The following is a 56,964-nucleotide window of genomic DNA, read 5'->3' as shown; positions in this document are numbered from 1 at the left end:
CTCCGACCTTGCCCCCTACGCTACCCATCCGGACATGCCGCAATTCCATTCCATGGTGCGCGACAGTGATGCGGAGCTGCGCGCCTTCGGCGCCAAGGCCCGGCAACTCGGCATCCGCCTCTCTTTCCACCCCTCTCAGTACGTGGTGCTGAACAGCCCTGACCCGGCGCTGGTGGAGAAGAGCATCTGGGACCTTGTGTCCCAGGCCGAGATGCTGGACCGGATGGAGATGGGGCCGGAAGCGGTGATGGTGATCCATGTTGGCGGCACCTATGGCGACCGGGAAGCCGCCAATGCGCGCTGGGTGGACACCTGGAACACCCGGATGCCGGAGGCCGTGAAGCGCCGGCTGGTGCTGGAGCATGACGATCTGCGCTTCTCCGTTTCCGATATCCTGTGGATCCACGAGCAGACAGGTGTGCGGCTGATCTTCGACCACCAGCATTTCTGGTGCCTGAACCCGGATGGGCTGGAGATGCGCGACGCGCTGGAGCGTGTGCTGCGCTCCTGGCCTGAAGGGCAGCGACCGAAGGTGCATTTCTCCTCCCCGCGCACCGAGATGCGGGAGTTGAAGCGCAAGGACAAGGCCACCGGCAAGCCGAAGACCGTGCGCGTGGCGCCAGTGAACACGGGCCACGCCGATTTCTGCAATCCGTTTGAGTTCATCACCTTCATGCGCATCGCCGAGGGGTTGGAATTCGACGTGATGCTGGAAGCCAAGGTGAAGGACCTGGCGCTAATCCGGCTACGACCGGACCTGCTGCGCTACGCGCCGGATGTGGCACTGCGTTTCGGGCTGGAACCCGCCGCAGCCGCCGCCCTGGAAGCCGAGGAGGACGCGTTCCTGGAGGCGGCGGAGTAGCCTGCTCGCCTCAGCCCTGGCGCGGCAGCAGGTAGGGAGCCGTCGGGATGGCGGTGTCCCGCCCCGCGATCATTGCCGCGAGCAGATGCGCCGTGCCGCAGCCAATGGTGAAGCCGAGTCCGCCATGGCCGAGATGCAGCCAGAGGCGGCCAATGCCACTCTCGCCCAGGATCGGCTTCCAGTCCGGGGTGGCGGGGCGCAGCCCGGCCCAGGCATCGGCGCGGGACCAGTCGCCGCCTGCCGGGAAGGCTTCCAAGGCCTGGCGCCGCAGCAGCGCCACACGGCCCTCGGCCAGATCGGTGCCGAAGCCCACCATGTCCACCATGCCGGCCACGCGCAGCCGGCCCTCCTGAGCCGGCGTGGCGCGCTCCAGCAACGCATAGACGGTTTTGTGGTGAGCATCGGTGATGCTGATCTCGGGCGGCCGGTCCGCTTCCCGCACCGGAAGGGTCAGGCTGTAGCCCTTCAGCGGGTAGAGCGGCAGGCGCAGCCCGAGCCCTTCCGCCAGATGCATGGCGCCGATGCCGGAGGACAGCACGAACAGATCCGCCTCCACCGCCCCCTGCGGCGTTTCGGCTGCGACGATCTCGCCAGCCGCCATGCGGAGACCGGTGACCTCGTGGTTGAACAGGAACTGGACGTTGTTGCGGCGCATCAGCGCGTCGCGCAGCGCCAGGCAGAACATATGGGAATCGCCCACCGATTCATCCGGCGTGTAGACGCCCCCTGCCAACTCGGCGCCAATGGCGGAGAGGGCCGGTTCCAGAGCCAGGCACTGCTTCGCGTCCAGCACCTGCTGCCTGGCACCTTCGCGCGCCTGCAATGCCACCACCTCGGCCGCCGAGGCCAAGCCCGCCTCGTCGCGGAACACCACCAACTTGCCATTCTGCCGATGACCGAATGCCAGCGGCGCCTCGTCCATCATGTCCGCCAGCACGTCCCGGCTGTGATAGGCAAGGCGCAGCATCGCCCGCGTGCCAGCCGCGAAATTGGCAGGGCGGGCGGCGCGGAGGAAGCCGAGCAGCCAGCGCCACAGGCGCGGATCCATCTGCGGCCGCAGTCGCAGCGGAGCCTCGGCGTCGAACAGATATTCCAGCCCCTTCCGCGGCACGCCAGGGGCGGCCAGCGGTGCCACATAGGAATAGGAGAGCTGGCCACCATTGGCGCGGCTGGTGCCCAGGCCCGGTCCGGCCTCACGGTCCAGCACGATCACCTCATGCCCGTCCGCCGCGAGGTGCCAGGCAGCGGCGAGCCCGGCAATTCCGGCGCCGATGACGCAGATCCTCATGCGTGGCGTTTCGTGCTGAAGGGGCGGAGATGAGTGGATGGCATGGCGGCTCCGGCGTGGATCGCGGCGCGGAGATGACCACGCCGCTCAAAGCTTAGGCCGGCAAGGGCGCCAGGGCCATATCGGCCAAACGTGGTTCGGAAGGGGCCGCCGCTCCCCATCCCCATCCCCTCCCCAAAGGCTAGGGCGGCGACCACCGGTAGCTGCGCTGAAAACTCATGGAAAGGACATCCTCCTCCCAATGGCGTTGAGGGAGGCGCGTCCCCTCCCGTCCATGCGACACCCCTCAGGTGCCGCAGAAGGTCTGGCGGATTTCCTCCCCAGGCGGGGCCGGCTCGGCATGGGAGTTGAAACCGGGCTTGTCAGTGAAAGGGGTTGCCAGCAGATCGACCATCTCGTGGAACGGTGCGAAATCCTCCCGCTCCACGGCGGCGGCGATGGCGGCCTCCACCTTGTGGTTGCGGGGGATGAAGGCCGGATTCACGGCGTTCAACGCGTCGCGCCGCTGGTCCGGCGTGACGCCCTCGCGAGCCAGCCGTGCCCGCCACGATTCGGCCCAGCCATCGAAGGCCGACGGGTCGCGGAACAGGGTACGCGGCCCGGCCTCAGTGCCGAGCCGGCGAAAGGTCAGGGTGAAATCCGCTCTCTCGGCAGCCATACGGCCGAGCAGGTCCTGGATCAGCGCCATGTCGCCCTCTTGGGCGGTGGCGAGGCCGATCTTGCGCCGCAGCCCGGTATGGTAGGCGGCTTCGAAAGCGGGGGCGAAGCCGGCCAGCCCCTGTTGCGCCTTGTCCACCGCCGCCTCCTCGTCGAGGGAGAGCAGCGGCAACAGGCATTCTGCCAGCCGGGCCAGGTTCCACTGCATGATACCGGGCTGGTTGCCGTAGGCGTAACGACCGCCATGGTCGATGGAGCTGAACACCGTGGCTGGGTCAAAGGCTTCCATGAAGGCGCAAGGGCCGAAATCAATGGTCTCGCCGGAAATGCTGGTGTTGTCGGTGTTCATTACGCCATGCACGAAGCCCACCAGCAGCCATTGCGCCACCAGCGCCGCCTGCCGCCGAACCACGCCGGAGTAGAAGGCCAGCGCCGGGTCCTCCGACTGGGCCGCGGCCGGATCGTGGCGCGCGATGGCGTAGTCGAGCAAGGTGCGCAGCCCTTCCTCATCCCGCCGCGCGGCGAAGAACTGGAAGGTGCCCACACGCAGGTGGCTGGCGGCCACGCGGGTGAACACGCCGCCGGGCAACGCGCGTTCGCGCAGCACCGTCTCGCCCGTGGTGACCGCGGCCAGGGCGCGCGTGCTGGGGATGCCGAGAGCCGTCATGGCCTCGCTGACGATGTATTCGCGCAGCACCGGCCCCAGCGCGGCGCGGCCGTCTCCGCGGCGGGAGAACGGGGTGGGGCCGGAGCCCTTCAGCTGGATGTCGCGACGCGCGCCGTCACGGCCCACCACCTCGCCCAGCAGGATTGCGCGGCCATCCCCCAGCAGCGGGGAGAAGCCGCCGAACTGGTGCCCGGAGTAGGCCTGGGCCAATGGCTCCGCGCCTTCCGGCACCGCATTGCCGGCCAGCACGGCCACGCCCGCGGGCGTTTCCAGCGCAGCGGAATCGAGGCCAAGCTCCTCCGCCAGCGCATGGTTCACCCGGATCAGCTTCGGCGCGGCCACCGGTGTCGGGTCGAGCCGCGCATAAAAGCGCCCGGGAAGGCGCACATAGCTGTTGTCGAAGCGGAAACGCGGCATTGTTTCGGTGATGGCGTCCATGCGACGCAGATTGGATTGCGGGGGCGGCGGGGCAAGAAGCGGGAAGCACTGCTTGCCCGCATCCCTTCAGTTTCCCGGTGATCCCGCGCCGCATGAGTTCCTACGCCGCCCTTGTCTTGCGCCCCCGCAGCAGCCGCATCGCCCAGCGGCCGAAATCATCCACCACCGTGTAGACCACGGGCACAACAACAAGGCTGAGCAGGGTCGAGGTGATCAGCCCGCCGATCACCACCAGGGCCATGGGGGAACGGAACTCGGCATCGGCACCGATGCCGGCGGCGATGTGGGCCATGCCCGCGGTCATGGCGATGGTGGTCATCACGATCGGCCGGGCACGCTTGCGGGCGGCCTCGAACAGCGCATCGGTGCGCGAATGGCCAGCCTGGCGCGCCTCGATGGCATATTCCACCAGCAGGATGGAGTTCTTGGCGACAATGCCCATCAGCATCAGCACGCCGATCACCGCCGAAACGCTGAGCGAGCCCTGCGCCAGCATCAGCGCCACCAAGGCCCCGCCCAGCGAGAGCGGCAGCGCCGACATGATGGTGAGCGGCTGCAGGAAGCCGCCGAACAGCAGCACCAGCACCAGGTAGATCAGCAGGATGCCGGAGCCGAGCGCGAGCACGAAGCCGCTGAACAGCTCGGCCATCACCTCCACATCCCCCACCTGCTGCTCGCGAACGCCATCAGGCAGGTTCCGCATCACCGGCAACTGCGCCACCATGGCGGTGGCCTGGCCCAGCGGCATACCTTCCAGCTCCGCCTGCACCGTGGCCTTGCGGGTGCGGTCGAGGCGGTCGATCTGGGCCGGGCCGGCACCGTGGCGGATGATCGCCACGCTGCTGAGCGGCACCGCCATGTCGGCCCGGCCGGCGACGCGCAGCATCTGCAGCGTGGACAGGTCGTCACGTGAAGCTTCGTCCAGCATCACGCGGATGGGGATCTGCCGGTCCGGCAAGTTGAATCGCGCCAGGTTCTGATCAATGTCGCCAATGGTGGCAATGCGCGCCGTCTGGCCGATCGCAGCAACCGAGACGCCAAGCTCCGCCGCCCGATCTTCCAGCGGATCGATCTGCAATTCCGGGCGCTGCAGGCTGGCGGTGGAGCGTGCGCCGGACAGGCCCGGCAAGCCGCGCATCTGCTGCTCCAGCTCACGCGCCGTACGCGCCAGCACCTCCGCATCCTCGCCGACGAGCGTGATCTCGGCCTTGGAGCCGCTCATGCCATCGGCGCCGAAGCGCACGCGCAGCCCTGGAATGCTTTCCAGCCGTGGCCGCATCTCGGCCTCGAATTGCTGCTGCGTCAGCGCACGCTCCCCACGGGGGCGCAGTGTGATGATGAGGTTGGCGTTGCGCGGGTCACCCTGCGCCGTGGAGCTGCCCATGCCGGGACCACCCACCAGGCTTGCCGTGCCCAGCGAGGCGAAGACCGACACCACCTCCGGCCGGGCCTTCAGAATGGCCGTGGCACGCTGCACGGCGACCTCCGCGTCGGCCAGGGTTGCACCAGGCTCCAGCTCCAGCGCGGCGGCGGAGCGGCCACGGTCGGCGGCGGGAACGAAGTCGGTTGGAATCAGCGGCACGAGGGCGATCGACAGGGCGAAGAATCCGGTGGCCGCTCCCAGGGTGATCCAGCGATGCGAGAGGCACCAGCCGAGCAATGACAGGTAGCGCCGACCCACGGCTCCCTGCCCGACCTCGTCCTGGTGCGCACGGGCCGAGGGCTTCAGCAGGTAGGCGCCCATCAACGGTGTCAGCAGCCGTGCCACCACCAGGGAGAAGAACACGGCCGCCGCGACCGTCAGGCCAAACTGCCGGAAGAACTGGCCCGGAATGCCGGGCATGAAGGCCACGGGGATGAACACCGCCAGGATTGCGCCGGTGGTGGCCATCACAGCCAGGCCGATCTCAGCCGAGGCATCCAGCGCCGCGCGGAAGGCACCGCCTTCCGGGTTGGCGCGCATGTGGCGAACGATGTTCTCGATCTCCACGATGGCATCATCGACCAGCACGCCCACCACGAGCGTCAGCCCGAGCAGCGTCACGTTGTTCAACGAGTAGCCGAGCCAGTGCAGCAGAAAGAAGGTCGGAACCAGAGAGAGAGGCATGGCGACCGAGGCGATGGCCGTGGCCCGCCAGTCGCGCAGGAACAGCCAGACCACAACCATGGCAAGCCCCATGCCGACCAGCAGCGCTTCCAGCGCGCCATGGTAGCCGGCTTCCACAAAGGCGACGGTGGACGTGACCAGGCGGATCTCGCTGCCCGGGTGCGCTGCCTGCAACGCGGCGACGCGCTTCGCCACCTGTTCCGCCACGCCCATCTCGGAGGAGCCACGCGTCCGCATCACCTCGAACGCCACCACCAGCTCACCATCCAGGCGCGCGGCGGTGCGGATCTCGGCCGTGCCGTCCGTGACCTCGGCGATCTCAGCGAGCCGCGCGGTGCGGCCGCCAGGCAGGATGATGGGCCGGGATCGCAGCGCCTCCACCGTGAGCGCCGACCCCAGGGTGCGGATGCTCTGCTCGCTGGCGCCCAGCGTGCCACGCCCGGCGGGCAGGTTGATGTTGGCGCTGCGCAGCTGCTCGTTCACCTGCGCCGCGGTGATGCCGAGCGCCAGCAACCTGTCGGGCCGGAGCGCCACGCGGATCTCCCGCTCCACGCCGCCGACGCGGTTGACCTCGGCAACGCCAGGGACGGCCAGCAACGACTTCGCCACCGTGTCGGTGACGAACCAGGAAAGCTGTTCCGTGCTCATGGCGGGATTGCTGACCGTGTAGGTCAGAATGGCGCCCCCGGTGATCTCGACCCGGCTAACAACAGGATCACGGATGGATGCCGGCAGATCGGCGCGGATCTGCGAGATCTTGTCGCGCACATCGTTGGTGGCGCGGTCCACATCCTTGCCGAGGTTGAACTCGATCACGGTGGTGGAGGCGCCGTCCTGCACGATGGAGGTCATGTGCTTGACATCGCCGAGGCCGGAAACCGCATCCTCCACCCGGCGCGTGACTTCGGTTTCGAGCTCAGAAGGGGCGGCGCCGGGCTGCGCCACCGTCACCACCACGGCGGGCAGGTCGATATCGGGCGTGTTGTTGATGCGAAGCAGTGGAAAGGCGACAATGCCGGCCAATGTCAGCAGCAGAAAAAGAACAAAGGTCGGGATCGGGTTGTGGATCGCCCAGGCGGAAATGTTGCCCTGCGAGATGGCGCTGTGCTGCATGGCGGTCTTGCCCTTCACCGCGGCGGCGCGACGCGAACGCGATCGCCATCGGCGAGAAACCCCGCCCCGGCCACCACCACACGCTCGCCTTCCGCCAATCCCCGCGTCACCGCCACCACGCCGTCGCGCCGGGTGCCGGTCGCCACGATGCGTTGCTCCACGGCATCGGCGCCGTCCGGCAACACGAATGCGGTCGCCTCGCCGTTGCGGTAGACCACCGCCTCCTGCGGAACCGACAGCACCGGTTCCCGCCCCGACTGAAATTCGGCGCGGGCGAACATGCCGGGACGAAGGCCGGACTGGTCCGGCAAAGCGACATGCGCGATACCGAGCCGCGTGTCGCCGGAAACAACCGGCGAAAGGGCGCGGATCTGGGCCATGATGGACTGCTCCCCATGCAGAACGCGCACCGCCTGACCAGGCGCCAGAAAGGCGAGATCCAATTCCGGCACGCGTGCATCCAGCTCTAGCCGGCCGTCGCGGATCAGCCGCACCAATTCCTGCCCCGGCTGCACCACGGCGCCGGGCAGCACGGAGCGCCGGGAAACGATGCCGTCATGAGGTGCCAGGATGCGGGTCTGCGCCAGCCGCGCCGCCGCTTCCCCTTGCCGCGCGCGGGCGGCGAGAAGCCTGGCCTCGCCCTGGCGCACCAGGGATTGGCGCTGCTCCAGCACCTCGCGCGCCACATTGCCGGAACGGGACAGCTCCACCGAGCGCCGCAGATCGAGCCGGGCGATGTCCAGCGCTGCCTCGGCCTCGGCCAGCGCGGCATCCGCCTGGGCAGACTGCGCGGCCGGAAGCTTGTCCTCCAGCGCCACCAGAAGCTGACCCTGGCGCACTCGATCGCCTTCCTCCACCGGGACGGCCGCCACGCGCAGTCCGGCGGCCTCGGCGCCGATCACCAGCTCCTGCCACGCCACCACCGATCCATCGCCGATGATGACGCGCGACAGATCGCGCGGGCGGACCGGGACAAGGGCGACGGTCAGCGCCGGCGGCGGGGCGGCGATGCCGTTCTCTGCCGAGGGAGAAGGGGCCAGGGGTGGCAGCGGCCGCAACAAAACAACGCCCGTCCCGGCCAGCACCAGCGCGGCCGCCAGGGCCCACGGCCAGCGGCGGCGGCGCGGCGGCAGGAGTTCGGGGGGCGCGGGGCGAATCTCCGCGTGCTGGTCCGGCATGACACTGAGTTCCCGGCGGCGGCGCGTCGGTGCCCGGCTTCTCGGGCAGGCGGCCGTGGCTTTCTTGTTGACCGTATGGTCAATAGAAGCCTTACTGAACCGCAACGGCCCCGAGGTCAAGCCTGCTGAAACGGATCCACTTCATGTCCTCGCGAGATGACACTTCATCCCTGCCTTCGCGCCCGCAACGCCGGCGGCTGCCGGTTGAAGAACGGACGCCGCAGATCCTTGATGCGGCGCTGGAGGAGTTTGCCGCACGGGGCTATGCGGGCGCACGCATGGCCGAGGTCGCCCGTCGGGCCGGAATCGCCAAGGGACTGATATATCACTATTTTCCATCAAAGACCGAGCTGTTCCAGGCCACCGTGCGCGCTTGCACCCGCCCGACCTTCGAAGCGGCGGAGCGGAGCTTCGCGGCCCATCCCGGTTCGGCGCGCGAGGTGCTGCGGACACTGGTTGACCTTGGCTACGACAAGGCCGGCAACGACCCGCGCGACCGCACCCTGTTCCGCCTGCTGATCACCGAGGCAGCCAATGTCCCTGAGTTGGCGGCTTTCTATCGCGAGGAGGTGTTGTCGCGCAGCCTGGGCATCGTGCGGCGCCTGCTGGCCGAGGGCGCGGCATCGGGCGAGTTCCGGCCGGACCTGCCCGACGCACCCGGCTATGCCGAGGTGGTGCTGGCACCGGTGTTGATGCTGCCGGTATGGCAGATGATGCTGGGCGAACAGGACGCCCCCGCGCCCGAGGCAATGCGAGCCGCCCATCATGCCATGCTGATGGCGGCCCTTTCGCGCTGAGCGCTGGCGACTCCCTGGCCCTTTTTGCAGGCTTGGGCGCATGATGGCGTCGGGCGCCCCGCGGCGCCCCCAGATCAAGCGGCCCCGGAAAAGGAGTCGCCACAAGGGAGTGTTCAAGATGATCAGACGCCGCAGCCTGATCGGCAGCGCCGCGCTAGCCACCGCCTGGCCTCTTGCCCGGCCGAGTGTCGCCCTGGCACAAGGCGGCTGGCCCGAGCGGACAATCCGGCTGGTCGTGCCCTATCCGCCTGGCGGCTCCACCGACGTTGTGACCCGGCTCTACGCGGAGCGCATGGGTGCACTGCTTGGCCAGCCGGTGGTGATCGAGAACAAGCCAGGCGCCAGCGGCAACATCGGCGCCGACGCTGTGGCCAAGGCGGCGCCGGATGGCTACACGATCGGCGTCGCCAATGTCAGTGGGCTGGCCATCAACCCCTTCCTGTTCGAGAGCATGCCTTTCGATCCGGTGCGCGATCTGGCGATGCTAGGCATGACCTATGAAATGCCGAACGTCGCCGTGGTGCCGGCCGCGCGGTCCAAAGCCACGACACTGCAGGATTTCATTGCCTGGGCACGGACCAAGCCGGGCGGGCCGACCTACGGCTCCACCGGCATCGGCCAGACCACCCATCTGTCCGGCGCGCTGCTGTTCGGCCGCACCGGCATCGAGGCAACGCATGTGCCCTATCGCGGCGCGGCGCAGACCATTCCTGCATTGCTGGCAGGCGATGTCGATTTCACCATCGATAACCTCGCTTCCTACGTGCCGCTGATCCGGGACGGGCAGATGCGCGCCCTGGCCGTCACCAGCGCGCAGCGCTGGCCGACCCTGCCGGAGGTGCCGACCATGGCCGAGGCCGGGCTGCCGGATTTCGTGGTCACCGTCTGGGGCACCTTTATCGCCCCGGCCGCCACGCCGCGCCCGGTGGTGGAGCGGCTGAATACGGCAATGCGGCAGGTTGCAGCGGACCCTGCCTTTGCCCGCAGGGTCCTGGAGAGTGGCGCCACCGTGCTGTCCAGCTCGCCGGAAGAGGCGGCCGCGCGCGCCGAACGGGAACGACCCATGTGGCGCGACCTGGTGCAGTCTTCCGGTGCGCGGGCCGGATGAGGCGGCGCGCAGCCGCCCCTGACCTTCAGCCGTGGCTGGCGGCAGCGGCTCCACGTGGGGCTCGCACGAAAAGGGTCACGGCCACCACCCCCAGCACGGCGATGCCGCCAGCCAGCATGAAGGCGCTGGTGAAGGAGCCGCTGGCCTGCACCATGAAGCCGGTGACCGCTGGGCCGATAATGCCCGCGGTGTTGGCCAGCCCGTGCACGAAGCCGCCAACGCCACCCACATGCCGCGCAGGCACCACGTCCTGCACGATGGCCCAGTAGATGGCGCCTGTCATGTAGAGGGCGAAGACGGTGATGGCGACAAGGGCAACGGCACTGGTGGCGGTGGTCATGAAGCCGGCCAGGATGATGGCTACCGCGGCAATGCCCAGGCAGGTGGTCAGCACGATCTTGCGCGAGAACAGGGCATCCCCGGTGCGGCGGTAGATCAGGTCGGTGGTGAAGCCGCTGCCGAGCAGGCCGATGCAGCCCAGGATCCACGGGATCACGGTGACCAGGCTCATGTCGTGCATCGACAAGCCGCGTGCCTGGATCAGGTAGGAGGGGAACCAGGTTAGAAAGAAGAACAGGATGTAGTTGTAGCCGAAGAAGGCGAAGGCAGTGGCCAGCACCACCGGGTTCTTCAGGTAGGTGCCCAGGCCCGCGCCGTGCCCGGCGCCGGCCACGGGGGCGGGACGGTCAGCGGCGATATCCGAGCGCTCCGCTGGCGTGACGCGCCCATCGGTCTGCGGGTCGCTGCTGGCCAGCCAGAGCCAAAAGAGCAGCCAAACGAAGCCGATGGCCGCGACCACGAAGAACGACACCCGCCAGCCGAAATTCACCACGCAGTAGCCCACCAGCGGCCCCGCAATGGCACCACCCAGCGGCGTGCCGGCATTGGCGACGCCGATGGCCGAGCCCGCCTCACGGCGCGGGAACCAGTTGCTGACCACCTTGTTCGCGGTGGCGGAGAACGGCCCTTCCCCAACGCCGAAGCCGATGCGCACCAGCAACATCGAGATGAACCCGGTTGCCATCCCCGTCAGTGCGCAAAAGGCCGACCACACCGCCATGGAAAGCGAGAAGATGCGGTGCGGCCCGGCGCGGTCCGACATGTACCCGCCGATGAAGTTGAAGATGGCATAGCCGAAGAAGAAGCTGCTGAAGATGAGCCCGAGCTCGGACGGTGTCAGCTGCAGGTCGGCGGCCACGGCCGGCGCGGCGATCGAGAGCGCGCTACGGTCCATGTAGTTGATGATGCCCGCCAGGAAGAGCAGGAAGATCACCAGGTGGCGTCGCTTTTTCCACATTTTCGTTACTCCCGTGGTCCGGGGAAGCACGGGAGGGTGGAAGCCAGGGGAGCGCCGAAGGGCGAACGTGTTCCTCGTCTGGCCGCCGGTCGCCCCGGGGTTCCTTCTTGGCGGCGGAACGTGCATTCTACCATGGTAGAATGTCAACCCAACGGGAGAGAATGCGTGATGCGCGCCTGTGTCCTCCATTCAGCCAAGGATCTGCGGATCGAGGAGCGCCCCGAGGCTCCGCTTGCCGCGCACGAAGTGCGGGTGCGGGTCCGCGCCGGCGGCATCTGCGGTTCGGACCTACACTACTTCTTCCATGGCCGGGTCGGCGATTTCGTGATCCGCGAGCCGCTGGTGCCGGGCCATGAATTCGCTGGCGAAGTCACGGAAATCGGCACCGGCGTCACCCGGCTTCGCCCGGGGCAGCGCGTCTGCGTCAACCCGGCGCGAAACTGCGGAACCTGTCCACGCTGCCGCGAAGGCCGGCCGAACCTGTGCGAGAACGTGTTCTTCATGGGCAGTGCCAGCAAGTTCCCGCACATGCATGGCGGCTTCGCCGAGTTCACCACAGTCGCGGAAAGCCAGTGCTTCGCCGTTTCGGGCGAGTTGCCCTTCGAGGAAATGGCCTTCGCCGAGCCGCTCTCGGTGGCGCTGCACGCGGCTCTGCGGGGCGGCAACCTGATGGGCCGCAAGGTGCTGGTGACTGGCGCCGGGCCGATCGGGCAGCTGGTGATGCTGGCAGCCCGGCGCGGCGGTGCGGCGCACCTGGCCATCACGGACATGATCAACCAGCCCTTGCAGGCCGCCCGCAACATGGGCGCCGATGAAAGCTTCAACGTGTCGGGTGGCACGGAGGCACTGCTGGAGGCTTCCAGGCGGATCGGTGGCTTTGACGTGGTGTTTGAGGCCTCGGGCGCTTCGCCGGCGCTGAATGCCGGGCTGCTGGCCGTGCGCGCGGGCGGCATCGTGGTGCAAGTGGGCTCTCTGCCCGGCGGCGAAACGCCGGTGATGGCCAACCGCATCATGGCGCGGGAGATCGACCTGCGCGGCGCCTTCCGCTTCGGCGAGGTGTTCGGCGATGCCGTGGCCTGTTTGGAGAAGCGGCTGATCGACGTCCGGCCGCTGCTGACCGGCACCTACACGATGGACACGGCCAGCCAGGCCTTCGCCGCCGCGCAGGACCGCACCAGGAACCTCAAGGTGGTGATCACCTTCTGAACACCGGCACCCGGATCAATCGCCCTTGTCGAAGTGGTCCGGGAACCGCCCCACCAGTTGCGGCAGGGAGGCATGCACCTCTGACAGGTGATCGATCATGGCGGCTTCCGCAGCATCGGCGTGACGAGCGACGAGGGCCGCCAGGATGGCACGGTGCTGGCGGATCAGCAGCGGGCCCGGCGTCGTCTCAGGCAGGCTGAGGTAGCGGACCCGGTCCATCTGCAGCTTCACGGCCGACAGTGCCGTCCAGGCATCGTGCAGTCCGATGGCGGCGGCAAAGGCCTCGTGCATCTCGTTGTCGAGCATGAAGAAGCGTCCATGGTCGGCGGCGGCCAGCGCCTCCTCCTGTGCATCCACCATGCGGCCTATTCGTGCGATCGCCGCGTCGCCGGCTTCGGTCGCGGCGCGGCGGATCACCGCGCACTCCACGGCCTGACGGACAAAGTGCCCGGAGCGAACGCCCGAGACGGAAATCCGCGTGACCAGGGTGCCGCGCTGCGGCAGGATGCGCAGGAGCCCTGCTTCGGACAAGCGGATCAATGCGTCGCGCACCGGCTGGCGGCTGACACCCATGACCTGCGAGACCTCGGCCTCCGGCAGGCTTTGCCCTGGGCAAAGCTGATTGCGGATGATCGCATCGCGCAGGAAATGCGCGATGTTAAGACCGACAGGGCCGGCGAGGTTGAGACGGGTGAAGCCCTCCAGGGCCTGCAGGGAGGCCACGGCATTACGCTCCTGTCATGCGGCACGGCTGCCCTTAAAGCATTGCATACTACCATACACAAGCACCTCGCCGCCTTGACCTCGGCGGAGCGCAAAGATTACTAGTATGGCAAGAAGCGCCACTCGGTTCGCCGCAGGCAGGAAGTCCGGGATGATCACAGCACCACGCCTCCACCCCGAAGCACTCCTCAGCCGCCACCCGGAAGGTGTCGCCATGCCGTGCTACAACCGTGCGGCGCTGCGCCCCTCCATTGTGCATCTCGGCCTCGGCGCCTTCGCCCGCGCGCATCTTGCCCTCTACACGGAGGATGTTCTGAACGCCGATGGAGGCGATTGGGGGATTCTCGGCGTGTCGCTGCAACGCCCTGACCAGCGCGACAGGCTGGCGCCACAGGACGGCCTCTACACCGCCATTGAGCGCGGTCCGGATGGCGAGCAGTGCCGCATCGTCGGCTGCCTGCTGGGCGTCATGGTGGCGCCGGAAGAGCGAGGAGCGCTGGTGGCACGACTGGCCAATCCGCGCACGCGCATCGTCAGCCTGACGGTTACGGAAAAAGGCTATTGCCATGACCCCGCCACGGGCCGGCTGCGCCTGGACCACCCGGATATCTCGCATGATCTGACGAACCTCGCGGCGCCGCGCACCGCCATCGGGTTCCTCGTGGCCGGGCTGGCGGCCCGCCGTGCGGCAGGGCACGCGCCCTTCACCGTGCTGTGCTGCGACAACCTGCCGCACAATGGCCGGCTGGTCGCCGGGCTGGTGGGCGAGTTCGCCGATGCGCTGGACCCGGCGCTGTCCGCCTGGATCGGCGCCGAGGGCGCCTTTCCCTGCACCATGGTGGACCGCATCGTGCCTGCCCTGACCGATGCCGATCTGGTCGCCGCCGAGCGGCTGTCCGGCTTCGCCGACGCCGCGCCGGTGGGGCACGAGTCCTTTCGCCAGTGGGTGATCGAGGATGATTTTGTCGGTGGCCTCCGCCCGGAGTGGGAAAAGGCCGGGGCACAGTTCGCCTCGGATGTCGCGCCCTTCGAGCACATGAAGCTGCGGCTGCTGAACGGCTCGCATTCGGCGCTGGCCTATCTCGGCTATCTTGCCGGGTACGAAACCATTGGCGATGCGGTGAACGACGATGCTTTCGCCGGCTACCTCCAGCGCTTCTGGGACGAAGTGCGGCCGATGGTGCCGCCGCCGCCCGGCCAGGATCTGCACGCCTACACCGATGCCCTGCTGGCGCGCTTCCGCAACCCGGCCATCCGCCACCGCACCTGGCAGATCGCCATGGACGGTTCGCAGAAGTTGCCGCAGCGCCTGCTGGGCACGCTGCGCGAGCGGCTGGCACAAGGGCTGGACAGCCCTGCCCTCTGCCTCGCGGTGGCGGCCTGGGCCCGCTATGTCGGTGGCACCGATGAGGCAGGCAGTCCCATCGATGTGCGCGATCCCATGGCCGCCGGGCTGCGCGCGCAGCTCGATGCCGCTGGCGCGGAGCCCGCCGCCCGCATCCGGGCCCTGCTCGGTGTCGAGGCGGTGTTCGGCACCGACCTGCCGGCCGAGCCACGCTTCGCCACCGCGCTGACCGAGGCCTATGCGCAGTTGATGGCCAAGGGCGCACGCGCGGCCGCCGCTCCCTGATCACGACCAAGGAAAGGACGAACACCATGGAGGAAACCTGGCGCTGGTTCGGGCCCGACGACGCCGTCCGGCTCGACCACATCCGGCAAGCGGGTGCACGCGGCATCGTCAACTCGCTGCACCAGCTCCCCTATGGCGTGGTCTGGAGCGTCGAGGAGATCGAGAAGCGCAAGGCCATCATCGGCGCCGACCCGTCCCTCGGCCTCTCCTGGCGCGTGGTCGAGAGCCTGCCAGTGCACGAGAAGATCCGCCGCGGCGACCGGGATTGCGCGCAGCTCTTCGAGAACTACCGCGCCTCGCTGCGCAACCTCGCCGCCTGCGGGGTGAGGACGATCTGCTACAACTTCATGCCGGTGCTGGACTGGACCCGCACCGAGCTTCGCCACCCCCTGCCCGGCGGCGGCAATGCGCTGCGCTTCAACGCGCATGAGTATGTGGGCTTCGACGTGTTCATCCTGGAGCGCCCCGGTGCGGCCGAGGGCGTGGAGCCGGAATTGCTGGCCCGCGCAAAGGCCTGGGCCGATGGCGCGACGCAGGAGCAGAAGGACACGCTGCTTGCCTCCATCATGGCCGGGTTGCCCGGCGCATATGATCGCTATGACGTGCCAGGGCTGCGCGCCATCCTGGCCGAGTACGGCGCCATAACCGCCGACGACCTGAAGGCCAACCTCCGGCGCTTCCTCCAGGAGATCATCCCGACCGCCGAGGAATGCGGGATGCAAATGGCCATGCACCCGGACGATCCGCCGCGCCCGCTCTTCGGCCTGCCGCGCATCGTTTCCACCGAGCAGGACGTGGCCGACCTGCTGGCGATGGCGGATAGCCCGGCCAACGGGCTGACGCTCTGCACAGGCTCGCTCGGCGCGCATCCAACCAATGACCTGCCGAAGATCGCCGCGCGCTTTGCAGGGCGCATCCACTTCGCGCACCTGCGCAACGTGGCGAAGGAGCCGGACGGATCCTTCATGGAAGCCGACCATCTGGGCGGCGACACCGACATGGTGGCGGTGGTGGAAGCGCTGATGGTCGAGCAGAAGCGCCGCAAGGAGGACGGCCGGCCCGATTGGCGCATTCCCTTCCGCCCCGATCATGGCCATGAGTTGGCGGATGATGTCGGCAAGCCGACGTTTCCGGGTTATCCTCTGATCGGCCGTCTGCGGGGGTTGGCCGAACTGCGTGGTGTCATGACGGCGCTGTCCAGGATCAAGGGCCTGCCGCTTTAGCGAAGAAAGGAACCGTTATGGCATCTATGACGATCGAGGCCGCGCTGGCCCGCTGCGCCGAGGCGCGCGCCATTCCGGTCATCCGCACCAGCACCGCCGCCGCGGCCGAGACGGTGGTGGGATGGCTGAAGGAGGCCGGGCTATCGATCTTCGAGATCACCATGACGGTGCCCGATGCGCCGGCGCTGATCCGCTCCCTGGCTTCCGATCCGGATCTGCTGGTGGGCGCCGGTACCGTGCCGGACCGCGCGGCCGGTGAAGCCTGTCTCGCCGCCGGAGCCAAATTCCTGGTCACCCCCTGGGTGGCGCCCGAGCTGGCGGAGCCTTGCCGTCAGGCCGGGGCCGCGCTGATGCTGGGCGCCGTGACGCCGACCGAGGTGCGCGCCGCCCGCGCCGCCGGGGCCGATGTCGTGAAGGTGTTTCCGGCTTCCTCCGTTGGCGGTCCCGGCCACCTCAAAGCGCTGCGCAGTGTCTTTCCAGGCGTGAAGTTCTGCCCCACCGGGGGCGTCGATCCCAGCAACATGCAAGACTACCTGGAGGCCGGCGCCGCCTTTGTCGGCATGGGCGGTGCCCTGGTGGACGAGAAGCGGATCAAGGCCGGCGACAAAGCGGCGATCCAGGCCGTGGCGCACCGGCTGCTCGGGCATGCCGTGGCATGAGCCTCGACCTGATCTGCATGGGCGAGCCCATGCTCGAGCTCAATCGCAACAGCGAGGATGAGAAGGGCAACCCGCTCTATCTGGAGGGCTTCGGCGGTGACACGTCCAATGCCGCCATCGCCGCCGCGCGACAGGGCGCCAAGGTGGCTTACATCACCGCCTTAGGGCAGGATGGGCCGGGCGAGCGCTTTCTGGAGCTGTGGCGCGCTGAAGGCGTCGAAACCTCGCTGGTGCATCGCGATGGGGGGGCGAAGACCGGCCTCTATCTCGTGACGCATGGCAGGGACGGGCACGAATTCCATTATTACCGCAGCGGTTCCGCCGCCAGCCGCTACACGCCCGAGTTGCTGCCGCGCGAGGCCATTGCCAAGGCACGGATGTTCTACGCTTCCGGCATCAGCCAGGCGATCTCGCCCAATGCGGCGGATGCGGTGTTCGAGGCCATGCGCATCGCCCGCGAGGCCGGGCTGCAGGTCGCCTATGACACCAACTATCGCGCCAGCCAGTGGCCGGCACCCCGCGCCACCGCCATCATCATGCAGGCCATCGCACGCTGCGACATCGCCTTGCCGGGGCTGGACGATACGCGCACCCTGCTTGGGCTCGACGACAAGGATGCCATTGTCGATCATTACCTGCGCCTCGGCCCGAAGATCGTCGCGCTGAAGATGGGCGGTGAGGGCACCTACCTTGCCACGGCCGAGGCGCGCGAGATGATCCCTCCCTTTCCGTGCAAGCCGGTGGACGCGACGGGAGCGGGCGACACCTTCTGTGGCAGCTTCATGGCGCGGATGCTGGCAGGCGACACGCCAGGAAATGCGGCGCGCTATGCCGCCTGCGCGGCGGCTCTGTCGACCGAGGGCTATGGCGCGGTGGCGCCGATCCCTCGCGCAGAACGCGTGCACGCGGCGTTGAAGGGCTGAGAACCCGGGAGCCTGCTTTTCCCGAATTTCCCGCCGGAAAGCCGATCCATTCTCCGGCCGCCCGCCTTCTTGCCAGAAGGAGGGCGGCTCCGGAACCCGGTGAAGCGGTCGCCCCCATGAACCCTGCGGCCGCGTTGCGCTTCCAGGCCACCCGGAACCACAGAACAGGCTCTCAGGGCGTCAGGCCTCCGGCAGGTTGGACCCGGAGGGCGCGGCGTCCGTTCCGGCGCCGCGGATCGCATCCGCCAGCGCCTCGGCGGCCGGTGACAGGCTGGCGCCACGCCGCCACAGAAGGGCAATGGTGCGGCGCATGGCTGGCGCTGCGATCGGCCGGGTTTCCAGCACCGGCGGCAGGCGCAGATCGGGCGCCAAAGCCGGCAGGATGCCGATGCCCAGACCGGCACGGACCAGCGCCACGGCCGTGCTCATGTAAGTTGCTTCATAGGCAGGATTGAGCAGCAGCCCGGACTCGGCAAAGGCGCGTTCGGCCAGGGCTCGCAGACTGCTGCCGGGATCCGTCAGCACCAGCGGCTCGGCGGCCAGGATGGCAGGGCTCAGCCGCGACCTTGCCGCCAGCCTGTGCCCCGGCGGCAGCACCGCGATCAGTTCGTCCTCGAACAGCGTCTCGGCTTCCAGCGCCGGATCAGGGCCTGCCAGCATGCCGATGCCGAGTTCCGCCTCGCCGTCGCGAAGCTGCGCCGCCACCCGCCCGGCCACGGCATCGCGCACAAGCACGCGGATCGCCGGATGCATCGCGCGCGGCCGTGCCAGCGCCAATGGCAGCAGCGTGGCCGCGACGGAGGGTAGCACCGCCACCCGCACCACGCCCGAGCGCCGCGCGGCCTGCGCCCGTGCCCCCTCCACCACCTGATCCAGCTCGGCCAGCACACGGCCAAAGGATTGCGCGAGGTGGCGCCCTGCCTCGGTAGGGCGGACGCCGCGGGCCGAGCGGTCGAACAGGGTCAGCCCGAGCGACGTCTCCAGCGCCCTGATCTGCACAGTCAGTGCGGGCTGCGAAAGGTGCAGCCTCGCCGCCGCACGGCCGAAGCTGCCGGTTTCCACGGCGGCGGCAAAGGCTCGCAGCTGGCGAAGTGATGGCGTCATAATCTCAGGCTATGACTGACCCAGAAACATATCAATTGCATGATGAGTCCGGCGCCGCTTCCATGCATCGTGGAAGGGCCGCGTACAGGCCCAACGGAAATGAACCCGGAGACGCCCGCATGCACCGCCTTGCCCCTACCCGCCGCGCCGTGCTCGGCGGAGCGCTGGCCGCGCCCTTCATGTTGGGCGGTGCCACCAGCGCTGCCCGGGCCCAGTCATGGCCGACGCGCCCGATCCGCCTGATCGTGCCCTTTGGAGCCGGCACCTCCACCGACATCGTCGCCCGGCTGCTGGTGCCGCGCATGTCGCAGACGCTGGGCCAGCCCCTGGTGGTGGAAAACCGTGCCGGTGCGGGCGGGGTGGTCGGCAGCGACGCCGTCGCGAAGTCGCCGCCGGATGGCTACAATCTTTGCCTCGGCTCCATCGCATCGCATTCCGTCAATGTCTCGCTGATGCCGCAGATGCCCTATGACGTGCTGCGGGACTTCACGCCGATATCGCTGGTGACGGAGGCGCCGAACCTGCTGGTGGTGTCCGCGTCGGTTCCGGTGACGACGCTGCCGGAATTCTTTGAATGGGCCAAGCAGCAGCGCAACGGTGTCAGCTACGCCTCGGCGGGCAATGGCACATCCTCGCACCTCGCGGGCGAGTTGCTGAAGATGAAGACCGGGGCGCCGCTGGTGCATGTGCCCTACAAGAGCGGCGCCCAGGCAGTGACCGACGTGATCAGCGGCACCGTACCCATGACGGTGTACCAGGTGACGGCCGTGCTGCCCTTCGTGCGGGACGGAAAGCTGAAGGCGCTCGCCACCACCTCAGCCAAGCGGCTGGAAATCGCACCGGAAGTGCCGACCGCCGTGGAGCAGGGGGTGGCCGATTTCGACGTGGCCGCCTGGCACGGGCTGTTCGCTCCGGCCGGCCTGCCTGAGCCGGTGCGCGACCGCATCTACAACGCGCTGCGCGAAGCGCTGTTCGCGCCTGAGCTGAAGGAGCAGCTCCGCAACCAGGGCCTGATCCCGGTGGCCAGTGCCCCGGACGCCTTCCGCCCCTGGCTGGCCGAGGACATCGCAAAATGGCGCGAGGTGGTGCGTGTTTCCGGCGCCACTGCAGATTGAGGCGGTGATGCTGGGCTCCGACCCCAATGCCCTGCTGCGCATCGGCTGCGGCTCTGGCTTCTCCGGCGACCGGCTGGACGCGCCGGGGCCGGTGGTCGACGCGCTGATCGCCTCCGGCGGCCCCGCGGCGCTGATGCTGGAGGTGCTGGGGGAGCGTACCCTGGCCCTGGCCCAGCGCGAGCGGCTGCACAGCCCGCAAAAGGGTTACGAGCCGGCGTTGCTCGACCTCCTTCGGCCTATCCTCGCGCGGTGCGCGGCGGCGGGCATTCCCATCGTCACCAATGGCGGCGCTGCCAACCCGCGCGGTGCGGCGGAGGCCGTGCTGGGCCTGGCGCGGGAGATGGGGCTCCCCGGCCTGCGCATCGGCGTGGTGGAGGGCGACGATATCCGCGGCACCGATGCCCTGGCCGATCTCGACCCGTGGGAGGGCGATGCCGGCGCAGTGCTGGAGCCCGACAAGGTCATCGCCGCCAATGTTTACCTGGGCGCTGCACCCATCGCCGAGGCGCTGCGGCGTGGTGCCCAGCTTGTCATCACCGGGCGCTGCTCGGACCCCGCCTTGGCGCTGGGACCCATGCTCGCGCATTTCGGGTGGAACGAGACGGATTGGGACCGGTTGGCGGCCGGCACCATGGCAGGGCATCTGCTGGAGTGCGGCGCGCAGGTGACAGGAGGGTATTTCGCCGATCCCGGCGTCAAGGACATTCCGGGTGATGCGCTCGGCATGGCGACGATCGGCTTTCCCATCGCCGAGATCGGCCCCGATGGCTCGGTGCTGATCACGAAGCCGGATGGCACGGGCGGGCGCGTGGACCGGCGCAGTGTGACGGAGCAGCTGCTTTATGAGCTGCATGATCCCTCTGCCTATCTGACGCCCGATGTGGTGCTGGACATTACCGGCGTCACCATCGCCGAGGAAGCGCCCGATCGGGTACGTATCGCCGGGGCGCGTGGCACGCCGCGGCCGGAGCGGCTGAAAGCTACGGTCAGCCTTCCTGGCGGCTGGCTCTCGGAGGCCGAGATTTCTTATGCCGGGCCCAATGCCCGCGCCCGTGCAGAACTGGCCGGCCGCACCGTGGGCGAGCGGCTGCGCCTGCTGGGATTGGAAGGACAATCACGGATCGACCTGATCGGTGTGGTCAGCGTCTTCGGCGGCGATGCCTCGCCAGGACCTTTCGCCGCGAACGCGGCCGAAGACATCCGCCTGCGCCTGGCCTTCGCCACCGAAAGCAAGGCCACGGCGGAAAGGGCGGCGCGCGAGGTGCTGTCGCTTTACTGCTGCGGCCCCGCCGGTGGTGGGGGCGTGCGCATGCGCGTGACCGACCGGATCCGCACCCTGTCCTTCCTGATACCGCGCGAACGCCTCGCGCCGCACGTCACGCTGCTCGACCTGGGGGATGCGGCATGAGCCTGGTTCCGCTGCACAGCCTTGCCCATGCCCGCGCCGGCGATAAGGGCAACCGGCTGAACCTGTCGCTGATCGCGCATCGGGCGGAAGACTGGCCGCTGCTGGCCGCGCAGGTGACAGAGGCGAAGGTGCTCGACCTGCTCCGCCATCGCGGCGCCACGGCCGCTCGCCGCTACGACCTGCCGCAGCTCGGGGCCTTCAACTTCGTCATCGAGGATGTTCTCCAGGGCGGCGTCAACGGCGCACTGAACCTCGATGGGCATGGCAAGAGCCTGTCCTTTCTGTTGCTCGGCATGATGGTGGAGGGACGCTGAGACAGCGATGCATGGCCGTCTCCCGGCCAGAGCGCCGGCGGATCGGCGGGTAGAGATGATGAAGGGCGCGGTTTTCCGCTTTCCATCGTCGCCGCGATGCCCTCGCGCCGGTTTTGTTTCTTCTTGGCGATCGCCAATCCCGGGCGCTTCATAGTCGGGGAAACGGACCGGGAAGAAGGAAAAGCCCATGCAGGCCGAGCGCTTCGACGCCATCGTCATCGGGGCCGGGCAGGCCGGGCCACCCCTGGCCGGGCGGCTGACATCGGCCGGCATGAAGGTGGCGCTGGTGGAGCGCAGCCTGCTGGGCGGCACCTGCGTGAATCGCGGCTGCACGCCCACCAAGGCTCTCGTGGCCAGCGCGCGTGCCGCACATGTGGCACGGCATGGCGCGGATTGGGGCTTGCGGCCCGTGGCCGGCGTCGCGGTGGACATGCCCCGGGTGCGGGAGCGGGCCGCCGCCATTGCGCGGCAATCCCGGGAGAGCGTCGCCGAGTGGCTGAAGGGCATGAAGGGGCTGACCCTGTTGCATGGTCATGCCCAGTTTGAGGGACCGCGCCGCATCCGCGTCGGAGAGCGCCTGCTGGAGGCACCGCGCATCATCCTCAACACCGGGGCGCGGCCAGTCATCCCGGACCTGCCGGGGCTGGAAAACGTGCCCTACCTCACCAGCACGGGGATGCTGGCGCTGAACGCCGTGCCTGAGCACCTGCTGATCCTTGGCGGTAGCTACATCGCGCTGGAATTTGCCCAGATGTTCCGCCGCTTCGGCGCCGAGGTCACGGTGATCGAGCGTGGCGCGCGGCTGCTGGCGCGGGAGGATGAAGATATTTCCCAGGCAATCCGCGAGATCCTGGAGGCCGAGGGCATCGTCATCCGCACCGGCGTTGCCGCCCTCTCGGTCGAGCCGCGGGAGGACGGCGTGGCGTTGCGCACCGATGGAGGCGAGTTGAGCGGCTCGCACCTGCTGGTCGCGGTGGGACGGCGGCCCAACACCGATGACCTGGGGCTGGAAGTGGCAGGCCTCGCGCCCGACAAGCACGGCTACATCCCCGTCGATGACCGGCTGGCAACGCAAGCGGAGGGCGTGTGGGCCCTGGGCGACTGCAACGGGCGTGGCGCCTTCACCCACACGGCCTACAATGATTTCGAGATCCTGGCCGCCAACCTGCTGGATGGGGAGGACCGACGGCTCGGACAGCGCGTGCCCTGCTACGCGCTCTACATCGACCCGCCGCTGGGCCGCGCCGGCATGACCGAAACGGAGGCGCGCGCCACAGGCCGCAAGGTGCTGGTGGCAACGCGGCCCATGGCGCGCGTTGCCCGGGCGCGGGAAAAGGGCGAGACGCGCGGGCTGATGCGCTGCGTGGCCGATGCGGAAAGCGGGCAGATCCTCGGGGCGGCGATCCTGGGAGTGGAAGGCGACGAGGCGGTGCACAGCCTGCTCAACGCCATCGGTGCGGGCACGCCCTTCGAAACGCTGATCCGGACCATGCCGATCCATCCCACCGTCTCGGAGCTGATCCCGACCCTGCTGCAATCCCTGGCACCGGCACAGTAGGCCGCGCCCCTGGACAGCGTCGCTGCTCGGGGCAAGATGCACTCCCATGCCCCGAGCGTCCAAGTCCCGCCACGGCTTTCCCGGCTGGATGCGGCTTCTCTCTCCTCTTCTCCTGCTGCTGCTCTGGCAGGCGGCCAGTGCCGCAGGATGGCTGCCGGAGTCTGTTCTCGCCTCCCCTGCACGGATCGCCGAGGCCGCCTGGGCGCTGACCCGGAGCGGGGAGCTGCCGGCGGGAGTGGCCGTCTCCTGGCTCCGGGTCCTGGCCGGCTTCGGCCTGGCACTGATGCTGGGGGTAGGGCTGGCCCTGCTGGCGGGACTGTCGCGGCTGGGTGAACTGGCGCTGGACCCGCCCATGCAGATGCTGAAGGCCATGCCTTTTCTGGGGCTGCTGCCGCTTTTCATCCTGTGGTTCGGCATCGGGGAGGCACCCAAGGTCGGTCTGGTTACTATTGGCGCGGTGTTTCCCATCTATCTGACGCTGCTGGGCGGCATCCGCGGCGTGGATCCCAGGCTGATCGAGGCCGGGCGCAGTCTCGGCCTCAGCAGGCTGGAGCAGGTGCGCCACGTGGTGCTGCCCGCCGCCCTGCCCTCGCTGCTCGTGGGCATCCGCTACGGGCTCAGCCTGGCCTGGCTGAGCCTGGTCGTGGCGGAGCAGATCAACGCCGATCGTGGCCTGGGTGCGCTGATCACCCGGGCGCGGGACTTCCTGCAGACCGACATCATCGTGGTCTGCCTGCTGGTCTACGCGGCCATGGGCCTGGCCACGGATGCCGGGGTGCGCGGGATCGAAGCGCGGGCGCTGCGCTGGCGCTCCGCTGATTGAATATATCGTCCCAGGTGCCTCGGGGCTTGATCGCGGCGGGCAGGCGCATCATGCATCGGGCCATGACCGAGACGCCCCTTCCGCGCCCCGGCGGCAACGCCGGCGCCCGCCCCTTCGGACTGGCCCAGGCCGGTAGGCTGACCCGCCGCCAAGGCTTCGGCCTGCTGGCCGCCGCCACCCTGCTCCCCGCCCGCAGGGCCTGGGCGGCCGAGCCCGTGCGCATCGGCTGGCTGCGCGCACCCAACGACCTCACCACCGGGCGCGCCCGCGGCACGCTGGAGAACGCGCTGAGGGCGCAGGGCATCCCGGTGCAATGGGCGGGTCCGTTCCCGGCCGCCGCGCCGGCGCTGGAGGCACTGAACGCCGGCAGCATCGACATCACCGCCGGTTCCTCCACCGCCTGCATCACTGCCCTGGCCGCCAACATCCCGCTGCAGATCTTTGCCGTGCAGAAGATCGCCCCGGCCGGCGAGGGTATCCTGGTGAAGTACGACTCGCCCCTGCAAAGCCTGGCGGACCTGGTGAGCCGCACTGTGGCGGTCAACCGCGGCGGCACGGGCGAGTACCTGCTGATGCGCGGCCTGGCGCGCAACGGCATCGATCCGGCGAATGTCAGACGGGTTTACCTTTCGCCGGGCGACAGTGGCGCGGCGTTCCAGAAGGGGTCGGTGGATGCCTGGGCCAGCTGGGACCCCTTCATCACCATCGCCAAGTACCAGTACGGCGCGCGGGTCCTCGCCGATGGCGCGCAGATCGGCTCGGACAACGCGGTCACGCTGATGGCCAGCCGCCGCTTCGCCGACAGCCGCCGCGCCGCGCTGGAAACGGTGTTCGCCGCCGTCACCGCCGACAATGCCTGGGCCATGACCGAGCCGGCCGAGGCCGGCCGCATCTGGGCCGAGGCGATGTCCCTGCCGGTGGAGATGGCAGGTGATCTGGGGGCGAACAACGCGGTACCAACCCGCGCCGTCTCGGACGCGGAGGTGGCACGGATCGGTCAGATCGCCGACTGGTACGCCCAGGCCCGTATCGTGCCGCGCCGCCCGGCCGTGGAACAGGCGATGCTGCGGCTGGAGTAAGGGCCAAGCCCCCTTAGCCGGGGGTGATGCGCGCCGCCTCCCTCATCGCCGCATCCTCCAGGCCATGCAGCCGGTCCAGCAACGCCACCTGGAAGCTGCCCGGCCCGGTGGCGCGCAGCGCTGCGTCTTCCGCCGCGACGCCGAGCGCCGTGAGCCCCGCCACCGCCGCCGCCATGGGCGGCAGGCCGGCACCGAGAAAGGCACCGATCAGCGCCGTCGCCGTGCAGCCTGTGCCGGTCACCCGTGTCAGCAGGGGATGGCCATTGGAAAGCGCCAGCATCGTCGTGCCATCGGTGACGTAGTCGGTGGCGCCGGTAACAGCGACCACCATCCCCTTCCCCTGCCGCGCCAGGGCGCCAGCCGCCTCCCTCGCCGCCGTTGAGGCGGCCAGGCTGTCCACCCCGCGCGACAGCCCGGCCTCGCCGGCCAGGGCGAGGATCTCCCCCGCATTGCCGCGCAACACGCTGGGGCCCAGTGACAGAAGGTCTCGCGCCGCGCTCCGCCGGTAGGCGGTGGCTCCTGCGGCTACAGGGTCCAGCACCCATGGGATGCCGGCGGCCTTTGCGCCCCGCGCCGCAATCAGCATGGCGGCGCGCTGCGGCGCCAGCAGCGTGCCGATGTTGATCACCAGCGCGCGGGCGTGGCGGACGAACTCCCCCACCTCCTCCTCGGCTTGCACCATGGCGGGGGATGCGCCGATCGCCAGCAGCGCGTTGGCCGTAACGTTCGATACCACCTGGTTCGTGATGTTGTGCACCAGCGGCGCTTCCTGCCGCAACCGGGCCAGCGCCCCGTCCAGCATCGCCATCGCCTCGTCCGGGACCATGCGCCGCTTCTCCATCACCATTCGCAGGGCGGAGATAATGCGTATGGTGCCGGATGTTGACCCCGTGCCGGCATGGGCCTGGAATGGCTGCGCCACCGCCGCGCCCACGCGGCCAGGAATGGCGAAGAGGAAGCGAGATCCAACCATGTCCGAGAGCAAGCCCGGCCTGTTGATGCTGGCGCCCTACCCGCCCGCCGACACGGAGGCGCTGGAGCGCGACTACACCCTGCACCGGCTCTGGGAGGCACCCGACGCGGCCGCCTACCTCGCCGAGCATGGAGGACGCATTCGTGGCCTGGCCACCACGGGGGTGCATGGCGCCAGCGCATCGCTGATTGCCGCCCTGCCGGCGCTGGAGATCATCTCCTGCTTTGGTGTGGGGGTGGACGCGATCGACTTCCCGGCGGCCAGGGCACGCAACATCGCGGTCACCAACACGCCCGAGGTTCTGACCGATGACGTGGCCGACATGGGCATGGCGCTGTTGCTGGCCACCGCCCGGCGCATCCCGGAGGGCGACGCGCTGGTGCGCGGCGGGCTCTGGACCACGACCCGGCTGCCGCTGACCACCCGCGTGACAGGCAAGCGGATCGGCATTGTCGGGCTGGGCCGCATCGGCAGCGCGGTCGCGCAGCGTGCGGCGGGGTTCGGCATGGAGATCGCCTATACCGACCGCGCACCGATTGAGGGCACGCGCCACACCTTCCACCCGGATGCCGTGTCGCTGGCCGGGTCGGTGGACTTCCTGATGCTGTGCGCGGCGGGGGGCGAGAGCACGCGGGGAATGATCGGCCGAGCGGTGCTCGATGCGCTGGGTCCGCGGGGCATGCTGATCAACATCTGCCGGGGCAGCGTGGTGGATGAGCCCGAATTGCTCGCTGCGCTCCGCGAGAAGCGGATCGCGGCCGCCGGGCTCGACGTGTTCCTGAACGAACCCAACATCGATCCGGGCTTTCTGACGCTGAACAATGTTGTGCTGCAGCCGCATCACGCCAGCGGAACGGTGGAAACCCGCGCCGCCATGGGGGAATTGGTGCGCGGCAACCTGGCGGCCCATTTTGCTGGTCGGGCGCTGCCGACGCCGGTGGTCTGAGCTGGCGCCACGGGGATCTGCCTGGAAGCAGGACCGAGGGACAACGTCCCTCCTCCCCGCATCTACGGCGCGATGCCGGTCCTCAGCCGATGCATCCCTGAGCCGGTGAGATCAAGATCGGCTTCCCGCAGGATCTCGCCCTTACGCACGGCGCGCCTCAGCTTCTTGTGCGCGGCCAGGTAGAAAGGCGCCATGTCCTTCGCCTCGGCTGCGGGCAGCAGCAGGGCGGTGGTGCCATCCATGATGTGATGGTGGCCGCCCATCTCCAGATACTCGCCGGCGGCAAAGTCCCGGTCCGCCCGGGCGACCATCACGGCGTGTACTTTTTGTCGGTCGCTGCCCGAGGCCCGGCCATGTGCGCAGGCGGACAGCAGCGAGACCGGCGATTCCAGCCCCATCAGGTGATAGGGCAGGTAGATGCTGGCATAGCGGCCATTGCGCGAGACCACATGCCCCTTCTCCCGCAGGATGTCCCAGGCCGCCGCATCGGTGCAGCGGACAATGATGAAGACGCCGCCACCGAAGCTGACCTCGTCGCTGCGGCGCAGGCAGTTGAACACGTCAACCACGCCTGTGCGGTCCAGAATGCCGCCCTCGGCACGGGGAATGAAAACATCGGCCAGCTCGGTGATGCGGCAGACGGGGTAGTTCAGGTCGGAGCGCGAGGGCAGCAGGCCGGTGGAGTTGGCCACCACGTTCATCTCGCAATAATCCGGCGTGGCGCGCTGCGGCAGGGCGGCCAAAGCGTGCGAGCGCCGCGCCAGCAGGCCGGACACGTCATCGCCCATGCGCCACATCCCGACCAGGTCGGGTGCCTGCACGCGCCGGTCCAGCCAGGCGACCTCACCCGTATCGTGGTCGAAGATGAAGTCGTACTCGCTGGATTTGCCGGCGGCGACGATCTCGAAGCCGAGCAGCCGCGCCCAGGTGACAAGGCCGATCAGGTTGGCGGGCTGGTCGCCATCCGCGGTGGTGTAGACCACGCCGTGCTGCTTCGCGAGCTGATTGAGGTGCGGCCCGACAACCGCATCCGCCTCCTTGGTCACCATCGCCACATGCACGCCGCGGCGGATGCTGCGCTCGGCGATGCCGGCGGCCAGCTCCGGCTGGCCCGTGGCCTCCACCAGGATGTCGAGCGGCACCTCGTCCAGCAGCGCCTGGTCGCGCAGCACGACGATGCGCCCGGCCTCCACAGCGCCATGCACAGCCGCCGCATCCTCGCACAGGCGCGCGGCATCCTCGCGGTAACCCAGTTCCTTCAGCGTCCGCATCACCCCGGCCACGTCGAGGTCGCAGAGCGCCGCGATGGTGAAGTGCGGCATGGCACGGAGCTGTGCCAGCAGCGTCCGGCTGAAGCCGCCGCGCGCACCGGCGACGCCGAGGCGGAACCGCTTCCCTTCGACGTCGCGAAACAGGATTTCATGGTTCACGCGCGTTTCTCCTCGCTTTCGGCCCCGGTGCCGACGGTCACGGCGGCCGCACTGCGGCGGCCGAGCAGCATGGCGACAAAGGGCCAGATCAGGAAGGCAAGGGCCAGGGTCACCAAGCCCCCCACCAGCCAGTTAGACCAGAAGATGCCGAGCGATCCGTCGGAGGACAGCATGGACTGCCGGAAAGCATCCTCCGCCTTGTCGCCGATCACCATGGCCAGGATGAGCGGCGCCATCGGATAGTCCAGCTTCTTCATCGCGTAGCCGACGGCGCCGAACGCCAGCGCGATCCACAGGTCGAACGGCGATCCGGCCACCGTGTAGGCGCCCACCAGGCATACGGTGACGATGATGGGCCCGATGATGGAGAAGGAGATGGACAACATCGCCGCGAAGAGCGGCACCGTCGCCAGCGCCAGCATCACGCCGATCACATTGCCCAGGTACATCGAGGCGATCATGCCCCAAACGAAATCATGCTGCTCGATGAACAGCATCGGGCCGGGATTGAGCCCCCAGATCATCAGCCCGCCCAGCATGACGGCCGAGGTCGCCGAGCCCGGGATGCCCAGCGACAGCATGGGCAGCATCGCGGCGGTGCCGGCGGAATGGTCCGCAGTCTCGGGCGCAATCACCCCCTCCGGCTCGCCCTTGCCGAAATTGTCGCGGCGGCGCGAGGCGCGGCGGGCGATGCCGTAGGACATGAAGGAGGCGGCGGTCGGCCCACCGGGCGTGATGCCCATCCAGACGCCGACGGCGCTGCCGCGCAGCATGGCGAACCAGTAGCGCGGCATGCGCGCGGCGGCCCGGAACATCTCGCGCGGATCGATGCGGCCGCTGGCGCCCTTGAACTCCGGTCCATCCTCAATGGTCAGCAGCAGCTCGCCCAGGCCGAACAGGCCGATCACCACCACCAGGAAGGAGATGCCGCGGATCAGCTGGTCGAAGTCGAAGGTCAGCCGCATGGCGCCCGAGACGGTGTCGGTACCGACCATGCCGAGCCCGAAGCCGAGGCAGAGCGACACCACGGTCTTCACCGGCGCTCCGCCCCCGAATGCGATAAAGGAGGCGAAGGCCAGGAAGTACACGGCGAAGTATTCGGGCGGTCCAAAGCGCAGCGCGAAGTTGGCCACTGCCGTGGACAGCAGCGTGATTACGATGACGCCGACCAGGGCACCGAAGCCGGCGGACAGGAAGGCGTAGGTCAGCGCCTCGGTCGCCCGCCCCTGCCGGGCCATCGGATAGCCGTCGAAAGTGGTGGCGACGGAGGATGGCTCGCCGGGGATGTTGAACAGGATCGAGGTGGTGGAGCCGCCGAACAGCGCGCCCCAGTACAGGCTGGTCAGCAGGATGATGGCCGAGACCGGGTCCATGCCGAAGGTGAGCGGCAGCAGCAGCGTCACGCCATTCGGCGCACCGAGGCCTGGCAACACGCCCACCAGGATGCCCAGCAGCACCCCCGCCACGATCAGCACCAGGTGGTAGAAGGTGAAGGCCACGCCGAAGCCATGCATCAGAGAGTCAATGTTGGAGAACATCAGGCGGCCTCCTCAACCCAGCCCGAGCATGATCTCGAGCGGTCCCTTCAGCAGCGGAACCTGGAACCAGCTTTCAAAAACCAGAAAGGTGACGATGCTGACGCCCAGCGCGACGCCGAGCGCGGTATGCCAGGGACGCTTTCCGGTGAAGCGGATGGTGAACAGCAGATACAGCGCCATGGCGACATACAGGCCGAGCCATTGCGCCAGCAGCACCAATCCGATGATGGGCAGTCCGAAGCCGAGCACCCGCTTCATGCCCGCACGGTCGGTGATGGCGATGTGGCCCAAGGCGGCGCGGCTGGCCACCGCCTGCGCCATCACCAGCGCCGAGGCCGCCATCAGGATCAACCCGACACGGAACGGAAAGAAGCCGGCCTGCGGCCCGTTGGCGCCCCAGCCGGTGTCGAGAGCCGTGGCGCCGTAAACACCGGTCGCGCCCACCAGGAACACCAGCCCGGCGAAGATCAGTTCGAGGTGGAAGCGTGTCATGCCGCGCGGCCCTCTTCATCGGCGGGCATCCGGGCCGTGCCACGGTTCCGGATGCGCCAGCTTGTCATGTCCAGCGGTCGGGCGGCGCCTACTTCACCAGCCAGCCGGCTTCCTCGAAGATCGTTCGGGTGCTGGCTTCCTCAGCCTTGATGCGCTCGCGCATGGCGTCACCGCTGACGAACTGGCCGTTCTGGCTGGTACGGGTGACGTAATCCTTCCATTCCGGGGTCTCACTGACGCGGCGGAACACATCGACCCAATAGGCCTGCGCGGCTGGCGGCGTGCCGGGCGGCAGGAACACCGTGCGCGGCATGTTGAACTCGGTGATGTTCAGCCCCTGGCTGCTGCAGGTCGGCACGTCGGACCACCCCTGCTCCGGCGTCACCTTGTTCCCGGCCGGCATGGGCGTCTGGCGGAACACGCAGAGCGGCCGCACCTGCCCGCCTCGCCATCCGCCAACGCTCTCGCTCGGATTGTTGGTGTTGGCCTCAATATGCCCGCCGGCGAGTTGCACGCCCACCGTGCCGCCCCCCTGATAAGGGATGTACTTCAGCTTGATGTCCGCGGCCTTCTCGATCAGCACCGTCAGGGTCTGGTCGGTGTCGTGCGTCTGACTGCCACCCATGCGGATCTCGCCCGGCTTCTCCTTGGCGGCGGCCACGAAATCGGCCGCGCTCTTCCAAGGCGAGTCCTGCTTCACCCACAGCATGAACTCATCGAAAGCCATGATGGACACGGGCAGGAAGTCCTCCGTCTTCCAACTCGTCTTGACCACCATGGGCAAGGTCCAGGCATTGTTGGTGCCGAAGATCACCTTGTGCGGATCGCCCTTCGCGCCGGTGCCGTAGACATAGCCTTCCACGCCCGAGCCGCCGCCCTTGTTGGTGACCACCACGGAGGTGGGCGTCAGGTCGTGCTTGTTGATGGCCGCTTGCACGGCACGGGCAAACACGTCCGTGCCACCCCCGGCGCCGGAGGTCACCACGAATTCGATGGGGCGGTTCGGCTTCCAGCCCTGCTGCGCCTCGGCGGGCACAGCCGCAATCAGCGCAGCACCCAGGCTGGCGCCGAGCGCCGCAACTTTCGGCAGCATCTTCATCGGACTTGGTTCTCCCTGGATGATCTTGGGCGCGGGCCACATTCCGGGTCTCCGCGCAAGCTGTCTTCAGGCCGGGGCGACATTCCCGGCTAGGCTACGCCGCGCCATGCGTGCCGCGAGCAGCATGGCGTTGCGCATGGCGCCGGGATGGGCGATGCCCTGCCCCGCAATGTCATACGCGGTGCCATGCGCGGCGGTGCAGATGGGAAACGGGAAGCCGCCCATCAGCGTCACGCCGGCATCGAAGCCGATCAGCTTCATCGCGATCTGCCCTTGGTCGTGATACATGGTCAGCACCGCGTCGAAATCACCGCGCTTGGCACGAACGAACACCGTATCCGCTGGAAACGGACCGTCGCAGCCAATCTGCTGTGCCTTGGCCCGTTCCACGGCCGGTGCGATGATCTCGATCTCCTCGCGGCCGAAGTTTCCGTTGTCGCCGGCATGCGGGTTGAGACCGGCAACCGCGATACGCGGCCGCGCGATGCCGGAAGCCTTCAGCGCATCCTCGGTCAGCTTCAGATTGGCGATGATCATGTCCTCGTTCAGCAGCGAGGCCACGTCCTTGAGCGGGACGTGCGAGGTGACGCGGGCATTCCAAAGCCCCTCCAGCACGTTGAATTCCTTCGCCACGCCGTGAAAGCCGATGGCTTCGGCGGTGAACCCGATCTCGTCCTCGTAGCCTGGCGTCACCAGGCGCATGGCTGCCTTGTTGAAGGGTGTGAAGCACACCGCATCAACCTCCCCGGCCGCCGCCATGCCCAGGGCACGGCGAAAATTCTCGGTGGCGAAACGGCCTGAGGCGTCGGAGATCTCGCCAAGCTTTACCTGTGCCGGGTCGCAATGGCCCAGATCGATCAGCACCGGCTCGGTTCCCGGCCGGGGTGGCGGCCCATCCGGCCCTGCCACCGTATAACGCGGCGCCACGCCCGCGATGGCCGCGCCCTGCCGCAGCACGCGGTCATCGCCGATCACGGTGATCGCGGCGGCGGCCAGCACCGCCTCATCGGCCAGCATCTTCGCGGTCAGTTCCGGCGAGATGCCTGCAGCATCCCCCATCGCCAGCGCCAGGCGCGGGCGGGGCTCACCCTCTGGGCTCATCGGCGTTTCCATTCCCTGGTTTCTCGCTGCAGTTTATGACTGCATACAGTATGGACTCCTAGACAAGCCGGTCCCGCTGCGTCAAGCCGCTTCCGGCATGGGCGCACGGTGAGGGAGGCCGCACAATGGAACATCATCCTGCAGTCGTCGCGCTGGACCCGGAAGCGATGGGTCGCATCATCCGCCGTCCCCTGCAGGAGGAAGTGGCGGCGCGCCTGCGTGACCTGATCACCCAGGGGCAACTCGCCCCTGGCGCGCGGCTGAACGAGGTTGCGCTTTGCGGCCAGCTTGGGGTGTCGCGCACCCCGTTGCGCGAGGCGGTGCGTATGCTGGCCGGCGAAGGGCTGGTGGAGCTGGTGCCAGCACGTGGCGGCGTGGTTCGCCGGCTGACCCTGAAGGACGCGGCCGACAGCCTGGCCGTGCTCAAGGCACTGGAAACACTGGCCGGACGGCTCGCTTGCGAACGCGCATCGGAAAACGACATCGCCCGCGTAGCGGCGCTGCATGACTCGATGATGGCCTGCTATGACGCGAGAGACCGCCTCGCTTATTTCAAGCTCAACCAGGCGATCCATACCGAACTCGTGGCGCTGTCCGGAAACGAGACGCTGTCCTGGGCGCATGAGGCCATCCAGGCGCGGATGAAGCATCTCCGCTTTATCGGCAATGCGGGCGCGGAAAAATGGGCGGCGGCGGTGGCCGAGCACGAGGAGATGATCCGCAACCTGCGGGCCCGCGACGGCGAAGCACTGGCGGCGGTGCTGGCACTGCATCTGGACCGCACGCTGGACCGGGTGGCGCCATCGCTCTGAACGGGTGGCGAAATCAGGGCGCGCATCCCGCCGGGAGATCTGGCAGGCTTGGGCCGGGCCGGGATGCACCCGGCGCCGAACGGGCCTCAAGAGCCCCCGAGGAGGATGACGCATGCCGGACCGGCTTTTCACCCTGGACGACCTGACGGTGCTGACCCAGTGGGACACCCCCACCATTTGCAATGCGCTGGAGATTGTCGCGCCGGAGCGCCGGGCGCTCGGCTTCACCGTGGAGCCGATGGTGGCGCTGGATCCCTCGGCGGCGCCGATCATCGGGCTGGCCCGCACCGGCACCATCCGCGCCAAGGAAGCGCCGCGCCAGAAGGCGGATATGGGCGACTGGTACGAGTATGTGGAGAAGTCCGACCTGCCGACCGTGGTGGTGCTGCAGGATCTGGATGACCGGCCAGGCTTTGGCGCCTTTTGGGGGGAGGTGCATTCCACCGTGCACAAGGCCCTCGGGGCCGCGGGTTGCGTGACCAACGGCTCCTTCCGCGACCTCGGTGCCTGGGCCAAGGGCTTCCAGATGCTGGGCGGCCGGGTCGGACCCAGCCACGCCCATGTGCATCTGGTGGATTACGGCCGGCCGGTGAACGTCTTCGGCATGAACGCCGCGCATGACGACGTCATCCATGCGGACGTTCATGGCGCGGTGGTCATTCCGGCCGACTGCGTAAAGCGCCTGCCCGAAGCCATCAACCTCATGGCCCGGCGTGAGAAGGTGATCCTCGACCTGTGCGCCAGCCCAGACTTTTCGGCCGCGAAGCTGCGCGAAGCGGCCGCCCGCGCGCGCGAGATCCACTAAGCCGGCAGACACCCGCGGCGGCGACCTGTTCGGAAGGCGGATCGGGCGGCGCCGTCGGCGTGAGGGGGATGCGGTTCCAGCGTGCGATCCATGCCTCTGCCCCGGCTGCCGCAGCCGCGCGGCAAGGAACCGACCGGTGAAGCTGCCACCGCACCCGTGACGTTCCAGAACAGTCATGGCGCGGCCTTGGCGGCAATGGTAGAATTGTCAGTGCAGGCAGGGAGGCGAAAGGTCACCAGGCCGGCCCGGCGATGCGATGCCGGCCCTTCGTCTCCGCCCAGCGCGCCGTGCCAACCGCAAGGCCACCGGAATTTGCCATGCGCCTCGAGGATGATCCGCTCCTCCCTGTCGAGCTGAAGCAGGATGCACGGCTGCATGACGCAGCCGCCCTTGCGGCGATCCTGGCCGGCACCGAAGCCGCGCTGGTGTCGTCCGATGGGTTCACGGCAATGCTGCATGGCCTGGCCTGGAGGGATGCCGCCCTCTGGATGGCGGCCTGCCGCCGGGCGCTTCGTGCAGAAACACCCGTAGCAGGGCCGGGCGATCTGCGCGTGCTGGGCGCCGTGCCGCTGCCGGGCAGCGACACCGGCCTGATCGGCGTGATCGGCAAGCGCGGCCCGGGGCTTTGTGCCGCAAAGCTGGCGGCGCTGCGTCACCTCGCCGCGTTGCTGCCGGTGGCGCCGCGAACCCATGTCCGCGGCTGGGCGCCGCGCGCGTATGAGGCTGCCCGGATCGGCAGCTTCGAATGGGATCGCGCCACAGGCCTGCTGACCACTTCCGACGCCCTGTGCCGAATCTTCGGCCTGCCCGTCGCCCCATGTCATCCCATCGGCGTACTGGAAGCGCTGGTGCTGCCGGAGGACATGGCAATCCGGTCCGGCGCCTCCAGCCGTGCGGACGGCAGCGCGCAGCCCGACGTGGAGTATCGCATCCGGCGTGCCGATGATGGCGGGCTGCGCTGGGTGGCCCGCCGCTCGACCTTTCTCCATGACGCGGCCGGGCAGGTGATCGGCATGGCGGGCACGGTGCAGGACATCACCGAAGTGAAACTTGCCGCGCTGCGCATGGAAGTGCTGGTCGACCTTGGCGACCGGCTGCGGGACGCCATGGCCGCGGCCCCGGTGCTGGAGGCGGCGGCGGAAGCGCTGGGTCAAGCGCTGGGCACGGAACGGGCGGGCTATGCCGAGCAGGAAGCGGGCGGCACCGTATCGCATGTGCTGCGCGACTGGACCATGACAGGGACGCCGAGCATTGCCGGACACCACGCCGTGGCATCTTTCCTGGCCACGCAGCAGGTCCTGCAATCCGCCCGGGTGCTGGTGGTGGAGGATGTTACGGCGATGCCGGACCTCGCTCAGGACAGGCCGGCCTTCGCCGCGCTGGGCGTACGGGCCCTGCTTGTGGTGCCGCTGGTGCCATCCGAGGGCGGCAGCGCCGTGCTGTTTGCCCACTCGATGCGGCCCCGCCATTGGTCACCGGCCGATGTGCAGTTCGCCCGCGGCGTCGCCGATCGTACCCACGCGGCCCTGGCCCGATTGCGCGCCGAGGCAGCGCAGAACCTGCTGAACCATGAGATGGGGCACAGGCTGAAGAACACCCTCTCCACTGTCCAGGCCGTTGCGGCGCAAACGCTGCGCGAAGTCATGCCGCGCGGGCCGGTGGAGGCGCTGGAACAGCGCATTCATGCCCTCAGCACCGCCCATGAAACCTTGCTGCCGCAGAGTCGTGCGGGAGCAAGCCTGCGCCTCGTGGCCGAGCGGGTGTTGCAGGCCCTGGCCCAGTCGACGGGGTGCATCCTCAAGGGGCCGGAAGTGATGTTGGGGCCGCGCGCAGCGCTCAGCGCATCGCTCCTGTTGCACGAGCTGGCCACCAATGCCCTGAAATACGGCGCGCTGAGTGTACCAAGCGGCCGGGTCGAGATAACCTGGATGCTGGAGGGTCAGGGCTCGGACGCGGAGCTGGTGCTGGAATGGCGAGAGATCGGCGGCCCGCCTGCCAGCCTGCCGCACCGGCTCGGCTTCGGGTCCAAGCTGATCCGAATGGGACTTTCAGGCGGTGGCGGCACGGAGTTGCGCTACCTGCCAACGGGATTCGAGGCGGATCTGCGCGCTCCGCTGGAAGAATTGCAGGAAGCCGGATAGGCCTCCGTGCCCCCTCAGAGCAGCTTCTTCACGCGCAGCAGCTGCAACGCGGCGAGGCTCATCGCGTCCTTCAGCACCCCGTCCCGGATCATGGCCTCCAGCTCCTCGAAGCTGAAGCTGCGGCTGATCAGATCCTGCTCGCTCGCTTCGGGCTGGGCCGCGCCGGCGGACAGCTCCGTCGCCAGAAACACATGCCCCCGCTGCGTGCAGTATCCCGCACCCTGGAAGATTTCGCCGCCATACACCATCTGGCCGGCCGTGAGCCCTGTCTCCTCGCGCAACTCGGCAGCGGCAAGGGTGGCGGGATCGGTTCCCGGCCGCTCTTCCCACATGCCCATCGGCAGCTCCCACATGCGGGTCCGCACCGGGTAGCGATACTGCTCGACCAGAGTGACGCGGCCATCCTGCACGGGAGCGACCACAACGAAATCCTCGCGCTCCACGACCCCGTAGAGCCCCTCCGAGCCATCCCTCCGGCGGATCGTGTCTTCCCGCAGCCTCAACCAGCGATTCTCGTAGGCAATGCGACTGGTGAGGGTGGCGATGTCCTCGGTCAAATCGGGCTCCTTCCGCGGGCGTTTGTACGCCGCATCATGCCGCAGCGGGGACCGGGGAAGCCAGCGGCGGAAATGTGACGAACCGCCTGCGCAGCAACTTGCCGCTCAGTCCTCCGCAGCGATGCCGAACTCCTCCACCGCCGCGTCCCGCCGCAGCAGGCCACTGATCCGCTCGGCAGGCATGGGATGCGCCAGCAGGTAGCCCTGCACCTCGACGCAGTTGTCGGCGGTCAGCATGGTGAGCTGCCGCACCGTCTCCACCCCTTCGGCTGTCACCGACAGGCCGAGCGCCTTGCCGAGGCCCAGGATCGCCTGCACCACCTCGCGCCCGCCATCGCGGTCCTCCATGTCGTTGATGAACTGGCGATCGATCTTGATGACGTCGAAGGGAAAGGTCCGCAGCGAACTGAGCGAGGAGTAGCCGGTGCCGAAATCATCCATGGCCAGCTTCACGCCGAGTGCCTTCAGACCACGCAGCGCGTTGCGCGCCTTCTCGGCATCCTCTAGCAACACGCCCTCCGTCACCTCCAGCTCCAGCTTGCGCGCATCGAAGCCGGTATCCGCAATCACCCGCTTCACCAGCTCGACGACGTCGCTGTTGTGGAACTGCACTGGCGAAACGTTGACGGAGACGCCGATATCCTGCCAGCCGGCGGCGGACCGGCAGGCGGTCCGCAGCACCCATTCGCCGAGCGGCATGATGAGGCCGCTGCGCTCGGCGGCAGGGATGAAATCGGCCGGGCTGATGCGGCCGCGTTCGGGATGCCGCCAACGCACCAGAGCCTCCACGCTGCGGATGCTGCGTCCCCTCGTATCGAAGCGCGGCTGGTATTCCAGGTAGAACTCGCCCGTCGCCAGGCCGCGCCGCATGTCCTCCACCAGGCCGCGATAGGCCAGCAGCTTGTCGTTCAGCGTGCTGGCATAGAAGCTGAAAGTGCCCCGGCCGTTCTGCTTGGAGCGGTACAGCGCGGCATCGGCGCAACGTAGCAACTCGTCCGGCGCGGTGCCGTCGGCGGGGGAAAGTGCGACACCGATGGAGACGCCCACGCGCAGTTCGTCGCCCTCGTGCGCGATCGGCGCAGTCACCACGTCGATCAGCTTCTGGCACAGGGCCTCCACCTGTTCGTCGGCGAGGCTTGGTGCGGCGATGACGAACTCGTCGCCGCCGATGCGCGCGGCGATCTGGTCATGGCTCAGGCAACGCCGCAGCCGGTCGGCCACCTCGCCCAGGACGCGGTCCCCGACCAGATGGCCATAGGTGTCGTTGATCGGCTTGAACTTGTCCAAATCGAGGTACAGCACCGCCAGCCGCGCATCCGGATGCGCGAGCGCCGCGGACATGAAGCCGTTCAGCCGCACCCTGTTCGGCAGCGAGGTGGCGGCGTCATGCTGCGCCTGCCGCTTGGCGTCCTCGAACGCTTCCGCCAGCGCGACGTTGGAGGTCACGTCGCTGGCGAACTTGATGATCTTGCTGGGTTGCCCGTTCAGGTCGAGGATAGGGTTGTAGCTGGCCTGTATCCAAACTTCGCGGCCATCCTTGCCGATGCGCTTGTAGAGGCCGGAATGGAACCGCCCGGCCCGCAGGGTGTTCCAGAAGGCGGCATACTCCGCGGTTTCCGATTGGCCTGCCTCCATCATGATCCGGTGGTGCCGCCCGACCAGGTCCTCCCGCTCATAGCCGACCATGCTCAGGAAGTTCTCGTTGGCCTCCAGGATCATGCCGTCCATGGAGAACGCGATCACGCCCTGGGCCTTGTTGATGGCTGTGATCTGCCCTTCATTCTCGACGTTGCGCAGCTTGGTGGCCGTGACATCCGTCGCGTACTTGACCACGCGGAACGGCCGTCCGTTGAGATCAAGGATGGGATTATAGGTGGCCTGCAGCCAGATCTCGCGGCCATCCCGGGTCAGGCGCTTGAACTCGGCCGCCTTGTGCTCGCCCCGCGCGAGCGCCGCCCAGAACTCGGCATAGACCTTCTCCTGCGCCTGACCAGGGGCCATGAAGATGCTGTGATTACGCCCGCGCAGCTCCGACAAACGGTAGCCGGTGGCATCCAGGAACACGTCGTTGGCGTCGAGGATGGTGCCATCCAGTGAGAAGGACACAACGCAAAGCGCCTTGTGCAGGGCGGCGATCTGTCCCTGGTGCTCCGCCTGACGCAGCGTCTCCTCGGTGACGACCGTCGCATACTTCACCACCTTGACCGGCCGGCCCGCGGAATCGAAGACCGGGTTGTAGGTGGCCTGAAGCCAGATCTCCGTGCCATCATGCGCAAGCCGGCGGTACTGGCCGGCCTGGTGCTGCCCCCGGGCGAGGGACCGCCAGAAGGACGCGTACTCGGCCCCATGCGCATAGGACGGTTCAACAAAGAGCCGGTGGTGCCGGCCACGGATCTCCTCCAGCTCGTAGCCCACGGCATCGAGGAAAGCCCGGTTGGCATCCAGGATGATGCCGTCCATGCCGAAGGTGATCACGGCGTGAGATTTGTGGATCGCGGCGATCTGCCACTGGAAGTCGGTCTGGCGAAGCTTTTCGGCGGTGATGTCGGTGGCGTAGGCGACAATCTTGGCGAGCTTTCCATCCGGCCCCTGAATCGGATTGTAGCTGGCATGCAGCCAGACCTCCCGTCCGTCCTTGGCCATCCGGCGGCACTCGGCCGTCTGGTTCCGTCCCTGCCGCAACTCGGACCAGAACAAGCGGGACGCTTCCCGATCCTGGTCCTCGGGCAGCAGGAAAATGCCGTGATCCTGGCCGACAGCCTCCTCCCTGTCATAGCCCATGATGTCCAGGAAGCGGTCATTCGCCTCCAGCAAGTGCCCATCCAGGCTGAAATGCGCCACGGCGTGGAACCTGCCGATGGCCTCGATCTGACCCTGCGCCTCGGCCATGCGATGGCGCTCCGCCGTCACATCCTCGGCGACCTCCAGCACTTCGAGCAATTCGCCCGCATCGCCCATCCGTGGTTGCAGCAGGGCGCGGAGCCAGATCGCGGTGCCATCCTGCCGCTGGGCAGGCAGCGTGATCTCGCCGCTCTCTCCGCGCCGAACGGCGGACCAGAGGGCTTCATACGCGTCGTGCCACATCTCCTGGGCACCGAGCACGTCGCGGTGCCGGCGGCCGGACAACGCCATGGGCGCGCAGCCGAAGATGGCGGCAAACCTGCTGTTGGCCCTCAGAATGCGGCCATCCGGCGAAAGCATCGCGACCGCCAGCACCTTCCCCAGTTCCGGCAGCAGGGCTTCTCGGGAAAAGGGATGCACGGCGTCGCTCACCGCTGCGGCCCTTCCGGCGGCACAGGTCCATGCGGCCCCGCGCGGCGGCGACCCGCCAGGCACAGGCCCGGCTTGGCGGAGCCATCATTGTCGCTCTTCATCGGTGACCCCTGCATGGACTGAACCGCACCGCGCTTTTCTTCCGCTCTCCGGCTTTCTCCATCCTTAAGATCGTGTGGCGCACGCGGCGCAGGGGGAAACCGCCAAGGCCAGCGTCACACCCTGGGCCAGGCTGAAGCAGGCGGGGAGGTCAGCCGGGCTGGCGAGGGCGACGGCGGCGTCCTTCCTCCCGCGCCTCGGCCAGGGCCGCCACCAGCCGCTCCGCAAGAGGAGATAGTGGCCGCTCCTGGGGCCAGCAGACCACCATCTGCCGCCGCGCCCAGGCATCGGCGAGAGGAACCGCCCGGGCCCCCGCATCGCGCATGGCCCGGGTGACCGTGCCCGCGGGCACCATGGCGATGCCGCCCCCTGCCGCCACCATCCGCCCTACTCCGTCAAAGGAGCGAAGCCGGATGCGCGGGCGAAACACCCGGCCGAGCCGAGCCGCCTGATCCACCAGGAAGAGGTGAATCGCGGCACCGTCATCAAGGCTGATGAAGGCCTCATCCACGGCTTCGGCAAAGGCCATGCGGCGGCGGGCGGCAAAGGGATGCGCGGCGGGCACCAGCAACACCAGCCTCTCCTCCCGGAAGCTGCGGGTGGCCAGGCCCGCCAGGTCGGCCGTGCCGGCGGCGATGCCGAGATCGGCCTCGCCATGCCGCAGCGCCCGCGCCACCTCGTCCGACAATGCTTCCCGCAGGTCCACCGCCGCCGCCGGATGCCGCGCCAGAAAGCGTGCCAGCAGGTCAGGCAGCACGCTGACCAGTGCCGAGGAGTTCACCAGCAATCGCACTTCCCCGGCTTCACCGCCGCGCCAGCCAGCCACCGCCGCCTCGAGCCGGGCGGCACCGCTCAGCACCGCCCGGGCATGTGCCGCCAGTTCCAGCCCTGCCGCCGTGGGCTGGGAGCCCCGCGCGCCACGCAGCAGCAATCTGGTGCCTGTCCAGCTTTCCAGTGCCTTGATCCGCTCCGACAGGGCGGAAACAGATAGGTTTGCCGCCCGTGCGGCGGCGGCAATGCCGCCCTGCTCGGCCACCATCACCAGCAGGCGCAGATCGGTCAGGTCATAGGCCATGGCGGTTTTCCCGGAGCTTTCGGCACAGCCGAAACGCGGCTTCGGAGAAGACGACTAGCCCGGCATCCCGCCTCGTGTCACGGCTAGGCGGGAAAACAGGAGGATGCGCATGGCGGGGAACACGGACGCGCCGCAGGATCTGGCGGCGTGGATCGGGCGCAGCACCGAGCAGGAGGACAGCATCGCACCCGGATTGCTGGACCGCTTCGCCGCCGTTCTCGACCGTTCCGGCACCCCCGCCCGCCCTGGCGATGCGGCTCCCCCCCTGGCGCATTGGCTGCTGTTCCTTTCCGATACGCCGCAATCGGGGCTGGGGCCGGATGGGCATCCGGCTCGGGGCGGCTTCCTCCCACCGGTGCACGACCTTCCGCGCCGCATGTGGGCCGGCGGGCGGCTTCAGTTCCACGCTCCGCTGCGGGCTGGAGAGGCACTGCGACGCCGCTCCGTGATCAAGGCGATCGAGCGGCGCGAAGGGGCCTCAGGCCCGCTCGTCTTCGTCACGCTACGGCACGAGATCGGTGCGGCGGCAGGCGGCCCCACCCTGCTGACCGAGGAGCATGACATCGTCTATCGCGGCACCGAGGGCGCGGCGGTGAAGCCCGCCCCCGAGGCACCGCGCGGGGAATGGCATCGCAGCCTGGTGCCGGATGCCGTGCTGCTGTTCCGCTACTCCGCCCTCACCTTCAACGGCCACCGCATCCATTACGACCGCGACTACGTCACAACGATCGAGGGCTATCCCGGGCTGATCGTGCACGGCCCGCTGACGGCGACGCTGCTGCTCGACCTGGTGCGGCGGCAGCAACCCGAGGGCCGTATCGCGGCGTTCTCCTTCCGCGCCGTGTCGCCGCTCTTTGATGGGGCGGCGATGCACCTCAACGCCACGCCACCGGATGCTGAGGGGCGTATCGCTCTCTGGGCCACCAATGACACGGGCCGGCTGGCGATGCGCGGCGAGGCACGGCTTGGCTGAGGCCGGCACGGCAAGACGCGAACGGGGAGGAGCAAGCATGAAGCGCAGAACTCTGCTGGGGGCAGCCGCGCTGCCCCTGGGTCCACTGCCTTTGGTGCCACTGGCGCGGCCGGCGCTGGCGCAATCCTGGCCCTCACGGCCCATCACATTGTCCGTGCCCTTCGCGGCAGGTGGCCCTACTGATGTGATGGCGCGGCTGCTGGCTCAACGGCTCGCCGTCAGCCTGGGCCAGAGCGTGCCGGTGGAGAACCTGGGCGGTGCCGGCGGCATTGTCGGCACCGAGAAGCTGTCCCGTGCGCGGCCCGACGGCTACACGATCGGGCTCGGTCACATGGGCACGCACGCAGCCAACCCGGCCTTCTACAAGTCCCTGCCCTACAACCCGCTGACGGATTTCGAGCCGCTCTGCTCCGTCGGCACCAACCCCATGATCGCCGCCGCCCGACCCGGGCTGGCCAAGACCGTGGCCGAGCTGCGTGACTGGGTGGCAAAAAATCCGGGCCAGCTGACCCTGGCCAATGCCGGTACCGGCTCCGTTTCCTTTCTGGGCGGGCTGTTGTTCGACCGGGTGATCAGCGCCAGATCCACGATGGTGCCCTATCGCGGCGCCGCGCCTGCCCTGCAGGACACCATGAATGGGGTGACGGACGCCATTGTCGACCAGGCGGTGACGGTGATCCCGCAGGCGCGCGGCGGCACCATTCAGGCCCTCGCCGTCGCCATGCCGCAGCGCCTGCCACAACTGCCGGACGTGCCCACCGCCGCCGAGGCCGGCATCCCGGATTTCTCCATCGCCGTCTGGAATGGCGCCTACGCGCCCAAAGGCACGCCGGAACCGATCCTGGCGAAACTCGCCGAAGCCTTCTCGGCCGCGCTGGACGACGAGGCCCTGAGCAAGCAGTTCACCGAATACGCCGTGCTGATCCCGCCCCGTGCCGAGCGCGGGCGGGAGCCGTTGCGCCGCCTGATGCAGGCCGAGGTGCCGCGCTGGGAGAAGCTGGCGCGTGACGCCGGGGTGGAAAAGCAGTGAGCGCGCGCCGCCCGCTGGAGGGCCTGCTGGTGGTGACGCTGGAGCAGGCTGTCGCCGCCCCCTATTGCAGCGGGCGGCTGGCCGATGCCGGTGCCCGCGTCGTCAAGATCGAGCGGCCAGAAGGCGACTTCGCCCGCGGCTACGATGCGGCCGTGCACGGCCTGTCGAGCTACTTCGTCTGGCTCAATCGCGGCAAGCAAAGCTTGGTCGCCGATATCAAGAGCCCCGATGATGCGGCGCTGCTGCACCGCATGCTGGACCGCGCAGACGTGTTCATCCAGAACCTCGCCCCCGGCGCCGCCGCACGTGCGGGCTTCGGGGCCGAAGCGCTGCGCGCCCGCAATCCGCGCCTCATCACGGTCGACATCAGCGGCTATGGCGAGGGCCATGCCTATGCCGAGATGAAGGCCTACGACCTGCTGGTGCAGGCGGAATCCGGGCTTGCCAACATCACAGGTCATCCGGCAGGGCCAGGGCGGGTCGGCGTCTCCGTCTGCGACATCGCCTGCGGCATGGCGGCGCATGCGGCGGTGCTGGAAGCGCTGATCGCCCGCGGCATCAGTGGCCAGGGGCGGCACCTCGCCGTCTCGCTCTTTGACGGCATGGCGGACTGGATGAACGTGCCACTGCTCTACTACGAAGGCACGGGCAAGGCACCGCAGCGTGTGGGCCTCGCGCATCCCAGCATCTGCCCATACGGCGCCTTCGCCACGCAGGACGGCGCGCTGGTGCTGATTTCCATCCAGAACGAGCGGGAATGGCAGAATTTCTGCACTGTGGTGCTTGGCGACGCGATGCTGCCGCAGCGGGAAGGATACCGCAGCAACAATGAGCGTGTGGCAAACCGGACGGAGGTCGATGCGCTGGTGGCCGCCATCTTCGCGGGCATGACGCGCGACGCGGCGGCGGCGCGGCTGCAGGACTCCCGCACCGCCTACGGCTTCGTCAACGAGTTGGCTGATCTGCCCACGCATCCGGCCCTGCGGCGCGTGGCCGTGCAGACACCGGGCGGCATTGCGTCGATCGTGGCGCCGCCGGCGCTGGTGGATGGAAGCGCGCCAGAGCTGGGGCCGGTTCCGGCCATCGGCGAGCACAGTGCGGCGCTGCGCGCCGAATTCGGCTGAAGGACAACGCCATGAACATCACCGAACAGATCTCGACTTTCGCCGCAGGATTGCGCATCGAGGATCTTCCATCGGAGGTCGTGCAGCGCACCAAGCTGCTGACGCTGGATCTGGCAGGCAACATCCTGCGCGCGCGCTTCGAGGCGGAAAGTACACCCGCGATGCTGCGCGGCGTGGAAGCGCTTGGCCTCGGCCATGGCAACGCCACGGTGCTGGGTGACGCACAGGGCTACGCGCCCGCCGGCGCCGCGCTGCTGAACGCGACGCTGGCCCATTCGCTGGATTTCGACGACACCCATGCCGTGGCGGTGGTGCATCCCGGCGCGCCGGTGATCCCGGCCGCGCTGGCGGCCGGGCAGATGGCGGGCGCCTCAGGCAGCACCGTGCTGGCGGGCATCGTGGCGGGCTACGAGGTGGCGCTGCGCCTTGCCCTCGCCCTGCCGGCCGGCGCGCACTACGACCGCGGCTTCCACCCCTCGGCCACCTGCGGCGCCTTTGGCGCGGCGGCGGCGGCGGCGCGGGTGTTCGGGCTGGACGCGGCGGCCACCGCCTCGGCCCTCGGTATCGCACTGAGCCAGTCGGCCGGCAGTCTGCAATTCCTCGCCAATGGGGCCTGGACCAAGCGCTTTCAGGTCGGCTGGTCCGGCATGGCGGGGCTGGCGGCCGCGCAACTCGCGAAGGAAGGCTTCAAGGGCGCCGCCGAGCCGCTGGAAGGCAAGCACGGCTTCCTGCGCGCCTACGCACCCGAGCCGAACCCCGAGCGTGCGGTGCAGGATCTGGGACGCGTGTACGAACTCATGGCGGTTGGGGTAAAGCCTTATCCCTCCTGCCGCTGGGGCCATGCCGGCATCGATGCCGCCATCGCGCTGCGCGCGGAGCTGGACCTGAAGCCTGAGGATATCGAGAGTGCGACGCTCGGCGTCTCCCGCGCCGGCATGCTGCTGGTGGGCGAGCCGGCAGCGCGCAAGGCGGACCCGCGCAACATCGTCGACGCGCAGTTCAGCGGTCCCTTCGTGATCGCCGTGGCGCTGGCCACCGGGCAGATGGGTTGGGACAGCTACGGGCTGCTGCAGGACCCGGCGGTCCGCGCACTGCTGCCCCGCATCGCGGTGGAGAACGACCCTGAGATCGAGGCCGAGTTCCCGGCCAACATGTCCGGCAAGCTAACCCTGAGGGCGCGCGGCGGGAGCCATGTGCGCAAGGTGATCGTGCCGAAAGGCGAGCCCTCCAACTTCCTGTCCGAAGCCGAGCTGCGCGGTAAGTTCGGCAGCCTGGCGCGGCCTTCGCTGGCCGAGCGATCCGATGCGTTGGCCGACGCCATCCTGCGGCTCGACCAATTGCCGGGGTTGGAGGATCTGCTCCGGCACGCCCGCCCCCTTTCCCGCGCCGCCGCCTGAACCGGAGAGCATCGTGGACCTGAACGACGCGAACGACCCCCATGCCGAAATCCGCGCCGAGATCGCCAAGCTCTGCGCCCGCTTTCCCGGTGAATATTGGCGCAAACTGGACGAGACGCGCGCCTACCCCACCGAGTTTGTCCAGGCCCTGACTGAAGCGGGCTACCTGGCGGCACTGATCCCCGAGGAATATGGCGGCGCCGGCCTGCCACTTTCCGCCGCGGCCGCCATTCTGGAGGAAGTGCAGCGCCAGGGCTGCAACGGCGCTGCCTGCCACGCGCAGATGTACATCATGGGCACCATCCTGCGGCATGGCAGCGACAGGCAGAAGCAGGAATACCTGCCGAAGATCGCGTCGGGCGAGCTGCGCCTCCAGGCCTTCGGCGTCACCGAGCCCACCAGCGGCACCGACACCACCGCGCTACGCACCACAGCCCGGCGCGAGGGCGACAAGTACATCGTCAACGGCCAGAAGATCTGGACGAGCCGGGCGGAGCATTCCGACCTGATGCTGCTGCTGGCGCGCACTACGCCGCGCGATCAGGTGGCGAAGAAGACCGAGGGGCTTTCTACCTTCATTGTCGACATGCGCACGGTGCTGGACAAGGGCCTCTCGATCCGCCCCATCCGCACCATGATGAACCACAATTCCTGCGAGGTGTTCTTCGACAACATGGAGGTGCCGGCCGAAAACCTGGTCGGCGAGGAGGGCCGCGGCTTCCGCTATATCCTGGACGGCATGAACGCCGAGCGGCTGCTGATCGCCGCCGAATGCATCGGCGATGCCAAGTGGTTCATCGAGAAGGCGGTGAACTACGCCAAGGAGCGCGTGCTGTTCGGACGCCCCATCGGGCAGAACCAGGGCGTGCAGTTCCCGATCGCCCGTGCCTATGCGCAGATGCGGGCCGCCGAGGCCATCGTGCAGAAGGGTCTGGCGCGCTTCGATGCCGGCGAACGCCCGGGCGAGGAAGCGAATATGGGCAAGATGCTGGCGGCCGAGGCCAGCTGGGCAGCGGGCGAGGCCTGCATCCAGACCCATGGCGGTTTCGGCTTCGCCGAGGAATACGACATCGAGCGCAAGTTCCGCGAAACACGGCTGTATCAGGTGGCACCGATCAGCACCAACCTGATCCTGTCTTATCTGGGCGAGCATGTGCTCGGCATGCCAAGAAGCTACTGAAGCGGGCAGCGGTCCGCGTTGAGGGAAGAACGTCCATGGATTTGGAACTCGGCGGCAAGTGCGTGCTCGTCACGGGCGGATCGAAGGGCATCGGCCTGGCCTGTGCCGCCGCCTTTCTGCGGGAAGGCGCCAAGGTCGCCATCTGCGCGCGCGACGCGGCGGGGCTTTCTGAGGCCGCGGCCTCGCTGCCCGGCGTGGTTACGCTGGAGGCTGACCTCACCGACGCCCTGGCCGCCGAGGCAGCGTTGGATCAGGCGGAAGAGCAGGTCGGACCGCTCGACATCCTGGTGAACTCGGCCGGGGCGGCCAAGCGCACGCCGCCTGCCGAGCTGACCCCAGCGGCCTGGCGTGCCGCGATGGATGCCAAATACTTCACCACCATCAACATGCTGGACCCGGCCGTGAAGCGCATGGCGGAGCGCGGCCGGGGCGTGGTCGTCAACGTCATCGGTGCCGGCGGCCGAACCGCCTCGCCGATCCACATCCCCGGCGGTTCGGCCAACGCGGCGCTGATGCTGGCGACGGCCGGGCTGGCCAATGCCTATGCCGCGCGTGGCCTGCGCGTCCTCGGCGTCAGCCCCGGCCCCACCGAGACGGGCCGGCTGCTGGAAGGGTTGAAGGCGGAGGCGCGCATGACCAACCAGGACATCGAGGCGCTGCGGCAGCGGGCAGTGTCGCGCATCCCGATGGGCCGCATGGCACAGCCGGAGGAAATCGCCGAGGCCGTGCTGTTCCTCGCTTCGGCCCGCGCCAGCTACATCACCGGCGTGACGGTCACCATGGATGGCTCGCAGAACCCCATGATCCTGTAGGTCAGGAAACGGAACGGCTGCGTGCCTGCAGCCGCTGCGCATAAACGTTGATCACCAGTGCCAGCAGCAGCACCAGCCCACGGATCAGGATCTTCAGGAAGCTGTCCATGCGGATGTGGTCCAGCCCGTTGTTCAGCACGCCCAGCACCAGCAGGCCGATCATCGTCTTGCCGATGCCCCCCTGCCCGCCGAACAGGCTGGTGCCGCCCACCACAACGGCGGAGATGGCATCCAGCAGGTAGTTGTCGAACTGGTTTTGCTGGGCGCTGCCGAAATAGGCGACGCCCAGCATGCCACCGAGGCCGGAGCAGAAGGCGGCGATCATCATCACCGCCGCGATGATGGCCTTGACATTGACGCCGGCATTCTCGGCTGCCTCGCGGTTGCCGCCCACCATGTACACATACCGCCCAAACCGCGTGTAGGTCAGCACCAGATGGCCGACCAGCAGCACGATGCAGGCTACCACCACGATCCAGGGCACCCCGCCAACGGAGCCGCTGCCCAGCGTGACGACGATGTCCGGCACCGAATAGGCGATTTGCCCGCGCACCAGCATGGCACCGATGCCGTTGCCGATCTGCAGCATGGCCAGCGTCATGATAAAGGATGGAATGCCGATCCAGGTGACGCCGAAGGCCGTGACCGCTCCCAGCGCCAGGCAGCCCGCCAGAGCAAGCAATACGGCCAGCGGCCCGGGTAAGGGGAGGTTGGCGATGTTGACGCTCGCATCCTGCAGCGTGAGGAAGGCCAGGAGGATGCCCGTGGCATTCGCCACACTGGCGACGCTGAGATCGATCTCGGCGCAAAGGATGACAAAGGTGAGCCCCACTGCGATGATGGCCGTGATGGCCACCTGCTGCAGGATGTTGGTCAGGTTGCCCCAGGTGGCGAAAGAAGGGCTGAGGGCGCTGAACAACAGGATCAGCGAGATCAGCGTCACAAAGGGTGCCAGATTTCGGAGCTGCCCGCCCAGCCGCAGCCAGAGGGACGGGCGCAGCGGCGCGGGGTCTGTGACATGCGTCGACATCGCTGTTCCTTTATGCCGCCGCCAGAAGGCGGTCCTTGCTGACGGGCTCGCCGGCGAATTCGCGTGTCAGCACGCCACGGCGCATGACCAGGATGCGGTCGGCGAGCGACAGCACCGTCTCGGGCTCGGACGACACCACCACGATGCCGATCCCCTCCTCGCGCAGTGCGCGGACGATGCGCACCACATCATCCTTGGCGCCCACGTCCATGCCGCGTGTCGGCTCGCTCAGCAGCAGCACGCGCGGCAGGTGCGTCAACCACCGCGCCAGCGCCACCTTCTGCTGGTTGCCGCCGGAAAGCTGACCGACCGGAAGGTCCACATTGAAGGGCCGCACGCCGAGCTTGCGCTCATGCCCCTCGGCAATGCGGCGCTCCGCGCCGGGCGAAAGCAGCACGCGACCAATTCGCTCCAGGATGGAAATGCTGATGTTGCGGTAAACCGGCTCCTGCGCAAACAGCATGGCCCGCCGGCTTTCCGGCACATAGGCAATGCCTGCCTTCTTCGCCGCTGATGTGCCGCCGCGCAGCCGCGCCACGTTGCCATCCACCGCCACCTCACCCTGGTCCAGCGGCAGCCGGCCGGACAAGGCGCGCGCCAGCTCCAGCTGCCCCGATCCCATGAAGCCGTAGATGCCGAGCACCTCGCCGGCATGCAGTTGCAGCGAGACCTCCCCGAACAGTCCGGTAACCCCGAGCCCCCTCGCCCGCAGCACCACCGGTGCCCGGGGCTGCGGCGGCAGCATCATGTCGCGCGTGTAGCTTTCCTCCAGCTTCTCGTGCCCGCCGCCGATCATGCGCTCGATCAGCCAGGACTTACCGAGGCCCTGAACCGGCGCTGCGCCCACGCGCCGTCCATTGCGGAACACGGTCACTGCATCCGAAATCCGCAACACGTCGTCCAGGAAATGCGAAATGAAGACGATGCTGTGTCCTGCTTCCCGCAGCCGTTCCAGCAGTCCGAAGAGACGCTCCACCTCCGGCGGCGACAGCGCGGAGGTCGGCTCATCCAGGATGATGATGCGTGCGCCGGACAGCAGCGTGCGCGCCAGCTCCACCATCTGCTGCATGCCGATCGGCAGCCCGCCGGCCGGCATGTCCGGGTCGAGCGTCAGCCCAAGGGCCTGGAGTTGCGCCCGCGCCTGATCGCGCATGCGGCGCCAGGAAACGATGCCGGCCCGGTTCAGCGGCTGCATGCCGAGCGCGACGTTCTCCGCCACCGACAGGGCCGGCACGATGGACAGTTCCTGATGCACCATGCCAATGCCGGCATCGCGTGCATCGCGTGGCGAGCGGAACCGCACCGGCTTCCCGCCCAGCCGCATCTCCCCGTCATATTCTGAATGCACGCCGGCGATGATTTTCATCAGCGTGCTCTTGCCGGCGCCGTTCTCGCCCACCAGCCCATGGATCTCGCCCGCTTCCAGGGCGAAATCCACGCTATCCAGCGCCGTCACGCCGGCGAAGCGCTTGGAAACGGCGCGCAGTTCCAGAACCGGCCCGGAGGCAGCCATGCCAGGCCCCCGTCAGATCAGGAAGTGCCTCTGCATCCAGGCCATGCCGGCCGCGTTGGCCTTGGTCACCACCGGCCCATCGGTGATGACGTGCTTCGGGATGCCCTCGGCGCCGGTCTTCTCGCCCGTCATCGCCGCCGCAACCCCGGCCATGATGGCGCCACCATGGATGCGGCAGGAGGGATTGCGCACGGTCGCGTGCATGCGGCCATCCATCACCGCGGCCAGGGCCGGCGGCATGGCATCGCACCCGCCGATCTTGATGTCCGTGCGGCCCTTGGCGCGCATCACGTTGTAGGCAGCCAAAGCCATGTCGTCGTTGTGGAAGTAGGCGGCGCTGATCTTGGGGTATTTGGTGAGGTGGGTGTCCCAGATGCGCGCCACCTTGGTCACATCCCAATCGCCTGGGGTGGTGTCCAGCACCTCTACCTTGGGGTAGCGCTTGACCACGGAGTCGAAACCGCGCGCGCGGCCCTGCGCACCGGTGTGACCGAGCGCCCCCTGGGTCATGATGACCGTGCCCTCGCCACCGATGGCCTGCATCAACGCTTCCGTGACGGAAGCGCCCATGAACTCGTTGTCCGGCGCGAGAAAGCTGTGGATGTTGAGCTGGTCCAATGGCGCGATCAGCGTGTCCATGTCGATGACCGGGATCCCCGCATCGATCATGCGCCGCACGGGCGCCGTCAGCGTGCCGATGCCGAAGGCCTGAATGGCCACGAAATCCCAGCGCTGGGACGCCATGTTGTCGATGGCACCGCGCTGGCGCGTAGCGTTCAGCTCGCCATCAAACCAGGTAACGTCCACATTGAAGAGCTTTCCCCAGTACTCTGCGGCGGCCTTGCCCTGCGCGCACCAAGTGGCCTGCAGGCCAGCATTCGAGAAGGCCGCACGGAGCCGCCGCTCGGAGCGGCCCATCTCGGCCGCCATGGCCGGATCGAGGCCCATCCCAGCCAGAAGCGGCAACGAGGCCGCGGCACCCAGCACCGCGCGGCGGCCGCTGGCCGGTGCGTCTTGCTTGTCCATGACGTCCATCCCCAGCCCCCCGCGGTCCTTGGCGCCGTCAGATTGGGCCGGGAAACCTTGCATCATTGCGATGGCAAAATGCAATGCTGGCGATTTCCTCCGACCCGGCAGAGGCTTCGGCAGGCATGCCACCCTTCCTGGCGAACCGTCGGTCCTGCAATCGGTCGGGGTGCGCTGCACGGTGGGTGGGGTGGTTGGGGCGCCAGGATTCGAACCTGGGAATGGCGGTACCAAAAACCGCTGCCTTACCGCTTGGCTACGCCCCAGCGCGGCTTGCGAGGGGTGAATAGTGCGAGCCACCCCCCGCCGTAAAGCCCCCTCCCCATCTCCACCAGGCAGCAGGCAGTTGCAGCGCCGCCCGTGCCGCCTCTTGCCCATCGGCGAACAGGGCGAAGCAGGTGGCACCGGAGCCGCTCATTCGTGCCAGCAGGCAGCCCGGCAAGGCACGCAGCGCCACCAGAACATTCGCCACCGCCGGGCAGAGCGCAACTGCCGCTGGCTCCAGGTCATTGTGCAGGGTCGCCAGGGTTGCCGCCATGGAAGGCATGTCATGCCAGCCCGTCGGCAGTTCCGCCGGGGCCGAGAAGCCGGGCTCGCGGGCGCGAAACACGGCAGGGGTGGCCAAGGGCTGGCGGGGATTAGCTAGCACCATGCCGCCTGGGGGCAGGTCGGGCGCAGGGAGCAGGGTCTCGCCGATGCCTTGCATAAGCGCCGGCCGTCCGGCCAGACAAACCGGCACATCGGCGCCCAGCCGGGCCGCCAGCGCCATCATCCGGGCCCGGCCCTCCGCCGATGCCATCCAGCCTAACCCCCAGGCCCGGTCCAGCAGGCGCAGGGCGGCCGCGGCATCGGCCGAGCCGCCGCCAATCCCCGAGGCCACCGGCAAGGCTTTCTTCAGCACCAGCGCGCCACGCCCGGGCACTCCGGCCGCGTCGGCCAACAGTCGACCGGCGCGCAGCACCAGATTGTCGCGTTCCGTGAACAGCGCCGCGGCTTCGGGACCTTGGATCTCCAGGATCAGCTCTGCCGCCGGACGATAAAGCAGTTGGTCCGAGGCGCCGGCGAACACCGCAAGACTATCCAGCTCGTGATAGCCATCGCTCCGGCGACCGGTGACATGGAGGTGCAAATTCACCTTGGCCGGCGCGGGCTCCATCATGTCCATGGCAGGCGCTACGGCGTTGCGGAGGGGTTGGCCTGCCGCTCTCGCAGCTTGGCCGAGATGCGGGGCGCTTCCTCCGGCTCCGGATCGAGGGCCAGGGCGCGGCGCCATTGGAACTCGGCCTCACGCCGGCGCCCTGCGGCCCAGTAGGCATCGCCGAGATGATCATTGATGACGCTGTTCCGCGACTCCAGTTCCACCGCGCGCTCCAGCCAGCGGATCGCATCCGGCAGGTCGTTCATCTTGAACAGCGCCCAACCCAGACTGTCGGCGATGTTGCCGTCCTGTGGCCGAAGCTCCATGGCACGCTCCAGCATGCGCCGTGCCTCGGGCAGGTTCAGGCCCTTCTCCACCCAGCTGTAACCCAGGTAGTTCAGCACATAGGGCTGCTCGGGCGAGAGCTGCAGGGCGCGGTGGAAATCCGCCTCCGCTTCCGGCCAACGGCCGCTGCGTTCGAGGGAGATCCCGCGCGCATAGAAGAGCGGCCAGTATTGCGGCAAGGGCTCGCCGATGCGCGACAATGCTTCGGTGTAGGCTTGCGCCGCCTCGGGGAAGCGTTGCCGGCCGCGCAGCAGATCGCCCAGCCGGGCAGGCGGCTGCAACGCCTCAGGCCGTTCGCGCGAGAGGGTGCGCAACAGCGCGATGGCCTCGTCCGGCCGGTCCATGCGGTCCAGCAGAGTGGCACGGCGCAACGCCACCACGGGGGCGAAGGGATCGTCATCCGGCACCCGCCGCAGCATGGCGAGGGCGCTTTCCGGATGCCGCTCATCGTTCAGCGAATCGGCGGCGATCATCAGCGCGGGGGTGAAGTCGGGCCGCAGCCGCAGCGAGAGTCGCGCCAGCACCAGCGTCAGCTCCGGCGCCCCTTGCCCGCGCAAGGCGCCCGCCAAGGCGAGCTCGGCCTCGGCCATGCCCTCCACCGCCGACGCCACGGCGCGACCGCGCAGCAGGGCATCCCGGGTGCGAGGAGTGTTCAGCAACGCCATATCATCGCCGCTGAGCGCGATGGCGTCGATCAGCTTGGCAGCTTCCTCCGGCTTGCCCGCGCGGTTCAGGATGCCGGCCAGCACCTGCAGCATGCGCAGATTGGCCTCGGGCGTTTCCGCCAGCGCCAGCCGTGCCAGACGCTCGGCCTCCTGCGGACGGCTACCCAGATCGGCGATCATCGCCGAATGCAGCGCCGCCAGGCCGCGCAGCCGGCTTCCCTCCACCTGTGGCCGCAGCGTGGCCAGCGCCGCATCGGTCTGGCCGCGGCCAGCCTGCGCCCAGGCCAGCAGCAGCGGCTGCAGCACCTGCGCCGCACCGGTGCGCGGCATGTTGCGCAGACGCCCCTCAGCCCGCTCCCACCGACCCGCCATGCCATCAGCCCCGGCCAGCAGGATGTTGGCCAGTTCGCTCTGCGGCAGGCGACGGGCCAGCTGCACCGCCTCCGCCCGTCCGTCCATCACGGCAGCCAGAAAGGCGCGGGTCAGGATCTCGGGCTCGTTGGGGGCGAGGCGCAGCGCTTCCAGCATCTGGTCCGCGGCACCCTTGGTATCGGTTTCAGCGGAAGCGAAGCGACCAGCCAGATACGCGCCGGACGCCGTGGCACGGGGGGCCGGGCCGGCGGTGACGCCGTTCCCGGCCACGCCGCCAGGATTGCCGCCGGCGGCACATCCGGCGAGCAGGGCGGCGGCAAGCAGGGCGGAGCGGCAGGGGTGGACGAGCATGGCCATGGCGACGAGCCTAGAGCCTTTTCGCGCTTGCGGGAAACGCTTCGGTGCCGCGGCCACCCACCGCCCGTCTCACATCCCGCCGATGTAGTTCGGGCCGCCCGCGCCTTCGGGCGTGCGCCAGTCGATGTTCTGTTCCGGGTCCTTGATGTCGCAGCTCTTGCAGTGGACGCAGTTCTGCGCGTTGATCACCAGGCGGGGTTCGCCTTCCTCGACCCCCACCGCCTCATACACTCCGGCCGGGCAGTACCGGCTCTCTGGCGAGCGGTAGACATCCCAGTTGACGCCCTTCCAGCGCGAAGGGTCCTTCAGCACCAGATGCGCCGGCTGGTCCTCCTCATGGTTGGTATTCGACAGGAACACCGAGGACAGCCGGTCAAAGGTCAGCTTCCCGTCCGGCTTGGGGTAGGGGATGCGCCGGCTGTTGGCGGCGGATTTCGTCGCCTTGTGGTCGGCGTGGTGTGACATCGTCCAGGGTGCCTTGCCGCGGAAGATGTAGGTGTCGATCGCGCCGTTCAGCATGCCGCCCCACAGTCCCCACTTGGCGAAGCCGGGGCGGATGTTGCGGCAGTTCTGCAGCTCCTCCCACACCCAGCTCGCCCGCAGCGCCTCCGGGTAGGCGGTCAGTACCGGCGGCGGCGCGTCCTGCGCCAGCGCGGCGGCGGCGGCTTCGGCCGCCAGCATGCCCGATTTCATGGAGGTGTGAGTGCCCTTGATCTTGGGCACATTCAGGAAGCCCGCCGTGTCGCCGATCAGGGCGCCGCCCGGGAAAGCCAGTCGCGGCACCGATTGCAGCCCGCCCTCGTTCAGCGCCCGGGCGCCGTAGGCGATGCGCTTGCCGCCCTCCAGGATCTTGCGGATCTCTGGATGGGTCTTGAAGCGCTGCATCTCCTCGAACGGGGAAAGCCAGGTGTTAGGGTAGTCCAGCCCGACCACGAAGCCGATCGACACCAGGTTCTCGCCCAGCATGTAGATCCAGGCACCACCATAGGTGTCGGTGGGCAGTGGCCAGCCAACGCTGTGCACCACACGACCAGGCGTGTGCCGTTCCTTCGGGATCTCCCACAGCTCCTTGATGCCGAGTGCATAGGTCTGTGGCTGCACCCCCTCCCGCAGGCCGTACAGCGCTTCCAGCTTCTTGGTCAGCGAGCCGCGGCAACCCTCGCCGAACAGGGTGTAGCGGGCGCGCAGCTCCATGCCAGCCTGGTAGTTCGCGCCCTGCTCACCTTCGCGGTTGATGCCCATCACGCCGGCCACAACGCCCTTGACCACGCCGCCCTCGACCAAGGTCTCAGAAGCGGCAAAGCCGGGATAGATCTCCACCCCCAGCGCCTCTGCCTTGGCACCGAGCCAGCGGCAAACATTGCCGAGTGACACCACGTAATTGCCGTGATTGTGCATCTGCGGCGGGGTGGGCAGCTTGAAGGCCCTGGTCTCCGTCAGGAACAGGAAGCTGTCATCGCCCGCTGGCGTGGCCAGCTCCGGCGGGTCCTCGCGCCAATCGGGCAGCAACTCGTCCAGCGCCCGGGGCTCGATCACCGCGCCGGACAGGATGTGCGCGCCAACTTCCGACCCCTTCTCCACCACGCAGACCGAAGCCTCCGGCGAGAGCTGCTTCAGCCGGATCGCCGCCGCCAGCCCCGAAGGACCCGCGCCGACGATCAGCACATCGAATTCCATGCTCTCGCGTTCGGTCACGCCGTGTTTCTCCCTGTCTCCTGCCGCCACGCCATTCGGCGACGTCATTCCCGCCCTTCGGCCTTACCCGGATCGGCGCTTGCACGGAACCCTCCCGGGCGCCGATACCTTGGGCTGCCATGAGCCTTCCGCACGCCGATCCCAATCCTGCCCAAACGCTGCTCGCCGCGCTCCGGCTGCAGCTCGAATGGGGCGCTGACGAGGCCCTGGCGGAGCTGCCCCTGGACCGCCTCGCCACCGTGTCGCGGCCCGTGGCCGAGCCGGGCGGTGAGGCATCGGCTTCACCTCGGCAGGAACCATCCAGCCGCCGCCCGGCGCCGCGCCGCGCCGCGCCGGCCCTGCCGCTGCCGCCTGCGGCACGCGACGCGGCGACCCTGGCCGCCGGCGCGGCCTCGCTCGACGAGCTGCGTGAGGCAATCCGGCAGGTGGACACGCCGTTGCGGGACACCGCCACCAACCTGGTCTTTGCCGACGGCAACCCGGCGGCGCCGCTGATGCTGGTGGGCGAAGCCCCCGGAGCGGAGGAGGACAGACTCGGCCGTCCCTTTGTCGGGCCGTCGGGACAGCTGTTGGACCGCATGCTCGCCAGCATCGGGCTGGAGCGGGGGCAGGATGATCCCTCGCGCGCCTTCTACATCACCAACATCCTGCCCTGGCGCCCGCCTGGCAACCGCAACCCGACCGATGCG

The 56,964-nt window shown here is 68.5% G+C and carries 47 protein-coding genes and 1 tRNA gene (2 of these 48 running past the window's edge); 25 read left to right on the top strand and 23 right to left on the bottom strand.

Annotation, left to right across the window (positions count from 1 at the left end):
- Positions 1-862 carry the 3' portion of a UV DNA damage repair endonuclease UvsE gene (gene uvsE, locus ACFOD4_RS01330; RefSeq protein ID WP_379592812.1) on the top strand. 185 nt of this gene lie to the left of the window's left edge, so only the last 862 of its 1,047 coding nucleotides appear in the window; the start codon falls outside the window, past its left edge; the stop codon is at positions 860-862.
- A gap of 10 nt (positions 863-872) precedes the next feature.
- Here uvsE and ACFOD4_RS01325 read toward each other — a convergent pair whose 3' ends face one another.
- The 4 genes from ACFOD4_RS01325 to ACFOD4_RS01310 form a co-directional block, all read right to left on the bottom strand.
- Complete coding sequence (locus tag ACFOD4_RS01325; RefSeq protein ID WP_379592810.1) at positions 873-2,150, bottom strand: D-amino acid dehydrogenase; 1,278 nt, start codon at positions 2,148-2,150, stop codon at positions 873-875.
- Positions 2,151-2,436: 286 nt separating this feature from the next.
- Positions 2,437-3,891: a protein adenylyltransferase SelO gene (locus ACFOD4_RS01320; protein ID WP_456316859.1), complete on the bottom strand. Its 1,455-nt coding sequence runs from the start codon at positions 3,889-3,891 to the stop codon at positions 2,437-2,439.
- A 121-nt stretch (positions 3,892-4,012) separates the two neighbouring features.
- The gene (locus ACFOD4_RS01315) at positions 4,013-7,132 is read right to left on the bottom strand and encodes an efflux RND transporter permease subunit (RefSeq protein ID WP_379592806.1); all 3,120 of its coding nucleotides are present in this window, start codon (positions 7,130-7,132) and stop codon (positions 4,013-4,015) included.
- 14 nt (positions 7,133-7,146) lie between these two features.
- Positions 7,147-8,310, bottom strand: coding sequence for an efflux RND transporter periplasmic adaptor subunit (locus ACFOD4_RS01310; RefSeq protein WP_379592804.1), 1,164 nt, complete (start codon positions 8,308-8,310; stop codon positions 7,147-7,149).
- 143 nt (positions 8,311-8,453) lie between these two features.
- On the opposite strand from ACFOD4_RS01310, the gene ACFOD4_RS01305 reads away from it, so the two are divergent.
- Both ACFOD4_RS01305 and ACFOD4_RS01300 read left to right on the top strand, forming a co-directional pair.
- The gene (locus ACFOD4_RS01305) at positions 8,454-9,107 is read left to right on the top strand and encodes a TetR/AcrR family transcriptional regulator (protein ID WP_379592802.1); all 654 of its coding nucleotides are present in this window, start codon (positions 8,454-8,456) and stop codon (positions 9,105-9,107) included.
- A 118-nt stretch (positions 9,108-9,225) separates the two neighbouring features.
- Entirely contained in the window at positions 9,226-10,215 is a 990-nt protein-coding gene (locus tag ACFOD4_RS01300) for a Bug family tripartite tricarboxylate transporter substrate binding protein (protein ID WP_379592800.1), read from the top strand.
- A gap of 25 nt (positions 10,216-10,240) precedes the next feature.
- On the opposite strand, the gene ACFOD4_RS01295 is transcribed toward ACFOD4_RS01300, so the two are convergent.
- A complete protein-coding gene (locus ACFOD4_RS01295) occupies positions 10,241-11,512 on the bottom strand; it encodes an MFS transporter (RefSeq protein WP_379592798.1) in 1,272 nt (423 codons plus the stop codon).
- A gap of 168 nt (positions 11,513-11,680) precedes the next feature.
- On the opposite strand from ACFOD4_RS01295, the gene ACFOD4_RS01290 reads away from it, so the two are divergent.
- Positions 11,681-12,718 (top strand): L-idonate 5-dehydrogenase, encoded by a 1,038-nt coding sequence (locus ACFOD4_RS01290; RefSeq protein WP_379592796.1) that lies wholly within the window; start codon positions 11,681-11,683, stop codon positions 12,716-12,718.
- Positions 12,719-12,733: 15 nt separating this feature from the next.
- Here ACFOD4_RS01290 and ACFOD4_RS01285 read toward each other — a convergent pair whose 3' ends face one another.
- A complete protein-coding gene (locus ACFOD4_RS01285; protein WP_379592794.1) occupies positions 12,734-13,441 on the bottom strand; it encodes a GntR family transcriptional regulator in 708 nt (235 codons plus the stop codon).
- A gap of 151 nt (positions 13,442-13,592) precedes the next feature.
- On the opposite strand from ACFOD4_RS01285, the gene ACFOD4_RS01280 reads away from it, so the two are divergent.
- From ACFOD4_RS01280 to ACFOD4_RS01265, 4 genes are read left to right on the top strand one after another with little or no spacing between them, the layout of a single operon-like run.
- Positions 13,593-15,071 carry a mannitol dehydrogenase family protein gene (locus ACFOD4_RS01280; protein ID WP_379592792.1) on the top strand — a complete coding sequence of 493 codons (1,479 nt, stop codon included), beginning with the start codon at positions 13,593-13,595 and terminating at the stop codon, positions 15,069-15,071.
- A gap of 26 nt (positions 15,072-15,097) precedes the next feature.
- Entirely contained in the window at positions 15,098-16,294 is a 1,197-nt protein-coding gene (uxuA, locus tag ACFOD4_RS01275; RefSeq protein WP_379592789.1) for a mannonate dehydratase, read from the top strand.
- 17 nt (positions 16,295-16,311) lie between these two features.
- The gene (locus ACFOD4_RS01270) at positions 16,312-16,953 is read left to right on the top strand and encodes a bifunctional 4-hydroxy-2-oxoglutarate aldolase/2-dehydro-3-deoxy-phosphogluconate aldolase (RefSeq protein ID WP_379592787.1); all 642 of its coding nucleotides are present in this window, start codon (positions 16,312-16,314) and stop codon (positions 16,951-16,953) included.
- Positions 16,950-17,876, top strand: coding sequence for a sugar kinase (locus ACFOD4_RS01265; RefSeq protein ID WP_379592785.1), 927 nt, complete (start codon positions 16,950-16,952; stop codon positions 17,874-17,876). The genes ACFOD4_RS01270 and ACFOD4_RS01265 overlap by 4 nt, the downstream gene beginning before the upstream one ends.
- Positions 17,877-18,056: 180 nt before the next feature.
- On the opposite strand, the gene ACFOD4_RS01260 is transcribed toward ACFOD4_RS01265, so the two are convergent.
- Positions 18,057-18,980, bottom strand: coding sequence for a LysR family transcriptional regulator (locus ACFOD4_RS01260; protein WP_379592783.1), 924 nt, complete (start codon positions 18,978-18,980; stop codon positions 18,057-18,059).
- A gap of 119 nt (positions 18,981-19,099) precedes the next feature.
- On the opposite strand from ACFOD4_RS01260, the gene ACFOD4_RS01255 reads away from it, so the two are divergent.
- The 6 genes from ACFOD4_RS01255 (at position 19,100) to ACFOD4_RS01230 (ending at position 25,277) form a co-directional block, all read left to right on the top strand.
- Positions 19,100-20,095, top strand: coding sequence for a Bug family tripartite tricarboxylate transporter substrate binding protein (locus ACFOD4_RS01255; RefSeq protein ID WP_379592781.1), 996 nt, complete (start codon positions 19,100-19,102; stop codon positions 20,093-20,095).
- Between the two features lie 7 nt (positions 20,096-20,102).
- Positions 20,103-21,503 (top strand): acyclic terpene utilization AtuA family protein, encoded by a 1,401-nt coding sequence (locus ACFOD4_RS01250; protein WP_379592779.1) that lies wholly within the window; start codon positions 20,103-20,105, stop codon positions 21,501-21,503.
- Positions 21,500-21,817 carry an AtuA-related protein gene (locus tag ACFOD4_RS01245; RefSeq protein WP_379592777.1) on the top strand — a complete coding sequence of 106 codons (318 nt, stop codon included), beginning with the start codon at positions 21,500-21,502 and terminating at the stop codon, positions 21,815-21,817. Before ACFOD4_RS01250 ends, ACFOD4_RS01245 begins: the two co-directional genes overlap by 4 nt.
- 187 nt (positions 21,818-22,004) lie before the next feature.
- Complete coding sequence (locus tag ACFOD4_RS01240) at positions 22,005-23,375, top strand: FAD-containing oxidoreductase (RefSeq protein WP_379592775.1); 1,371 nt, start codon at positions 22,005-22,007, stop codon at positions 23,373-23,375.
- Positions 23,376-23,421: 46 nt separating this feature from the next.
- A complete protein-coding gene (locus tag ACFOD4_RS01235; protein ID WP_379592773.1) occupies positions 23,422-24,198 on the top strand; it encodes an ABC transporter permease in 777 nt (258 codons plus the stop codon).
- A 62-nt stretch (positions 24,199-24,260) separates the two neighbouring features.
- A complete protein-coding gene (locus ACFOD4_RS01230; protein ID WP_379592771.1) occupies positions 24,261-25,277 on the top strand; it encodes an ABC transporter substrate-binding protein in 1,017 nt (338 codons plus the stop codon).
- A 13-nt stretch (positions 25,278-25,290) separates the two neighbouring features.
- Here the strand turns inward: ACFOD4_RS01230 and thiM are convergent, their stop codons facing one another.
- Positions 25,291-26,250 carry a hydroxyethylthiazole kinase gene (gene thiM / locus ACFOD4_RS01225; RefSeq protein ID WP_379592769.1) on the bottom strand — a complete coding sequence of 320 codons (960 nt, stop codon included), beginning with the start codon at positions 26,248-26,250 and terminating at the stop codon, positions 25,291-25,293.
- Between thiM and ACFOD4_RS01220 the strand changes: the two genes are divergently transcribed.
- Positions 26,249-27,196 (top strand): 2-hydroxyacid dehydrogenase, encoded by a 948-nt coding sequence (locus tag ACFOD4_RS01220; RefSeq protein ID WP_379592767.1) that lies wholly within the window; start codon positions 26,249-26,251, stop codon positions 27,194-27,196. The genes thiM and ACFOD4_RS01220 overlap by 2 nt on opposite strands.
- 62 nt (positions 27,197-27,258) lie before the next feature.
- Here the strand turns inward: ACFOD4_RS01220 and ACFOD4_RS01215 are convergent, their stop codons facing one another.
- From ACFOD4_RS01215 to ACFOD4_RS01195, 5 genes are all read right to left on the bottom strand, one after another.
- Positions 27,259-28,626, bottom strand: a complete 1,368-nt coding sequence (locus ACFOD4_RS01215; RefSeq protein WP_379592765.1) for an NAD(P)H-dependent oxidoreductase — start codon at positions 28,624-28,626, stop codon at positions 27,259-27,261.
- Entirely contained in the window at positions 28,623-30,164 is a 1,542-nt protein-coding gene (locus ACFOD4_RS01210; protein WP_379592763.1) for a tripartite tricarboxylate transporter permease, read from the bottom strand. Before ACFOD4_RS01210 ends, ACFOD4_RS01215 begins: the two co-directional genes overlap by 4 nt.
- Before the next feature lie 12 nt (positions 30,165-30,176).
- A complete protein-coding gene (locus ACFOD4_RS01205) occupies positions 30,177-30,656 on the bottom strand; it encodes a tripartite tricarboxylate transporter TctB family protein (protein ID WP_379592761.1) in 480 nt (159 codons plus the stop codon).
- Positions 30,657-30,744: 88 nt separating this feature from the next.
- Positions 30,745-31,755, bottom strand: a complete 1,011-nt coding sequence (locus tag ACFOD4_RS01200; protein WP_379592759.1) for a Bug family tripartite tricarboxylate transporter substrate binding protein — start codon at positions 31,753-31,755, stop codon at positions 30,745-30,747.
- A gap of 66 nt (positions 31,756-31,821) precedes the next feature.
- Entirely contained in the window at positions 31,822-32,856 is a 1,035-nt protein-coding gene (locus ACFOD4_RS01195; RefSeq protein WP_379592757.1) for a 4-hydroxythreonine-4-phosphate dehydrogenase PdxA, read from the bottom strand.
- A gap of 125 nt (positions 32,857-32,981) precedes the next feature.
- Between ACFOD4_RS01195 and ACFOD4_RS01190 the strand changes: the two genes are divergently transcribed.
- The 3 genes from ACFOD4_RS01190 to ACFOD4_RS01180 all read left to right on the top strand — a co-directional run bounded on the left by ACFOD4_RS01190 (position 32,982) and on the right by ACFOD4_RS01180 (position 36,614).
- Complete coding sequence (locus tag ACFOD4_RS01190; RefSeq protein ID WP_379592755.1) at positions 32,982-33,668, top strand: GntR family transcriptional regulator; 687 nt, start codon at positions 32,982-32,984, stop codon at positions 33,666-33,668.
- A gap of 112 nt (positions 33,669-33,780) precedes the next feature.
- On the top strand, positions 33,781-34,473 hold the full coding sequence (locus ACFOD4_RS01185) for an RraA family protein (RefSeq protein WP_379592753.1): 693 nt from the start codon (positions 33,781-33,783) through the stop codon (positions 34,471-34,473).
- Between the two features lie 317 nt (positions 34,474-34,790).
- A complete protein-coding gene (locus ACFOD4_RS01180; RefSeq protein WP_379592751.1) occupies positions 34,791-36,614 on the top strand; it encodes a sensor histidine kinase in 1,824 nt (607 codons plus the stop codon).
- Between the two features lie 14 nt (positions 36,615-36,628).
- On the opposite strand, the gene ACFOD4_RS01175 is transcribed toward ACFOD4_RS01180, so the two are convergent.
- The 3 genes from ACFOD4_RS01175 to ACFOD4_RS01165 all read right to left on the bottom strand — a co-directional run bounded on the left by ACFOD4_RS01175 (position 36,629) and on the right by ACFOD4_RS01165 (position 41,618).
- The gene (locus ACFOD4_RS01175) at positions 36,629-37,171 is read right to left on the bottom strand and encodes an NUDIX domain-containing protein (RefSeq protein WP_379592749.1); all 543 of its coding nucleotides are present in this window, start codon (positions 37,169-37,171) and stop codon (positions 36,629-36,631) included.
- A 105-nt stretch (positions 37,172-37,276) separates the two neighbouring features.
- Positions 37,277-40,444 carry a sensor domain-containing protein gene (locus ACFOD4_RS01170; RefSeq protein ID WP_379592747.1) on the bottom strand — a complete coding sequence of 1,056 codons (3,168 nt, stop codon included), beginning with the start codon at positions 40,442-40,444 and terminating at the stop codon, positions 37,277-37,279.
- Positions 40,445-40,694: 250 nt separating this feature from the next.
- Positions 40,695-41,618, bottom strand: coding sequence for a LysR substrate-binding domain-containing protein (locus ACFOD4_RS01165; RefSeq protein WP_379592745.1), 924 nt, complete (start codon positions 41,616-41,618; stop codon positions 40,695-40,697).
- Positions 41,619-41,727: 109 nt separating this feature from the next.
- On the opposite strand from ACFOD4_RS01165, the gene ACFOD4_RS01160 reads away from it, so the two are divergent.
- From ACFOD4_RS01160 to ACFOD4_RS01135, 6 genes are read left to right on the top strand one after another with little or no spacing between them, the layout of a single operon-like run.
- The gene (locus tag ACFOD4_RS01160; RefSeq protein ID WP_379592743.1) at positions 41,728-42,591 is read left to right on the top strand and encodes an FAS1-like dehydratase domain-containing protein; all 864 of its coding nucleotides are present in this window, start codon (positions 41,728-41,730) and stop codon (positions 42,589-42,591) included.
- 37 nt (positions 42,592-42,628) lie between these two features.
- A complete protein-coding gene (locus tag ACFOD4_RS01155; RefSeq protein WP_379592741.1) occupies positions 42,629-43,621 on the top strand; it encodes a tripartite tricarboxylate transporter substrate-binding protein in 993 nt (330 codons plus the stop codon).
- On the top strand, positions 43,618-44,745 hold the full coding sequence (locus ACFOD4_RS01150; protein WP_379592739.1) for a CaiB/BaiF CoA transferase family protein: 1,128 nt from the start codon (positions 43,618-43,620) through the stop codon (positions 44,743-44,745). Before ACFOD4_RS01155 ends, ACFOD4_RS01150 begins: the two co-directional genes overlap by 4 nt.
- Before the next feature lie 11 nt (positions 44,746-44,756).
- A complete protein-coding gene (locus tag ACFOD4_RS01145) occupies positions 44,757-46,142 on the top strand; it encodes an MmgE/PrpD family protein (RefSeq protein WP_379592737.1) in 1,386 nt (461 codons plus the stop codon).
- A 13-nt stretch (positions 46,143-46,155) separates the two neighbouring features.
- A complete protein-coding gene (locus ACFOD4_RS01140; protein WP_379592735.1) occupies positions 46,156-47,322 on the top strand; it encodes an acyl-CoA dehydrogenase family protein in 1,167 nt (388 codons plus the stop codon).
- A gap of 35 nt (positions 47,323-47,357) precedes the next feature.
- Positions 47,358-48,134, top strand: coding sequence for an SDR family oxidoreductase (locus tag ACFOD4_RS01135; protein ID WP_379592733.1), 777 nt, complete (start codon positions 47,358-47,360; stop codon positions 48,132-48,134).
- Position 48,135: 1 nt separating this feature from the next.
- On the opposite strand, the gene ACFOD4_RS01130 is transcribed toward ACFOD4_RS01135, so the two are convergent.
- From ACFOD4_RS01130 to ACFOD4_RS01100, 7 genes are all read right to left on the bottom strand, one after another.
- A complete protein-coding gene (locus ACFOD4_RS01130) occupies positions 48,136-49,164 on the bottom strand; it encodes an ABC transporter permease (RefSeq protein WP_379592731.1) in 1,029 nt (342 codons plus the stop codon).
- 10 nt (positions 49,165-49,174) lie between these two features.
- A complete protein-coding gene (locus ACFOD4_RS01125; RefSeq protein WP_379592729.1) occupies positions 49,175-50,677 on the bottom strand; it encodes a sugar ABC transporter ATP-binding protein in 1,503 nt (500 codons plus the stop codon).
- Between the two features lie 12 nt (positions 50,678-50,689).
- Positions 50,690-51,703 (bottom strand): sugar ABC transporter substrate-binding protein, encoded by a 1,014-nt coding sequence (locus tag ACFOD4_RS01120; RefSeq protein ID WP_379592727.1) that lies wholly within the window; start codon positions 51,701-51,703, stop codon positions 50,690-50,692.
- Between the two features lie 191 nt (positions 51,704-51,894).
- Positions 51,895-51,969: transfer RNA gene (locus tag ACFOD4_RS01115), tRNA-Gln, on the bottom strand.
- Complete coding sequence (locus ACFOD4_RS01110) at positions 51,960-52,868, bottom strand: 4-(cytidine 5'-diphospho)-2-C-methyl-D-erythritol kinase (RefSeq protein WP_379592725.1); 909 nt, start codon at positions 52,866-52,868, stop codon at positions 51,960-51,962. The genes ACFOD4_RS01115 and ACFOD4_RS01110 overlap by 10 nt, the downstream gene beginning before the upstream one ends.
- An 8-nt stretch (positions 52,869-52,876) precedes the next feature.
- Positions 52,877-54,580, bottom strand: a complete 1,704-nt coding sequence (locus tag ACFOD4_RS01105) for a tetratricopeptide repeat protein (RefSeq protein WP_379592723.1) — start codon at positions 54,578-54,580, stop codon at positions 52,877-52,879.
- 69 nt (positions 54,581-54,649) lie between these two features.
- Positions 54,650-56,257 (bottom strand): electron transfer flavoprotein-ubiquinone oxidoreductase, encoded by a 1,608-nt coding sequence (locus tag ACFOD4_RS01100; RefSeq protein WP_379592997.1) that lies wholly within the window; start codon positions 56,255-56,257, stop codon positions 54,650-54,652.
- 137 nt (positions 56,258-56,394) lie between these two features.
- Here ACFOD4_RS01100 and ACFOD4_RS01095 point away from each other — a divergent pair, with 137 nt between their 5' ends.
- Positions 56,395-56,964: the 5' portion of a uracil-DNA glycosylase gene (locus tag ACFOD4_RS01095; protein WP_379592721.1), read on the top strand. Its footprint extends 309 nt past the window's final position; 570 of the gene's 879 nt are visible here — the first part of the coding sequence; it begins with the start codon at positions 56,395-56,397; its stop codon lies off the right edge, out of view.

Source organism: Teichococcus globiformis, assembly GCF_042646265.1.
In the GTDB taxonomy this organism is placed as follows: domain Bacteria; phylum Pseudomonadota; class Alphaproteobacteria; order Acetobacterales; family Acetobacteraceae; genus Pseudoroseomonas; species Pseudoroseomonas globiformis.
The sequence above is the reverse complement of the archived record's forward strand: the minus strand, read 5'-3'. Positions and strand labels throughout refer to the sequence as shown.

Bases quoted from the DNA above. Each gene is read 5' to 3' on its own strand.
- ACFOD4_RS01325 (WP_379592810.1), bottom strand. From the start codon at position 2,150: ATGAGGATCTGCGTCATCGGCGCCGGAATTGCCGGGCTCGCCGCTGCC.
- ACFOD4_RS01320 (WP_456316859.1), bottom strand. From the start codon at position 3,891: ATGCCGCGTTTCCGCTTCGACAACAGCTATGTGCGCCTTCCCGGGCGC.
- ACFOD4_RS01315 (WP_379592806.1), bottom strand. From the start codon at position 7,132: ATGCAGCACAGCGCCATCTCGCAGGGCAACATTTCCGCCTGGGCGATC.
- ACFOD4_RS01310 (WP_379592804.1), bottom strand. From the start codon at position 8,310: ATGCCGGACCAGCACGCGGAGATTCGCCCCGCGCCCCCCGAACTCCTG.
- ACFOD4_RS01305 (WP_379592802.1), top strand. From the start codon at position 8,454: ATGTCCTCGCGAGATGACACTTCATCCCTGCCTTCGCGCCCGCAACGC.
- ACFOD4_RS01300 (WP_379592800.1), top strand. From the start codon at position 9,226: ATGATCAGACGCCGCAGCCTGATCGGCAGCGCCGCGCTAGCCACCGCC.
- ACFOD4_RS01295 (WP_379592798.1), bottom strand. From the start codon at position 11,512: ATGTGGAAAAAGCGACGCCACCTGGTGATCTTCCTGCTCTTCCTGGCG.
- ACFOD4_RS01290 (WP_379592796.1), top strand. From the start codon at position 11,681: ATGCGCGCCTGTGTCCTCCATTCAGCCAAGGATCTGCGGATCGAGGAG.
- ACFOD4_RS01280 (WP_379592792.1), top strand. From the start codon at position 13,593: ATGATCACAGCACCACGCCTCCACCCCGAAGCACTCCTCAGCCGCCAC.
- uxuA (WP_379592789.1), top strand. From the start codon at position 15,098: ATGGAGGAAACCTGGCGCTGGTTCGGGCCCGACGACGCCGTCCGGCTC.
- ACFOD4_RS01270 (WP_379592787.1), top strand. From the start codon at position 16,312: ATGGCATCTATGACGATCGAGGCCGCGCTGGCCCGCTGCGCCGAGGCG.
- ACFOD4_RS01265 (WP_379592785.1), top strand. From the start codon at position 16,950: ATGAGCCTCGACCTGATCTGCATGGGCGAGCCCATGCTCGAGCTCAAT.
- ACFOD4_RS01260 (WP_379592783.1), bottom strand. From the start codon at position 18,980: ATGACGCCATCACTTCGCCAGCTGCGAGCCTTTGCCGCCGCCGTGGAA.
- ACFOD4_RS01255 (WP_379592781.1), top strand. From the start codon at position 19,100: ATGCACCGCCTTGCCCCTACCCGCCGCGCCGTGCTCGGCGGAGCGCTG.
- ACFOD4_RS01250 (WP_379592779.1), top strand. From the start codon at position 20,103: ATGCTGGGCTCCGACCCCAATGCCCTGCTGCGCATCGGCTGCGGCTCT.
- ACFOD4_RS01245 (WP_379592777.1), top strand. From the start codon at position 21,500: ATGAGCCTGGTTCCGCTGCACAGCCTTGCCCATGCCCGCGCCGGCGAT.
- ACFOD4_RS01240 (WP_379592775.1), top strand. From the start codon at position 22,005: ATGCAGGCCGAGCGCTTCGACGCCATCGTCATCGGGGCCGGGCAGGCC.
- ACFOD4_RS01235 (WP_379592773.1), top strand. From the start codon at position 23,422: ATGCCCCGAGCGTCCAAGTCCCGCCACGGCTTTCCCGGCTGGATGCGG.
- ACFOD4_RS01230 (WP_379592771.1), top strand. From the start codon at position 24,261: ATGACCGAGACGCCCCTTCCGCGCCCCGGCGGCAACGCCGGCGCCCGC.
- ACFOD4_RS01220 (WP_379592767.1), top strand. From the start codon at position 26,249: ATGTCCGAGAGCAAGCCCGGCCTGTTGATGCTGGCGCCCTACCCGCCC.
- thiM (WP_379592769.1), bottom strand. From the start codon at position 26,250: ATGGTTGGATCTCGCTTCCTCTTCGCCATTCCTGGCCGCGTGGGCGCG.
- ACFOD4_RS01210 (WP_379592763.1), bottom strand. From the start codon at position 30,164: ATGTTCTCCAACATTGACTCTCTGATGCATGGCTTCGGCGTGGCCTTC.
- ACFOD4_RS01205 (WP_379592761.1), bottom strand. From the start codon at position 30,656: ATGACACGCTTCCACCTCGAACTGATCTTCGCCGGGCTGGTGTTCCTG.
- ACFOD4_RS01200 (WP_379592759.1), bottom strand. From the start codon at position 31,755: ATGAAGATGCTGCCGAAAGTTGCGGCGCTCGGCGCCAGCCTGGGTGCT.
- ACFOD4_RS01195 (WP_379592757.1), bottom strand. From the start codon at position 32,856: ATGAGCCCAGAGGGTGAGCCCCGCCCGCGCCTGGCGCTGGCGATGGGG.
- ACFOD4_RS01190 (WP_379592755.1), top strand. From the start codon at position 32,982: ATGGAACATCATCCTGCAGTCGTCGCGCTGGACCCGGAAGCGATGGGT.
- ACFOD4_RS01185 (WP_379592753.1), top strand. From the start codon at position 33,781: ATGCCGGACCGGCTTTTCACCCTGGACGACCTGACGGTGCTGACCCAG.
- ACFOD4_RS01180 (WP_379592751.1), top strand. From the start codon at position 34,791: ATGCGCCTCGAGGATGATCCGCTCCTCCCTGTCGAGCTGAAGCAGGAT.
- ACFOD4_RS01165 (WP_379592745.1), bottom strand. From the start codon at position 41,618: ATGGCCTATGACCTGACCGATCTGCGCCTGCTGGTGATGGTGGCCGAG.
- ACFOD4_RS01160 (WP_379592743.1), top strand. From the start codon at position 41,728: ATGGCGGGGAACACGGACGCGCCGCAGGATCTGGCGGCGTGGATCGGG.
- ACFOD4_RS01155 (WP_379592741.1), top strand. From the start codon at position 42,629: ATGAAGCGCAGAACTCTGCTGGGGGCAGCCGCGCTGCCCCTGGGTCCA.
- ACFOD4_RS01145 (WP_379592737.1), top strand. From the start codon at position 44,757: ATGAACATCACCGAACAGATCTCGACTTTCGCCGCAGGATTGCGCATC.
- ACFOD4_RS01135 (WP_379592733.1), top strand. From the start codon at position 47,358: ATGGATTTGGAACTCGGCGGCAAGTGCGTGCTCGTCACGGGCGGATCG.
- ACFOD4_RS01130 (WP_379592731.1), bottom strand. From the start codon at position 49,164: ATGTCGACGCATGTCACAGACCCCGCGCCGCTGCGCCCGTCCCTCTGG.
- ACFOD4_RS01125 (WP_379592729.1), bottom strand. From the start codon at position 50,677: ATGGCTGCCTCCGGGCCGGTTCTGGAACTGCGCGCCGTTTCCAAGCGC.
- ACFOD4_RS01120 (WP_379592727.1), bottom strand. From the start codon at position 51,703: ATGGACAAGCAAGACGCACCGGCCAGCGGCCGCCGCGCGGTGCTGGGT.
- ACFOD4_RS01110 (WP_379592725.1), bottom strand. From the start codon at position 52,868: ATGGACATGATGGAGCCCGCGCCGGCCAAGGTGAATTTGCACCTCCAT.
- ACFOD4_RS01105 (WP_379592723.1), bottom strand. From the start codon at position 54,580: ATGGCCATGCTCGTCCACCCCTGCCGCTCCGCCCTGCTTGCCGCCGCC.
- ACFOD4_RS01100 (WP_379592997.1), bottom strand. From the start codon at position 56,257: ATGGAATTCGATGTGCTGATCGTCGGCGCGGGTCCTTCGGGGCTGGCG.